The 48,677-nt window shown below is 68.9% G+C and carries 45 protein-coding genes and 7 pseudogenes; 30 read left to right on the forward strand and 22 right to left on the reverse strand.

Features of this window, described 5'->3' with window-relative positions; all coding sequences use genetic code 11:
* Positions 1–385 precede the first annotated feature (385 nt).
* Together ACH499_RS33915 and ACH499_RS33920 are read left to right on the forward strand one after the other, a co-directional pair.
* On the forward strand, positions 386–1,063 hold the full coding sequence (locus tag ACH499_RS33915) for a hypothetical protein (RefSeq protein WP_399020843.1): 678 nt from the start codon (positions 386–388) through the stop codon (positions 1,061–1,063).
* Positions 1,064–1,135: 72 nt separating this feature from the next.
* Positions 1,136–2,113 (forward strand): hypothetical protein, encoded by a 978-nt coding sequence (locus ACH499_RS33920; protein ID WP_399020845.1) that lies wholly within the window; start codon positions 1,136–1,138, stop codon positions 2,111–2,113.
* 398 nt (positions 2,114–2,511) lie between these two features.
* Here ACH499_RS33920 and ACH499_RS33925 read toward each other — a convergent pair whose 3' ends face one another.
* The 5 genes and pseudogenes from ACH499_RS33925 to ACH499_RS33945 form a co-directional block, all read right to left on the reverse strand.
* A complete protein-coding gene (locus tag ACH499_RS33925) occupies positions 2,512–2,973 on the reverse strand; it encodes a DUF6010 family protein (protein ID WP_356205528.1) in 462 nt (153 codons plus the stop codon).
* Complete coding sequence (locus ACH499_RS33930) at positions 2,970–3,266, reverse strand: DUF3817 domain-containing protein (RefSeq protein ID WP_356205527.1); 297 nt, start codon at positions 3,264–3,266, stop codon at positions 2,970–2,972. The genes ACH499_RS33925 and ACH499_RS33930 overlap by 4 nt, the downstream gene beginning before the upstream one ends.
* A gap of 2 nt (positions 3,267–3,268) precedes the next feature.
* Positions 3,269–3,742 (reverse strand): DUF2269 family protein, encoded by a 474-nt coding sequence (locus ACH499_RS33935; protein WP_356205526.1) that lies wholly within the window; start codon positions 3,740–3,742, stop codon positions 3,269–3,271.
* Positions 3,739–3,981 carry a hypothetical protein gene (locus ACH499_RS33940; RefSeq protein WP_399020918.1) on the reverse strand — a complete coding sequence of 81 codons (243 nt, stop codon included), beginning with the start codon at positions 3,979–3,981 and terminating at the stop codon, positions 3,739–3,741. The genes ACH499_RS33935 and ACH499_RS33940 overlap by 4 nt, the downstream gene beginning before the upstream one ends.
* 57 nt (positions 3,982–4,038) lie before the next feature.
* Positions 4,039–4,705: pseudogene (locus ACH499_RS33945) on the reverse strand (DJ-1/PfpI family protein); the annotation flags it as partial.
* 197 nt (positions 4,706–4,902) lie between these two features.
* Here ACH499_RS33945 and ACH499_RS33950 point away from each other — a divergent pair.
* Entirely contained in the window at positions 4,903–5,841 is a 939-nt protein-coding gene (locus tag ACH499_RS33950; RefSeq protein ID WP_399020848.1) for a GlxA family transcriptional regulator, read from the forward strand.
* A gap of 425 nt (positions 5,842–6,266) precedes the next feature.
* Here ACH499_RS33950 and ACH499_RS33955 read toward each other — a convergent pair whose 3' ends face one another.
* Positions 6,267–6,581, reverse strand: coding sequence for a hypothetical protein (locus ACH499_RS33955; protein ID WP_399020850.1), 315 nt, complete (start codon positions 6,579–6,581; stop codon positions 6,267–6,269).
* A 239-nt stretch (positions 6,582–6,820) separates the two neighbouring features.
* Between ACH499_RS33955 and ACH499_RS33960 the strand changes: the two genes are divergently transcribed.
* From ACH499_RS33960 to ACH499_RS33975, 4 genes and pseudogenes are all read left to right on the forward strand, one after another.
* Positions 6,821–7,105 (forward strand): hypothetical protein, encoded by a 285-nt coding sequence (locus ACH499_RS33960; RefSeq protein WP_399020852.1) that lies wholly within the window; start codon positions 6,821–6,823, stop codon positions 7,103–7,105.
* A gap of 9 nt (positions 7,106–7,114) precedes the next feature.
* The gene (locus ACH499_RS33965) at positions 7,115–8,101 is read left to right on the forward strand and encodes a phosphotransferase family protein (RefSeq protein WP_399020854.1); all 987 of its coding nucleotides are present in this window, start codon (positions 7,115–7,117) and stop codon (positions 8,099–8,101) included.
* A 224-nt stretch (positions 8,102–8,325) separates the two neighbouring features.
* A complete protein-coding gene (locus tag ACH499_RS33970; RefSeq protein ID WP_399020856.1) occupies positions 8,326–8,922 on the forward strand; it encodes a hypothetical protein in 597 nt (198 codons plus the stop codon).
* A 78-nt stretch (positions 8,923–9,000) separates the two neighbouring features.
* Positions 9,001–9,501: pseudogene (locus tag ACH499_RS33975) on the forward strand (ISAzo13 family transposase); the annotation flags it as partial.
* A 14-nt stretch (positions 9,502–9,515) separates the two neighbouring features.
* Here the strand turns inward: ACH499_RS33975 and ACH499_RS33980 are convergent.
* Entirely contained in the window at positions 9,516–10,313 is a 798-nt protein-coding gene (locus ACH499_RS33980; protein ID WP_399020858.1) for an IclR family transcriptional regulator, read from the reverse strand.
* Positions 10,314–10,498: 185 nt separating this feature from the next.
* Here ACH499_RS33980 and ACH499_RS33985 point away from each other — a divergent pair, with 185 nt between their 5' ends.
* The 5 genes from ACH499_RS33985 to ACH499_RS34005 all read left to right on the forward strand — a co-directional run bounded on the left by ACH499_RS33985 (position 10,499) and on the right by ACH499_RS34005 (position 14,588).
* Positions 10,499–10,960: a hypothetical protein gene (locus ACH499_RS33985; RefSeq protein WP_399020862.1), complete on the forward strand. Its 462-nt coding sequence runs from the start codon at positions 10,499–10,501 to the stop codon at positions 10,958–10,960.
* Between the two features lie 186 nt (positions 10,961–11,146).
* Positions 11,147–12,592: an amino acid permease gene (locus ACH499_RS33990; RefSeq protein WP_399020864.1), complete on the forward strand. Its 1,446-nt coding sequence runs from the start codon at positions 11,147–11,149 to the stop codon at positions 12,590–12,592.
* Positions 12,589–13,269: an HAD hydrolase-like protein gene (locus ACH499_RS33995; protein ID WP_399020866.1), complete on the forward strand. Its 681-nt coding sequence runs from the start codon at positions 12,589–12,591 to the stop codon at positions 13,267–13,269. Before ACH499_RS33990 ends, ACH499_RS33995 begins: the two co-directional genes overlap by 4 nt.
* Entirely contained in the window at positions 13,266–14,057 is a 792-nt protein-coding gene (locus ACH499_RS34000) for a cyclase family protein (protein WP_356205516.1), read from the forward strand. The genes ACH499_RS33995 and ACH499_RS34000 overlap by 4 nt, the downstream gene beginning before the upstream one ends.
* A gap of 93 nt (positions 14,058–14,150) precedes the next feature.
* Positions 14,151–14,588, forward strand: a complete 438-nt coding sequence (locus tag ACH499_RS34005; protein ID WP_356205515.1) for an AsnC family transcriptional regulator — start codon at positions 14,151–14,153, stop codon at positions 14,586–14,588.
* Here the strand turns inward: ACH499_RS34005 and ACH499_RS34010 are convergent.
* Genes ACH499_RS34010 through ACH499_RS34020 form a run of 3 tightly spaced genes read right to left on the reverse strand, consistent with a single transcriptional unit; the run spans position 14,572 to position 18,504 of the window.
* Complete coding sequence (locus ACH499_RS34010; RefSeq protein ID WP_399020869.1) at positions 14,572–15,999, reverse strand: aspartate ammonia-lyase; 1,428 nt, start codon at positions 15,997–15,999, stop codon at positions 14,572–14,574. The genes ACH499_RS34005 and ACH499_RS34010 overlap by 17 nt on opposite strands.
* Entirely contained in the window at positions 15,996–17,426 is a 1,431-nt protein-coding gene (locus ACH499_RS34015; RefSeq protein ID WP_399020871.1) for an aldehyde dehydrogenase family protein, read from the reverse strand. The genes ACH499_RS34010 and ACH499_RS34015 overlap by 4 nt, the downstream gene beginning before the upstream one ends.
* Positions 17,419–18,504 (reverse strand): homoserine dehydrogenase, encoded by a 1,086-nt coding sequence (locus ACH499_RS34020; protein ID WP_399020873.1) that lies wholly within the window; start codon positions 18,502–18,504, stop codon positions 17,419–17,421. Before ACH499_RS34020 ends, ACH499_RS34015 begins: the two co-directional genes overlap by 8 nt.
* A gap of 186 nt (positions 18,505–18,690) precedes the next feature.
* Here ACH499_RS34020 and ACH499_RS34025 point away from each other — a divergent pair, with 186 nt between their 5' ends.
* Positions 18,691–19,500, forward strand: coding sequence for an IclR family transcriptional regulator C-terminal domain-containing protein (locus ACH499_RS34025; protein WP_399020875.1), 810 nt, complete (start codon positions 18,691–18,693; stop codon positions 19,498–19,500).
* A 150-nt stretch (positions 19,501–19,650) separates the two neighbouring features.
* Here ACH499_RS34025 and ACH499_RS34030 read toward each other — a convergent pair whose 3' ends face one another.
* Positions 19,651–19,785 carry a hypothetical protein gene (locus tag ACH499_RS34030; RefSeq protein ID WP_399020877.1) on the reverse strand — a complete coding sequence of 45 codons (135 nt, stop codon included), beginning with the start codon at positions 19,783–19,785 and terminating at the stop codon, positions 19,651–19,653.
* Positions 19,786–20,318: 533 nt separating this feature from the next.
* On the opposite strand from ACH499_RS34030, the gene ACH499_RS34035 reads away from it, so the two are divergent.
* Positions 20,319–20,888, forward strand: coding sequence for a hypothetical protein (locus ACH499_RS34035; protein WP_399020879.1), 570 nt, complete (start codon positions 20,319–20,321; stop codon positions 20,886–20,888).
* A gap of 474 nt (positions 20,889–21,362) precedes the next feature.
* On the opposite strand, the gene ACH499_RS34040 is transcribed toward ACH499_RS34035, so the two are convergent.
* Together ACH499_RS34040 and ACH499_RS34045 are read right to left on the reverse strand one after the other, a co-directional pair.
* On the reverse strand, positions 21,363–21,824 hold the full coding sequence (locus ACH499_RS34040; protein WP_399020920.1) for an SPW repeat protein: 462 nt from the start codon (positions 21,822–21,824) through the stop codon (positions 21,363–21,365).
* Between the two features lie 1,358 nt (positions 21,825–23,182).
* Positions 23,183–23,389, reverse strand: coding sequence for a hypothetical protein (locus ACH499_RS34045; protein ID WP_399020881.1), 207 nt, complete (start codon positions 23,387–23,389; stop codon positions 23,183–23,185).
* Between the two features lie 86 nt (positions 23,390–23,475).
* Here ACH499_RS34045 and ACH499_RS34050 point away from each other — a divergent pair, with 86 nt between their 5' ends.
* Together ACH499_RS34050 and ACH499_RS34055 are read left to right on the forward strand one after the other, a co-directional pair.
* A complete protein-coding gene (locus ACH499_RS34050; RefSeq protein ID WP_399020883.1) occupies positions 23,476–23,895 on the forward strand; it encodes a nuclear transport factor 2 family protein in 420 nt (139 codons plus the stop codon).
* Complete coding sequence (locus tag ACH499_RS34055) at positions 23,892–24,137, forward strand: heavy-metal-associated domain-containing protein (protein ID WP_399020885.1); 246 nt, start codon at positions 23,892–23,894, stop codon at positions 24,135–24,137. The genes ACH499_RS34050 and ACH499_RS34055 overlap by 4 nt, the downstream gene beginning before the upstream one ends.
* Here ACH499_RS34055 and ACH499_RS34060 read toward each other — a convergent pair.
* Together ACH499_RS34060 and ACH499_RS34065 are read right to left on the reverse strand one after the other, a co-directional pair.
* Positions 24,080–24,469 (reverse strand): transposase, encoded by a 390-nt coding sequence (locus ACH499_RS34060; protein ID WP_399020887.1) that lies wholly within the window; start codon positions 24,467–24,469, stop codon positions 24,080–24,082. The genes ACH499_RS34055 and ACH499_RS34060 overlap by 58 nt on opposite strands.
* A 67-nt stretch (positions 24,470–24,536) precedes the next feature.
* A complete protein-coding gene (locus ACH499_RS34065; RefSeq protein WP_399020889.1) occupies positions 24,537–25,013 on the reverse strand; it encodes a GNAT family N-acetyltransferase in 477 nt (158 codons plus the stop codon).
* A 902-nt stretch (positions 25,014–25,915) separates the two neighbouring features.
* On the opposite strand from ACH499_RS34065, the gene ACH499_RS34070 reads away from it, so the two are divergent.
* The 6 genes and pseudogenes from ACH499_RS34070 (at position 25,916) to ACH499_RS34095 (ending at position 32,859) form a co-directional block, all read left to right on the forward strand.
* Entirely contained in the window at positions 25,916–27,262 is a 1,347-nt protein-coding gene (locus tag ACH499_RS34070; protein WP_399020892.1) for an erythromycin esterase family protein, read from the forward strand.
* Positions 27,263–27,390: 128 nt separating this feature from the next.
* Positions 27,391–27,471: pseudogene (locus tag ACH499_RS34075) on the forward strand (GntR family transcriptional regulator); the annotation flags it as partial.
* 880 nt (positions 27,472–28,351) lie between these two features.
* Positions 28,352–28,558: a hypothetical protein gene (locus ACH499_RS34080; RefSeq protein WP_399020894.1), complete on the forward strand. Its 207-nt coding sequence runs from the start codon at positions 28,352–28,354 to the stop codon at positions 28,556–28,558.
* The gene (locus ACH499_RS34085; protein WP_399020896.1) at positions 28,558–29,454 is read left to right on the forward strand and encodes a helix-turn-helix domain-containing protein; all 897 of its coding nucleotides are present in this window, start codon (positions 28,558–28,560) and stop codon (positions 29,452–29,454) included. The genes ACH499_RS34080 and ACH499_RS34085 overlap by 1 nt, the downstream gene beginning before the upstream one ends.
* Positions 29,455–29,464: 10 nt before the next feature.
* Complete coding sequence (locus ACH499_RS34090; protein WP_399020897.1) at positions 29,465–30,532, forward strand: hypothetical protein; 1,068 nt, start codon at positions 29,465–29,467, stop codon at positions 30,530–30,532.
* 998 nt (positions 30,533–31,530) lie between these two features.
* Positions 31,531–32,859 (forward strand): hypothetical protein, encoded by a 1,329-nt coding sequence (locus ACH499_RS34095; RefSeq protein WP_399020899.1) that lies wholly within the window; start codon positions 31,531–31,533, stop codon positions 32,857–32,859.
* Between the two features lie 430 nt (positions 32,860–33,289).
* Here the strand turns inward: ACH499_RS34095 and ACH499_RS34100 are convergent, their stop codons facing one another.
* Positions 33,290–34,189 carry a helix-turn-helix transcriptional regulator gene (locus tag ACH499_RS34100; RefSeq protein ID WP_399020901.1) on the reverse strand — a complete coding sequence of 300 codons (900 nt, stop codon included), beginning with the start codon at positions 34,187–34,189 and terminating at the stop codon, positions 33,290–33,292.
* A 252-nt stretch (positions 34,190–34,441) separates the two neighbouring features.
* Here ACH499_RS34100 and ACH499_RS34105 point away from each other — a divergent pair, with 252 nt between their 5' ends.
* The gene (locus tag ACH499_RS34105; RefSeq protein ID WP_399020903.1) at positions 34,442–35,458 is read left to right on the forward strand and encodes a zinc-dependent alcohol dehydrogenase family protein; all 1,017 of its coding nucleotides are present in this window, start codon (positions 34,442–34,444) and stop codon (positions 35,456–35,458) included.
* A gap of 110 nt (positions 35,459–35,568) precedes the next feature.
* A complete protein-coding gene (locus ACH499_RS34110; protein WP_399020922.1) occupies positions 35,569–36,336 on the forward strand; it encodes a glucose 1-dehydrogenase in 768 nt (255 codons plus the stop codon).
* Positions 36,337–36,393: 57 nt separating this feature from the next.
* Here ACH499_RS34110 and ACH499_RS34115 read toward each other — a convergent pair whose 3' ends face one another.
* The 3 genes from ACH499_RS34115 to ACH499_RS34125 all read right to left on the reverse strand — a co-directional run bounded on the left by ACH499_RS34115 (position 36,394) and on the right by ACH499_RS34125 (position 40,923).
* A complete protein-coding gene (locus tag ACH499_RS34115) occupies positions 36,394–37,521 on the reverse strand; it encodes an alpha/beta hydrolase (RefSeq protein ID WP_399020905.1) in 1,128 nt (375 codons plus the stop codon).
* A 455-nt stretch (positions 37,522–37,976) separates the two neighbouring features.
* Positions 37,977–39,020 (reverse strand): alcohol dehydrogenase catalytic domain-containing protein, encoded by a 1,044-nt coding sequence (locus tag ACH499_RS34120; RefSeq protein WP_399020907.1) that lies wholly within the window; start codon positions 39,018–39,020, stop codon positions 37,977–37,979.
* Between the two features lie 664 nt (positions 39,021–39,684).
* Positions 39,685–40,923 (reverse strand): MFS transporter, encoded by a 1,239-nt coding sequence (locus ACH499_RS34125; protein ID WP_399020924.1) that lies wholly within the window; start codon positions 40,921–40,923, stop codon positions 39,685–39,687.
* 143 nt (positions 40,924–41,066) lie between these two features.
* Between ACH499_RS34125 and ACH499_RS34130 the strand changes: the two genes are divergently transcribed.
* Complete coding sequence (locus ACH499_RS34130; RefSeq protein WP_399020909.1) at positions 41,067–41,972, forward strand: helix-turn-helix transcriptional regulator; 906 nt, start codon at positions 41,067–41,069, stop codon at positions 41,970–41,972.
* 73 nt (positions 41,973–42,045) lie between these two features.
* A pseudogene (locus tag ACH499_RS34135) lies at positions 42,046–42,910 on the forward strand (Ku protein).
* 55 nt (positions 42,911–42,965) lie between these two features.
* On the opposite strand, the gene ACH499_RS34140 reads toward ACH499_RS34135, so the two are convergent.
* Positions 42,966–43,304: a DUF6233 domain-containing protein gene (locus ACH499_RS34140; protein ID WP_399020911.1), complete on the reverse strand. Its 339-nt coding sequence runs from the start codon at positions 43,302–43,304 to the stop codon at positions 42,966–42,968.
* Between the two features lie 45 nt (positions 43,305–43,349).
* On the opposite strand from ACH499_RS34140, the gene ACH499_RS34145 reads away from it, so the two are divergent.
* From ACH499_RS34145 to ACH499_RS34160, 4 genes and pseudogenes are all read left to right on the forward strand, one after another.
* A complete protein-coding gene (locus ACH499_RS34145) occupies positions 43,350–43,574 on the forward strand; it encodes a hypothetical protein (RefSeq protein ID WP_399020912.1) in 225 nt (74 codons plus the stop codon).
* An 879-nt stretch (positions 43,575–44,453) separates the two neighbouring features.
* Entirely contained in the window at positions 44,454–45,530 is a 1,077-nt protein-coding gene (locus ACH499_RS34150) for a pentapeptide repeat-containing protein (protein ID WP_399020915.1), read from the forward strand.
* Positions 45,531–46,381: 851 nt separating this feature from the next.
* Positions 46,382–47,027, forward strand: a pseudogene (locus ACH499_RS34155) (DUF1524 domain-containing protein).
* A 41-nt stretch (positions 47,028–47,068) separates the two neighbouring features.
* Positions 47,069–47,440, forward strand: coding sequence for a hypothetical protein (locus tag ACH499_RS34160; RefSeq protein ID WP_399020916.1), 372 nt, complete (start codon positions 47,069–47,071; stop codon positions 47,438–47,440).
* 194 nt (positions 47,441–47,634) lie between these two features.
* On the opposite strand, the pseudogene ACH499_RS34165 reads toward ACH499_RS34160, so the two are convergent.
* Positions 47,635–48,050 (reverse strand): annotated as a pseudogene (locus ACH499_RS34165) (lamin tail domain-containing protein).
* Positions 48,051–48,149: 99 nt separating this feature from the next.
* Positions 48,150–48,542 (reverse strand): annotated as a pseudogene (locus ACH499_RS34170) (transposase); the annotation flags it as partial.
* Positions 48,543–48,677 lie beyond the last annotated feature (135 nt).

Raw genomic sequence — 48,677 nt, forward strand, 5'->3', positions numbered from 1 at the left:
CGCTACGAGAAGACCGCCACCATCTACCTGGCCGGACTCCACATCGCGGGCATCTTCCTCTGGTCCGCCCGGTGATCCAAACGAAACTGCCTAGGGCCTCGGCAGCGCGTGCCACAGGGCACTGAGCCAGTCGGGCCGGTTGGTGAGGAACTTGTCCACCAGCCGGGCCGTGGTTCGGTGAGACTGCTTCTCTTACTCTAGACGGAGGGGTGAAAAGTACCAGGAGGTTGTCGTAATGACTGCTGATGACACCGGATCAAACGGGGTGAACCCTCCAGACGGGAACATTCCTCCGATCCCGCTGCACCCACCCGCCACTCCGCCCCCGCCTGACTCTGGGGATGCTCCGGGCACTTCTGGCCGTGGTTGGTTACCTGATCACAAGGTGCAGGTTGCGGTCGCGGCCATTGGATTTCTTGGTGTTGTAGTTGCGGCGTTCTTGCAGTATCTCGGCGGTGCCAAGGGTGATGATAATTCCGCCAGATCTTCCGGCCCTCCAGAAATTTCCCAAACCAATGATGCGTCTGGGTCCACGCCGGCACGCGCCGGTACCTCTCCGTCTGCTGGGGTTGCGGATCAGTCGACGCCGTCAAGTGGCCCGCCACCCTATGCAGTAGTTTATGAAGCCAAGTCCCTGGCGATCTCCTGGGCGGATTGGCGCAGGGGTGCTATTGACCTCGATGTTCCTTCGGTGAGAAGTTTCAGTACTGAAGAGTGGTCAAGTATTTCGGATACGAGTACGTGGGACCTGAGATACTGGGGTACTTCCGTGACGGACAGTGCCTACCTTGAGGTTTCGAATAGCGTGTCTGCGGCGGAGGTTGACGATTCTCCGGAATCTGCTGAGCAATGCGCTTCTGAGGCCCAAGTCGGTGGTTACACTGATGCGAGCCTTGAAGAGTGGCCGCTCAAGGTCGGTAATGGTCTTTGTCTCATTACCGACCAGGGCAACGTTGTCCGCCTAAAGATCACGAAATTTGTGGGCGGTGACAGCCGCAGGGGTGATGCACCTCCTGACCGAGTTGAGTTCGAGGCAACCATGTGGCAGGGCGAGCAACCGTGATCGCGATGCTGACTTACCGTAGACGCCGTCTTCGTCGGGGCAGACAACGGTGAGGACAGGGAGGTGACAGCCATGATTTCTGGAGAGACAGAAGGTTTACGCGACGGGGAACAGTGTCCGCCCTCAGGAGAAGTAACAAGTGCCGCGGTGCCGCCGCAGTCACGTTCACGCGACCAGGCTGTCGACGGTGAAGACCAGCGTTCTACGCCGTCGTCGGACGAGGGTGATCCGGCGGCATCCCCGGATGAGGGGCAGCAGCGTGAGGGAGGCTTCTGGTCGAGGCAACACAGGAGGCTTGAAATCATCGGCACCGCCCTTACGGTGGTCGCCGGGATCGCAGGGCTGGTCTTCCTGTTCTGGCCCGATGTACAGCCCAAGCCCGACCCCGAGCCGCCGCCGCGGGTCGAGCTGGTCGACTCTGACGTCGACCGGGAGCAGAACATCGCCGCGGACGTGGTCTTCGACGGACAAGTCACCGAACAAGTCGAGGTGCCCACGTCCGTCGTCAGCGTGACGCTGAGGAACAGCGCAGACGATCCTGTACTCGTCACCCACGCCGAAGTGCGCCTCACTTCCGCTACTGAGGTTCTCTGCACCTACGGTGCCGGGCTGACCGAAATCAAGGCCCAGTACAACATCAAGATCCCGCGCAAGGCGGGTGCTGGTTCCGTCATCCCTCGGAAGATGAAGTACACCCTCCCGCCCCACAGCCAGGAACGTGTGGCGTTCACTGTGGGGCCCGAACGCTACGGGGAGGGGTCGATGCCCTGGATCTACACCTTCACCATCTCGCTGCACATGGACGACGGCTCCACTGTCACGGTGCCGGAAGTCACCTACCTCGCTCCCACCGACATGGCCACGGCGTTCCTTGCGATGGCAGAACAGGCCATGCGTTCTGAGCAGTCGGAAGGGGCAGGTCTGATGGAACCCGCTTGTGTGTCAGAGCAGGCTCGTTCCGTGGCGCAGCTCGTCAAGTCCGCTTCGCGGCCGTCTCCCGAACTGCGCGACTTCAGTGCGGAACTCACCCGCCTGTCAGCGCTTCGTTAGGCGCTGTCATGTTGTCGGGGAGCCGGTGTCTGTTGGCGTACCGGGGGTGTGGTGGGCTTGCGGTCCGGTCCTGTGTTCAGGAGCTCCGACGGCGGGGTTTCTCGCGTCGGGGTCGGCGGAAAGCCTGGGCCTCCGACCGCGCTTGCCGTCAGAGGAGGATCACCCGCGGTCAGCGGTTCTCATCACGCACATCGGGCCGAGCCCCGCAAACTGTCGTGAAGGGACAGGAGTTGTACGAGTCCGATCTGGCGGACTCAGGATCCGGCCCTCATCCTCGAAGAACTGAGCAACACCGTCAAGCCCAAGCGGGTTCGCCCCGGACTTGTTCCGCGCCCTCTTCCTGTCGTCTTCGGGGAGCGTCCAGACCTCGATCAGTCTTCCGGCTCCCCGTCTGTCCGTCAGGTGCCGATGCGGTCTGGCCGAAAAGGAGTTGAGGCGTGATCGTGCGCGTGGTCTGTTGTCCGGCCGGGCGCGAACCGACGGCGGACGACCGCGATCATGGAAGGTCCTCCGCGGAAGCACCACAGGGCGATGACCGGATCGCAGATGGCGCATGCCAGGGACGAGTCGTCGTGGAACGGCAGGATCGGATTGCCCTTGAGGTGGTGGGCCATGTCCCAGGCGGTATGGAGCAGCCAGCCGAGGCCGATGAAGGTCCAGGACTCCAGGCCACGGTAGGCAACGTAGGCCATGAGCGCAACGAACGGGAGTTCCCACGGGCCGAATCCACCCCCGCTCAGATAGGCGGCGCCGGCTCCGCCCACCATGATCGCGTTGAAGCGGCGTCGGTGCGGTTCTTTGATCAGGGACATCAGCAGGCAGTAGATGATGCCGACGATCACCGGTGACACAAGATTCATGAGGGGACGACTTCTTCCGCTTGGGCGCGGGCCGAATCGCCGCGGTCGAGCTGTCGCAGCGCGAGCAGCCCACCCGCACCCGGAACGAGGGCCAGGACCTTGACGGCGGCCGGGACCTGCTTGAGGCGGCATGTCGCGATCACGACCCACAGGTAGGCGCAGCCGTGAGTGGGCCCCAGCAGGGACGACATGGGTTTCAGATGGACGGTGAACACGTTGGCCAGCATCACGATCAGGGAGATCAGCTCGGCGTGTGCCGCGATGGGCAGATGGCGCGGAGACCGGAGGCGCATGGTCACACTCCCGTGGTGGAGCCCGGGCGGATGATCATCAGAACGGTGACGGTGGCCCACAGCAAGTTGAAGACACCGGTGAGCATGGCCAGTCGGCCGGGTCGCAGGGGGGCCGGCGCCGACGGCGCGGGGGGACCCGCCGCCTCGGCCAGGGCACGGTCCTGGGCGGGCAAGATGAGCAGGGCCAGAACGCCGGCGGCGGCCGCGGTCAGCAGGATCGAGGTGATCAGCCAGGCGTCGCCGAGGACGCCGAGGCTGCTGGCCGTGGCGAAGCCGAAGAGGGGGACGGCGATGCCGATGCCGGCGTAAATGCGGCAGATGCGGTGCAGTGTCCGCAGGGTCGTCCGGGCGTCGCCGTTCTCGGCATCGCCGAGGGCGCCGCGCAGCGTTGCGGGGAACATGCTCGCAGCGACGGTGACGGGGCCGACGGCGATGATGGCGGCCAGGACGTGCAAGGACAGGAGGATCTTGGTCATGCCCGGCGCTCCGGGGCGGTTCGGCGCTCGCCGGTGACCTTCGAGGCTGGAAGGCGGCCGACCCTGGAGGTGCCCACGAGGGTGTCGCCGTCGAGGGCGATGTCGCTGAGCGGTACTTCCTCGTCGGCCCCTCGGGCGACGCCGGTCAGAACGGCGTCCTGCCCCCGGAGTTCGACCACGGCCTTCATCCTGCCGATGGGGGTGGAGATGAACAGGTTCCAGATGCCTTCGACGGGCATACTCATGGTCTTCCTGACTGCTACGCGGATTGGTGGTGTGCATTGGGGGCAGAGAGTGGCGGGGGCCATGCCCTGGGCGCGCCAGACGGTGCCGCGCCGCTCGTGGGCGAACAGTTCCTCGACGGCGTGGGCCGATGCGCGGGCCCAGTTCGCGCTCCAGCAGGTACAGGCCCAGATCCAGCCCGGAGATAACACCGGCGCCGGTGATCAGGTCGCCGTCGTCAACGACACGGGTGCGGACCGCGTGGGCGCCGGTGGCGTCCAGCACGTCCAGACCCAGGTGGTGTGTGGTGGCGTGACGCCCCTCCAACAGGCCCGCCATGGCCAGGACCAGTAAGCCGCCGCAGACGGTGGCGACCGTGATGTCCGGGTCGTCCCTCGCCTGCTTGAGGAGCGCCGGGAGTTCGGTGGTCAGCGTGCGGCCAGCAGCACCGGGACGAACTCGTCCTGTTCCCACTCGCCCGCGCCCGCCTCTTCTTCTGGGACCTCGCCGGGTCCGCCCACGCGGCCGGAGACACCGGGCACCCGCGTCCAGATCGAGGGCGCCGGCGGCGCGCAGCGTCAGTCCTCCGGTGCCGCTGATCACCTCACGCGGGCCTTCCGCGGTGACCAGCTCGACGGTCACCGCGCCGTCCGACGCCGAGCCGCCTGCGTGCAGCACCTCATAAGGGGCGTTGACATCGAGCGGGTCGAAACCATCGAACAAGACAACCTGGATGTGCATGGAGCCTTCCTTCGGGATCGAATCCTCTCCGACGCACCGAAAGTCAACCCTCTGCCAGTCCAGCCACCAACTGGCATAAGTGACAGTTTTCAACGGGTAATTGCCAGGAGCGTTCGGAGCCTTCAGAAGTGCGATGACATGGGGATGTCCGGATATCGGTCCGGGTCCGTCAGGCGGTGAGGAGGTAGGTTCTGGTCATGCACACCGTCGCCGTTCTCGCTCTGGACCAGGTGATCCCGTTCGACCTGTCCACCCCGATCGAGGTCTTCTCGCGGACCCGCCTGCCCGACGGGCGGCCCGGCTACCAGGTCCGGGTGTGCGCCGAGCGCGACGAGGTTGACGCCGGAGCCTTCACCCTGCGTGCCCCCTGGAGCCTGGAGGGCCTCGAGGGCGCGGACACGATCATCGTGCCGGGCGTCACCGATCCCACGGCCCCGCTTTCCCCCGCCGTACGTGGCGCGCTGCGGTCGGCCGCCGCCGACGGCACCCGGATCGCCTCCGTCTGCGCGGGCACCTTCCCCCTGGCGGCCACCGGGCTCCTCGACGGGCTGCGCGTCACGACCCACTGGCGCGCGACAGGGCTTCTGGCCGCCCTCCACCCAGACACCGACGTCGACCCTGACGTCCTCTACGTCGACAACGGCCAGTTCCTCACCTCGGCCGGCGCCGCCGCCGGCATGGACCTGTGCCTGCACATGATCCGAAGGGACTACGGATCGGCGGTCGCCGCCGACGCCGCCCGACTGTCGGTGATGCCGCTCGAACGCGAGGGTGGTCAGGCGCAGTTCATCGTCCACGACCACGCCCCCGCACCGCAGGGCTCCGAACTGGAGCCGCTGCTCGCCTGGCTGCGGGAGAACCTGGCCCGCGACCTGACTCTGGCCGACATCGCCGCGCAGTCCGGGACCAGCACCCGGACCCTGATCCGGCGTTTCCGCGACCAGACGGGCACCACACCGCTCCAGTGGCTCCACCGGGCCCGCATCCGCCAGGCACAGCACCTGCTGGAAACCACCGACCACTCCGTCGAGCGCATCGGCGGCCAGGTCGGCTTCGGCTCGGCCACCGCGTTCCGCGACCGCTTCAAACGCACCACCGGCGTCAGCCCGCAGACCTATCGACGCACCTTCAGCTGAACGCCGTCGAACCGGCGATTACAGGGTTTTGCGCTCCCGCTGCCAAGGTCGTTGAAGCCCCTTGGCCGCCCCCTCTCGCACTGCGGCCGTTGAGGCTGCACCGCCGCCTGAACCGGGGGAGAGGCGGGAGTTGCGCCGCTTGCCGGCCGGGCGGCGACTATCAGCTCAGCCAAAGCGCCCGGCACTCGCACCGCGGCCGCTGACCGGCCGGCCTACAGGGTCTCCTCTTCCCGACGTCGAGAGGCGAGTACCACCCGACGAAGACTATGAGCAACACCTTCTTCCCTAACCGGGTTGACCTGCCCCCGACCGACATGCTGATCCACCAGTCGTCCTTCCGCGAGGGCCGCCGCAAGGCCCCCGACCCCCAGCACCCGCCCGTCCCGGCCGACCCGGCGCGTCGCCGACGACCTCACCTTCAACGACTACAACTTCGACGAACTCACCGACCTTGGCTGGGAGTTCTGGGTCGCCCGCATCACGCCGGAGTCCTGGATGTGGGCCGAGTTCAACGACATCATGAACTTCGGCAGCTCGGCGCCGACGCCGACTACGCCCAGTCCGTCGACGACCTCCGCAACGCCTTCCGTTACGGCCGCGGCGGCCAGAGCGCGGGCACGGTCACCGTCGACGACAACTTCGACCCCGGCCGCTACCTCTACCGCGGCTCCGGCACGGCCCTCTCCCGCGGTGGTGTCAAGCGCCAGCGCACCTATGACGGCCTCGGTCGCCTCGTCCACGAGACAGGCAGCGGGGCAGAAGCCGCCACCACCGACCGCACCCTCGCCTACGACCTCGCCGGCCGGCTGGCCTCTGTCGGCGTCACCGCGCCTCTCAACCCGAATACCTACACCTACAACAACCGCGGACAGCTCCTCACGCCTACGCCTACGACCCGGACGACCAGCTCACCTGGAAGGGAACCAGCGGCACCGCAGGAGCGGGAGAACACGCATACGGCTACGACCAGGCAGGACGCGTGTCCTACTGGACTCACGGCGGCAAGACCACCACCTACCCGTGGGACGCCGCTGGAAACCGCACCACAGCAGGAACAGCCACCGCCACCAACGACGCACGCAACCGTCTACTCGACGACGGCGCATCCACCTACACCTACGACTCACTCGACCGGGTTGCTAAGCAGGGGACCACCACCTTCCGTTTCGACGGCGGCTCGAACAACCTCCTCGGTGATGGCACCACCGACTACAGCATTCACTGGATGCCGACTCGGCCCAACGGCACGTCTGGCCGGGGATAGGGTCGGCGGATGCGCCACACGGATAGTGAAGCCTTGCCAGCAATCGTGCATGAGGCACTCGGGGCTGAGACCCGCGTTGTCGGAGCGGACCGGTTGCGCGGCGGGAGCAAGAAGGGGGTCTACCGGGTTCACACGAGCGGATCACGTGCAGCCAGTGTGATTGTCTACAGTTGGGCCGAGGCCGAGAACTTCTGGCCGGCTGCGGAAGCCATCGACCCGGCCCACCCGTTCACTCCCGCCTCCGGGCTGGCCCCATTCCTAGCGGCCCAGCGGAAACTCGACAGACTGGGAGTCCGGGCTCCAGAGGTGCTTCTCGCAGACGACAGCCGACGCCGCTACCCGGCGGACGTGGCAGTTGTCGAGGACGTTGCCGGCGGCACTCTGGAAGCGCTCCTGAAGACGGATCCCGAACGCGCATCCAATGCCTTGGACGAGCTGGCCGCCATGCTCGACGTGATGCACCAGCAGCACAGTCAGCACTACGGCAGGGCGGACGTGCTCGAACGGGGGGACAAAGCGAATGGCGACTCTTGCGAGCAACTGGTGTTCGAACGTGCCATCGACGATCTCGCTGAGGCGGCTGAACGCGACGCCAGCATCGGATCAGCCGCGGCTTCTCTGCACGATCGCTTGCAGGAGCTGGCCACACGAGTGGCCCCGCGCACGCAGCACGGACTGATCCACGGCGAACTCGGGCCCGACCACGTTCTGGTCGATGCCTCCGGCCACCCCGTACTCATCGACATCGAGAGCCTGATGTTCTTCGATGTCGAGTGGGAGCACGTGTTCCTGCAGCTTCGCTTCGGTGACCGGTACCCGGTCTTGTTCCGCCCCGGACTCGATCCGGCACGGCTCGACCTCTACATGCTCGCGATGCGTCTCTCACTGGTGGCCGGCCCCCTTCGCCTGCTCGACGGCGATTTCCCGCACCGCACGGCGATGCAGGAAATCGCCGAGCACAACGCGAAGGAAGCGCTGTCGCTGTTGGACTCGTAGCACCGCGTCCGCCGCATACGCATCGCTCCTGCCACTACCTGCCTCGGCGGCCAGTCGTCCTGCGTTCCCTCATTCACTCGGCAGTGCCGTCATTCCTCTTCGACAGTCGCGAGCCGGCTGATCGACAACTGACTCCAGAACCAATCGACAATCGCTGCTCCCGGAGATGAACGAAGCCAGAGAGCGGGACGACGCAGCCTGACAAGGTGGTCGACAATGACCGCATGAACGTCACTGAGCTGTTCGAATCGGCTTCCCTCCTCGTCCCGGAAGAGGTGGCTACCGAGAACGACATCTCGGTGCAAGACGTCTGGGACTACCTCGCCAACGACGAATGGCAGATGGCTCTGAGCCTGCTGGAGGAGCTCGGAGACGGGCAACCGCTGCCCTTGACGTTCTGGGAGCAGCTTGCCGAGGTGGCTGAGCAACTCGGCCTTGAGCGGAGCGCGGCTTGGTGTCACTGGCGGTGTTCCGAAATCCGAAACGGAATGATCCGGGCAGATCTGACGCTTCGTCCACTCACGGAGGCCCGACGCAAGGCACCAATCTCCGGTCACGGTGTTCTGCGACCCATGTGGGACATCGGGAAACTCTCACCCACCGGGGCCGCTTCGGTGAGTATCGCCGGGCTCTGGGTTGAGGACATGCCTGTTCTGGAGCCCGGCGGCCGGGCCACCGTCCGCCTCGTTCCCCTCACTCCCACTCACTGGACACACATCAGAACCGGCCAGCGGATCAACATGCACGAGGACCGGAGCGTGGCCGGCACCGCAGTCGTGCTAGAGGTTCACCTCTCCACCCCTGCCATGCCCACGGGATGACTCCGGCCGTTGCGCCCTCACGCTGCTGGTGCGGTCGTTGTCCGGGGCGCCGCGACTCGCGCGCCGTCATCCGTGGGCCTCCCCAGCCACCACTGCGGCGGAGGGCGAGAAAATGAGTGCTGGCACCCGGCAAGACCCGGGTGGGGCCCTCGGCTGTGCACCGGCGGAGGCCCGTCCCCGCAGCCCTGCACAAGGGGTCTGTGCGACCCGGACCTGACCGGCATGCCCGGACCCGCGCTGGACGAGCTCATCAACCAACTGGCTGTGGCTTTGGGCGAGTTACGTGAGCAAGGACGGCTCCAGCAGCGAGGAGGCGAACGCATCCGTGCTCGCGGTGCAGGGGCCAAGGGCAAGCTGATCACCGCGGACAGAGTCCTGGCCACCGTGCTCTACCTGCGCGAACTCGGCACCAGAGATCTGCCCGGAAGCACCCTGACCAGGGCGGTCCACCAAGTTCAGCCCCTCCTGGCCGCGCGCGGCTGCACGATCCCGCCCTCGACAGCCAGGTTCCGCCCGCCCGCTGACGTCACGGCGTTCCTCGCGAACCTCAGCCCTGCGGAGATCACATCAGCATGTTGATTCTCTGCGAGTCCTCAGAAAGCGCCAAGATCTCCGACAGAGCCGAGCTCGGGCCCGCGCAGAGCCGTCTCCAAGAAGCGGCCCCCGCGCAGGGCGGCGTCGACGCAGTCCTGTGTCCTTGGTTCCAGACGCCGTCGCGGTCCGACGACCTGTACGGCGGCGACGACCTCGCCGGTGAAGTCGCGGACCGGCACGGCGACCGAGTACAGGCCGGGCTCGGCCTCCTCGTCCACGACGGAGTGTCCGCGCTGCCGGGTCAGCTCCAGCCGCCGCAGGAAGTCGTCGAGGTCGGTGGGGGTGTTGGGGCCGTGGCGGACGAACTCGGTGCGGGCGAAGACCGCGGCCACCTCGTCGTCGTCGGCGTCGCTCAGCAGCGCCTGGCCGCAGTCGCTGCAATAGGCCGGGTAGGGGCGGCCGATCCAGGAGCCGAGCTGGCGGCTGCCCGGCGGAACCCGTTCGGCGATGGTCACGGTGGTGTCGCCGACCAGGATGCCGAGGTAGCAGCTCTCGCCGGTCTCGGCGGCCATCCCCTCCAGCGCGGTGAGCCCGTCGGTGCGCAGCCGGTGCGCGGTGAGGTCGCGCGCCGCGGCGTAGAGACGCCAGTGCGGGGTGACACCGCCCGAGACGTCGTCGCGGCCGACGAACTCCTCCGCGGTCATGGCGGTGAGCGTGCGGGACAGCTGGCTGCGGTCGCGGTCCAGTTGCCGGGCCAGCTCCGAGACGGACACTGCCGAGCCGAGCCGCCGGCCGGCGGCCGTACTGCGGGCGAGCGCCGACAGGGCGTCCAGGCCCCTCGTCACGCTTGAGTCCACGCGCCCCTCCGGCATGCCGACACCTGCGTCCACCGGGGCCCGCCGCCCCCGTGACCTGTCGCTGCTCACTCTAGCGCCGCCCTTCAAGAGATCTTGAAATGTGCAGCATCTGCATCTTGCCGTGCATTTAATGCACGCCTAGCATCCTCGTACCAGCCGCCACCGAACTCCCAGGATGGAAACGCATGGCCACTACGACGATCACGCCGGACGCCACCGCACAGGACCGAAGGCCCGTACGGCGCCGCACGGTCCGGGCGATCAAGGTGCACTGGCCGGTCCCGGCGGAGACCCTGGCCGCGTGCGCGGCGGGCGACCTGGACGCTTTGCGCGCCGAAGAGTCCTTCGCCCCGTTGCTGCGGGTCCTGGAGACTTCACCCGAACTCGGTGACTTCGGGGTCTACGGCGATGTCTTCGAGGTGGCCCTCGGCGTGGAGAGCTTCACCGTGCGGACCGGCGCCAGGCCCACCCTCGGCTCGGTCGGCGGACGCTTCCTCTCCTCGACGCTCGCGGTGACCACGTACGTCGACGCCGCGACCGGCGACGGCGAACTGGCCCTTCTCCTCGGCCGCCTCACCGACGTCCACCCTTGGGAGGTCCCGGTGATCGAGCTCTCCGCCCCCATGGACCTCGTCACCCGGGCCTGAGCCCGCCCACCCCCAGCCTCCTCCTCCCGAGCCCGCCGCCCGCATCGGGCGACCGCTCCCCTCCGTGCGCGACCACCCCCGCGCGCACGCTCCCCGCCGAAAGTGGCCCGACCCCGCAGCCATGTCCTGCCGATCACCCTCACGCCCCGTCCTCCCCACCCGTCCCGCTCCGCAGAGGAGACCGCCGTGTCTGTCTCAGCCGTACCGGAAAACCCGCCGGCCGCCACCGACTCCGCTCCCCGTCCACCCTCCGACGGCCTGCGCAGAACCATGCGCTCCCGCCATCTCGTCATGATCGCGATGGGCGGTGTCATCGGCTCGGGGCTCTTCCTCAGCTCGGGGTTCACCGTCTCCCAGGCCGGTCCCCTCGGCGCCGTACTCGCCTACCTGGTCGGCGCGTTCGTCGTCTGGCTGGTGATGGCCTGCCTCGGTGAACTCGCCGTCACCTACCCCGTCTCCGGCGCCTTCCACGTCTACGCCTCCCGCTCGATGGGCCCCGCCACCGGCTTCGCCACCGCCTGGCTGTACTGGCTGACCTGGGCCGTCGCGCTCGGCTCCGAGTTCACCGCGTGCGGACTGCTGATGCAGCGCTGGTTTCCCGGGATCAGCGTCTGGGTGTGGTGCGTGGTCTTCGCGGCCGTCGTCTTCGGCGTGAATGCCTTCTCGGCCCGCGTCTTCGGCGAGACCGAGTACTGGTTCTCGCTGGTCAAGGTGATCGCCGTGGTCACGCTCATCGTCCTCGGCGGCGCCGCCCTGTTCGGCTTCCACCCGCTGGCCTCCGGCGGCTCGCACCCCTTCCTCCTACAGAACTTCGACACCCCCGACGGCCTCTTCCCGAACGGCTTCTCCGGCGTCCTGGTCACCGTGCTCGCCGCGTTCTACGCCTTCTCCGGCTCCGAACTGATCGGCGTCGCCGCCGGCGAGACCGAGAACCCGGCCGAGGCCGTCCCGAAGGCGCTGCGCGTCACCGTCGTACGCCTGCTGGTCTTCTTCGTCGGCGCCATCACGGTGATCGCCGCGACCATCCCGTACCAGAAGGTCGGCCTGGACGAGAGCCCGTTCGTCACCGTCTTCTCGTCCCTCGGCATCCCCTACGCCGCCGACGCCATGAACTTCGTGATCATCACCGCGCTGCTGTCGGCCGGCAACAGCGGTCTGTACTCCTGCGCCCGGATGCTGTTCTCCCTCGCGGCGGAGAAGCAGGCCCCGCAGGCGCTGCGCCGGCTCACCCGCCGCGGCATCCCGCTCACGGCGCTCGCGTTCAGCATGCTCGGCGGCCTCGCCTCCCTGGTGAGCAGCGTCGTGGCCCCCGAGACCGTCTACCTGGTGCTGGTGTCGATCGCCGGGTTCGCCGCCGTCGGCGTCTGGATGTCCATCGTCGCCGCGCAGTTCTTCCACCGCCGGGCCTTCCTCCGCGCGGGCGGCGACCTCGGCAGCCTTCCCTACCGCACGCCCTTCTACCCGGTCGTCCCCGTCCTCGCCTTCATCCTGTGCCTCGCCTCCCTCGTCGGTATCGCCCTGGACCCGGCGCAGGCGACGGCCCTGTACTTCGGCGTCCCGTTCGTCGCGGCCTGTTACCTCTTCCACTGGCTGCGGTACGACCGCCGCCGCACTGCCGGGGCGGTCGCGTGAAGCCGCCCACCTGCGTCCTGCTCGACCTCGACGGCACCCTCGTGGACTCCGCCGCAGGCGTGACCGCCAGCGCCGCCGAGGCCCTGCGGGCGGTCGGGGCCCCGGTTCCCGACGCGCCCACGCTGCGCACCTTCGTCGGCCCGCCGATGTACGACACCTTCCGCGACGTCGTGGGCCTGCCGGAGCCCGCCGCGCGGGCCGCTCTCGCCGCCTACCGCGCGGAGTACGCCCGCACCGGCGCCTTTGCCGCCGCCGTGTACGAGGGGATACCCGAACTCCTCGACACCCTGGCCGCGCGCGGGCTCCCGCTCGGCATCGCCACCTCCAAGGTGCAGGACCAGGCCGAGCTGATGGTCCGCCGCTTCGGCCTCGGCTCCCGGCTGAGCACCGTCTGCGGGGTGTCCGACGAGGCCGGCCGTACGACGAAACGGCTGGTGATCCGGGAGTGCGTCGCCCGGCTGCGAGCGGCCGGCGCGGACGTCAGTCGCCCGCTCATGGTGGGTGACCGGGCCTACGACATCGAGAGCGCAGCCGCCGAAGGTATCCCCGCCGTCCATGTGCGGTGGGGGTACGGCGGCCCCGAGGAGTCGGCGGGCGCCCTCGGATCCGTCACTGAACCGGCCGAACTCGCCGAACTGTTGAAGAACACCGTCGAAACTGAGGACCAGCACGCATGACATCGCACGCACACCCGGTCACCACCCCGTCCACCGCTCCCGAACCGCCCTTGTGGGCCCTGCACCGGGAACTGATCGGCAAGACGGTCCGCACCGATCTCACGCACGCCTTCCACCCGGGCCAGCCGCACTTCCCGGCCTTCCCCGACGAGAAGCGCGAGATGCCCTTCGACATGTCCCGCGGCGACGGCTTCAACGTGCACCTGTACACGATCGTCGGGCAGTGGGGCACCCATGTCGACCCGCCCGTGCACTTCGTCGACGGTGCCCGGCCCCTGGACGAGATACCCGTCGACGAGATGATCCTGCCGCTCGTCGTCCTCGACATCACCGAGCGCGTCGACGCCGACCCGGACGCCGTACCGACGCTGGCCGACGTGGCGGCCTGGGAGGCGCGCAACGGCCGTATCCCGCAAGGGGCGTTCGTCGCGCTGCGCACCGGCTGGGGCCGCCGCTGGCCCGACCCGGCCGCCATGGCCAACAAGGACGCGGCGGGGGTGAGCCACTACCCGGGCTGGTCCGCCGAGGTACTGACCCACCTCTTCGAGGAGGCCGGCGTCACCGCGATCGGGCACGAGCAGACCGACACCGACCCCGGACTGGCCACCTCCGCCGGGGACTTCAGCCTGGAGAGCTACGTCCTGGAACGGGACCGCTGGCAGATCGAGCTGATGGCCGACCTCGACCGGGTGCCGGAGGCGGGCGCGCTGATCGTCGCCACCTGGCCCAAGCCGCAGGGCGGTTCGGGATTCCCGGCCCGCGTCTTCGCCCTGCACCACGCCGACTGACCTACACCGCACCACCAGCTCCGGCGGCCGTCCCGACCCGGCCGCCGGAGCTTTCGCCGGTCCGGAGACACCTGAGGAGACGGGCACAGCGCCATGGACGCCATCGACGAGCAGATCATCACCGAACTCACCCGCAACGCCCGGATCTCCCACGCCGAGCTGGGCCAGCGGGTGCGGCTGTCCCGCAACGCCGTGCGCCAGCGCGTCGAACGCCTGGAGCGGCAGGGTCACATCGGCGGCTACACGATCGTCCGCCCGACCCACGGGCCGGACCGTGCCGCGGTCGCCGCGCACGTCCTGGTCTACCGCGAGGACCGGATGCGCGGCGGCGACGTCCTGGCCGCTCTCAAACGCATCCCCGAGGTGGTCTCCTGCGATGTGCTCAGCGGCCAGTTCGACCTGCTGGTCAGCGTGGAGGCGGCCACCCTGGAACGCGTACAGGGCATCTGGGAGCAGATAGCCCAGATGCCCGGTGTACGGGACACGGTGACGGCGCTGGCGCTGTCCCGGGTGGTCAGCCGGCCGCGGTGAGGCCCCTGGCCGTCAGCCGCAGCGCGGTCTCGCGATCCAGCAGCCCGCGCCGTACGACCACGTCCACCACGTCCGCCCCGGTCCGTGTGGCCTCACGGGAGACGTCGGCGGCGGTCTCGTGGCCGATGCGCGGGGCGAGCGCCGTCACCGCGCCGACTGTCCCGGCGCCGGTTCGCGCGAGATGCTCCCGGTTGGCGGTGATGCCCGCCACACACCGGGTGCGCAGTGCCTCGCAGCCGTGCGTGAGCCAGCCGATGTGCTGCAACAGCAGGTGCCCGATGAGCGGTTCGAACGCATTGAGCTGCAACTGCCCGTTATCGGCCGCCATGGTGATCGCGACATCCGCGCCGGCCGTCGCGAACGCGATCTGGTTGACCATCTCGGGAATCACCGGGTTCACCTTCCCCGGCATCACCGACGAACCTGCCTGCACAGCGGGCAGGTTGATCTCCGCAAGGCCCGCGCGCGGCCCGCTGGCGAGCAGCCGCAGATCGCTGCACAGCTTCGACAACTTCACCGCCGTACGCTTCAACACCCCGGACACCAGCAAGAACACACCGGTGTCCGAGGTCGCCTCCACCAGGTCGGCGGCGGGCGTGAGATCGAGTCCGGTCAGTGCCCGCAGATGCCGTACGGCCGCCGCCGCGTAGCCCGGCTCGGCGGTGATGCCGGTGCCGATCGCGGTCGCGCCGAGGCTGGTCTCGGCCAGCAGCGGCAGGGTCTCGCCGATCCGCTGGACGTCCTCGGCGACTGTGACGCCGAAGGCGGCGAACTCCTGGCCCAGCGTCATCGGCACGGCGTCCTGCAACTGGGTACGGCCCACTTTCACGACCGTCGCGAACTCCTCGCCCTTGTCGGCGAACCCCGCTGAGAGAAGGGTGAGAACTCCGGCCAGCTCGGTCAGGGCGGCGCTGATGGCGATCCTGAGCGCGGTGGGATAGGTGTCGTTCGTGGACTGGCAGCGGTTGACATCGTCCAGCGGGTCGAGGTGCTCGTACCGCCCGCGCTCGTGGCCCAGGTGCTCCAGCGCGAGGTTCGCGATCACCTCGTTGGCGTTCATGTTGGTGCTGGTGCCCGCGCCGCCCTGGATGACGTCCACCCGGAACTGGTCGTGGTGACGGCCCTCCGCGACGGCCCGGCAGGCCGCCGCGACGGCCTGCACCTTGTGCGGTTCCAAGGCCCCGATCTCGCCGTTGGCCAGCGCTGCCGCATGCTTCACCTGCGCCAGCGCGCGGACGAGATGGGGATGGGTGCCGACGGGGACCCCACTGGCCCGGAAGTTCTCCAGGGCCCGTGCGGTGTGCACGCCCCAGTAGGCCTCGGCGGGCACCGGTACGTCCCCCAGCGCGTCGGACTCGATCCGGAACCCGCCGCCGCGTCCTCCGGACGTCCCGCTCCCCAACTGGCTCACTCCGCCTCCCTGTTGATGCAGACCACCTTCGGCTGGGTCATCTCCTCGTAGGCGAAGCGAACGCCCTCGCGGCCCATGCTGCCGTACTTGAAGCCGCCGAAGGGCATCGCGTCGAAGCGGTAGTCGGAGGAGTCGTTGACCATCACGCCTCCGGCTTCCAGCAGCCGTGTGGCGGCCATCGCCCGGTCCAGCGACCCCGTGAAGACGGCCGCGTGCAGGCTGAAGTCGATCTCGTTGGCCCGCTCCACGGCCTCCTCGAAGGAGTCCACGGGCTGGAGCACGACGACCGGTGCGAACGCCTCCTCGCGCCAGAGTGCCGCCGTGCCCGGCACATCCTCCAGCACGGTCGGCGCGTAGAGGCCGCCGTCCCGCTCGTGCCCGCACAGCAGCCGGGCGCCCTCGGCGAGCGCGGCTGTGACCGTGGCCTCGGCGGCGGCCGCCGCCTCCTCGCTGATCATCGGGCCGACGTCGGTGCGCACGTCCGCCGGGTCACCGGCCCGCAACCGCCGGGTCCGCTCGACGAAGGCGTCCCGGAACGCCTCGTACACCTCACGCTCGACGAGGATGCGCTGGGTGCCGATGCAGTTCTGCCCGGCCGCCCAGAACGCCCCGGAGACGCACGCGTCCACGGCCGCCTCGAGGTCGGCGTCCGCGAGCACCAGGACGGGAGCGTTGCCGCCCAGGTCCATCGCGAGCTTCTTCAGGCCCGCCGTACGGGCGATGGCCTCTCCGGTACGGAACCCTCCGGTGAAGGACACCATCCGCACGTGCGGCGACGCCACCACGGCCGCGCCCAGCTCGGCACCGCCGTTGACCACGGTCACCACCTCCTCCGGCAGTCCGGCCTCCACCAGCGTGTCGACCAGCCGCAGCGCGGACAGGGGGGTGAGCAGCGACGGTTTCAGGACGACCGCGTTGCCGCCCGCGATCGCCGGGCCGAGCTTGTGCGCGACCAGGTTGAGCGGGTCGTTGTACGGCGTGACGGCCGCGATGACGCCCAGCGGCTCACGGGTGAACCAGCCCAACCGACCCTCGGATCCCGCGTATGCGTCGAACGGCACCACCTCGCCCGCGTTGCGGCGGACCTCGGCGGCGGACAGCCGCAGGGTGTTGACCGCACGGCCGGTCTCCTTGCGGGCTTGGACCAGTGTCTTGCCCGCCTCGGCGACGATCAGCCGGGCGAACGACTCGGCGCGCTCCTCGATCAGCCGGGCCGCGCCGTCCAGCACGGCTGCGCGGGCGGCGCGGGAGAGCCGGCGGGCCGTCTCCGACCCGACGCGGGCCCGCCCCAGCACGTCGTCGACGGCGGTGGCCGGGGTGAGACAGACGGAGCCGATGATCTCGCCTGTGTAGGGGTTGCGCACAGAGGCCATGCCCTTAGCCTGTGCGGGGCGGGGCAGGGCGATGTTCAGGGCGGTATCAGCCACGGTGGGCCTCCTCCAGGGTCTTGGCACCGGCGGCCGAGCTGCTCTGCTCGTGGATGCCGATGACGTCGGAGAGCAGGGCGTACGCCGTCTCGGTGCGTCCGGCGCCGGGTCCGCCGACCGTGACGGTGCCCAGCAGGTCGGTGTGGAAAGCGACGGTGTTGACGGGGCCGGTGACCCCGGCGAGGGGGTGCCCGTCGGGCAGCGCGGCCGGAGCGACCCGGGCCTCCACGGTGCCGTCCGGGCGGCGGGCGGCCGAGCCGACCAGCTTCCAGCGCAGCCCCTCGGCCGCTGCCCGCCGGATGTCCTCGGCCGTGAGCGCCGAGATGCCGGTGCACGGCACGTCCGCGCGGGTCAGGTCGGCGCCCAGCACCTCGTTCGCGAGGATCATGACCTTGAGCTGGACGTCGTACCCGTCGATGTCGGCGGTCGGATCGGCCTCCGCATATCCCAGGTCCTGGGCCTCGGCGACGGCGTCCGCGAAGGACAGGCCGGCCTCCAGGCGGCCGAGGACGTAGTTGGAGGTGCCGTTCAGGACGCCCTCGAAGCCGGTCACGGCCAGTCCGCCGAACATCCGGCGGGCGGTGCGCAGGACGGGGGTGCCGGACATCACCGTGCCCTCGAACTCGAAGCACACGCCGTGCCGCCGGGCCAGTGCGCGCAGGGCCTGGCAGTGCAGGGCGACCGGACCCTTGTTGGTGGTGCACACGTGCTTGCCGGCCTCGATCGCCCACCGCACGTGCGACAGCGCGGGCTCGCCGTCGGCGGGGTTGGTGAAGGTTGCCTCGGCCACGATGTCGGCGGGCACCTCACGGATCACCCACTCGTTACGGGGCTCCGCGCTGCCGCCGTCCATTGCGGAGAAGTCCAGTTCCCCGGGGGCGGCGGCGAGCAGCGGGACCAGATCGATCCCGTCCCCGTCCGTGCAGACCAGCGATCCGGCCCGCAGATCGGTGATGGCCACCACCCGCAGCGTGAAACCGAGTTCCGCCTCCAAGGCGTCTCCGCGGCTGGCGATCAGCTCGGCGAGCGCACGGTTCACGCCGCCGAATCCGATGAGAGCGAGGTCGTATCGGGTCATCCGGTCCTCCTTCTTCCAGCGGCGCCGCCCACCTGGCGGCCCGACCACCCACAGCGTCGGGCGCGGACAGGTCAGTACGACCATGCCGAAGCGATCGGACCGACTGCCGTTGTGCACCGTCCACCTGCCGCACGTCCTGCCGACGCCGCACCGGCCCGCTGATCAGCGACTCGCTATAGTGCGGACGTGACGACGAACGGCCCCGCACCCCGCCCGCCGGGCAGGGGAACAGCCTCCTCACTGCGTATGGCCCTGCACATGGTCAACACGATCCTGGACCGCGAGGTCTCCGGCCGTAACGCCTTCAACGTGAGCCGACTCGCCGACGAGGTCGGCGTCGAGCGCAGCAAGGCGTCACGCACCACCCAGGACCTGTGCGACAAGGGCTTCCTGGAACGCCGCGACGACTCGACGCTCCGTGCCGGCACCGCCTTCTTCACGACGGCCGCCTCCCTGCACCCCGGCCTACTTGGCCGCAGCCGTGCGCTGCTGCGCCGCCTGGCCGTCAAGCACGGTGTCGGCGCACGGCTCTCCGTCCGCGACGGCGTCCAGGTTCGGCTGCTGCGCGCCGAGTCCGCCGCGGGCCTCGGCCAGGAGTGGCAGGGCTGGGCGAGCCTCGTCACCCCATGCTGGTGCACCGGCGCCGGCCGCGCGCTCCTCCTCGACCACACCGCCAAGGAGATCACCGCCCTGCTGGACGACTACGAGCTGATCGGTGTCGGCGGCCCCCATGCGGCTCGTTCCGCGAGGGAGGTGGCCGCCGCCAACGACCGCGATCGCCTGCGCGGCTTCGTCGCGGCACACGGTGAGTTCGAGCACGGCGTCACCGAGTACGCCATACCTGTGCGTGATACCGCCGGACACATCAGGTTCGCAGTCTCGGTCGTCGGCAGGCAGGAGGACCTGGCGACCCGAGAGGAGACCATCCGCACGGACCTCACGGCCGCCGCGACAGCACTGGCGAAGTATGTCGACGGTGACGACCCACCTCACTGACAGCGCACACAGACCTCGAGTACACCCGGGCGAACGACGCCCTGCGGACGGCCCCGGCATTTTTCGCCGAGGTCTGCTGCGTTTGATCGGTGGCGAACGCGGCCAGGGCACGTACATGCTTGGCGGTGGGCAGGGCGGTGACGGTCGCGGTCATGGCCGTGGGTGGCCGATCTTCTTGTGATCGGTGGTGGTCAGCCAGGTGACCACCACATGGCCCAGGCCACGGCGCTGGGCCATGTGAGCGGGAGCCACCGGCTCGGCATGGGTCGCCATCAGATTCCTCACTCGGCAGCAGCGCATAAACGGCCGTGGACAGCGTGAGTCCTGCCCCCTCGGCACCGGGAGGGGGCGTGCGCATGCAGCCCCGCGAAAAGTAGCCCTTCCTGTTGCGGAACCGCCTTCTTGCGAAGCCGTTGACCAGCCAAATGGCTCACGGTTCCAGCCGTCCGAGCGACAGAGGAGCACCGGAGCCGCTTTGGGTAACTGTGCAGGGCTCCCGGCACACGCACGCGTGCACCCACTGGACACCGTCCAATGCAGCCGCCTGCGCCGCTTCCGTCCAAGCGGCGATCGTCTACCCGGACTTCCTGAGGCCCGGGCAAGCATCCACACGGACAGCGAGCTGGTCGCTCCAGCGGCCTCCTCCGGGGAAACATGCCGGTGCCCCCCAACCACCGGACGCCGCGGGATCGCCACCGCCTGCCCGGGGGTTCATCTGGGTCAGCCGCGCTGGCGGTTCACGGCCCGGTCTGGCAAAAGTGGAACGGGCGACACCTCGTTGTCGGCCCCCGCCGCCCGCCTGCCTGAGGAGCACGATTATGTCCGGACGCCACACCCTCATCCGCAGCCTGCACGACGTGGGTCTGGCCGCTTGGTTCGGCGGCTCCCTCATGGGCGCCGTCGGGCTCAACGGGGCGGCCAACCACGAGGGCTCCACCGTCGCCGCCAAAACTCGCATCGCTTCCGTCGGCTGGACGAGATGGGTCCCGGTCAACGCCGCCGCCATCGGTGCACACCTGTTCGGCGGCGGCGGCCTGCTCGCCGCGAACGCGCACCGGGTCAAAACCCAGCAGGGCGTAGGTGCCTCCACCACGGCCAAGACGGCCGTCACGGCAGCGGCCCTCGCCGCCACCGCCTACGCCCGGGTCCTCGGCAAGAAGGTCGACCTCGCGTCCTCCTCCACCCCCGAAGAGAACGAGAAGGCCGGCCGACACCCCATCGACCTGGACAAAGCGCACCGCCAGCTCGCTTTCGCGCAGTGGGCGGTGCCGGCGCTCACCGGATGCCTGGTCGTCCTCAACGCCCTCCACGGTGAACAGCAGCGCCCCATGGCGCAGCTCCACGGCATGTGGGAGCACGCCCGCTCCATGACCCCTCTCGTTCCCTGAGCAATCTCATCGGCTCGAACGCGCCGCCCAAGCCGGAGATGCGTGAACTCAACGCCATGCCCGGCGCCTGTCCCTGCAGGAGGTCGCAGCCCCCGGCGCGCCACCAAGCAGGAGGCCATTCAGGTGGCTGACGTGGCGGAGTGGGCGCCATGGGGCAAGGAGGCGGCGGTGGGGGCTGGCCCTGCCGGACAACGGGGCATGGGGTGGTGTCCTGCGCGGCGTCCCTAGCACTCTGACGGTTGTCGTGTAGACGGCCGACGAGCTGCGTCTGCGCCTGTCTACCGGTCAGGTACGCCGCATCCGTCAGCTCGCCGGCTTCTAAAGAACACGTCGTCCCTGCCCTTCCTCGGTGAAGGACCGGCCCCCATTTCAATTCGACTTGTCATGGTGGCCGGTGGCCGAGCCGGCCGCCCAGGCCGGTGACTGCAGTCGGCCTGGAGGCAACGCTGGTAGTTCTGTGGCGTGGGGCGGGACTCAGCCGTGCGGGGTGTACGGTGCCGTCCTGCCTGTTCGGGCCTTTCCGGTCTCCGCTGCGCGGGTGGCGGCGCTGGCGGCCATGGCCAGCAGGGCGGCTATTGCTCCGGTGATGACGTTGTTGACGATCGTCTTCGTGGTGCTGACGTCGCCCGCCACCACCCACGGCGCGATGATGGTCCACAAGCCCAGGGCGCAGGCGCCCCACGCCATGCTGTGGGTGCGTTCGTATGCCCGTCCGAACCCGCCGCTCATGAGCAGTGCGTAGGCGATGCCGACGAGGAGGTTGGTGACGGCGAGCGTGGACAGTCCGTTGAATCCGGTGATCCACGGAGAAGCGGCCAGGTAGATACCGGTCAGGAAGGCCAGGGTTCCGACGGCCTGTCCCTGGGGGGTGCTGGTGGCGCGTTCGGCCATCTCATGGCGCTTGCGCATGTCGACGATGTCCGGATGCGTCTCCATGGACGGCCGGGAAGCGGAAGTGGACATGGCTCTTACCTCTTTGTCTCCTGCTTGCGCGCGGGTAGCTAGTCGTGTTTTCACCGCTGGCCCATGGACTTCTGGTGTCCTCCCTGGCACGGGTGGCTGCTTATGGGGCTTTCACACCTGTTTCGCGGCGGGCATCTGAAGGTCGCAGGACTGAATTCGGACGTGCTGTGAGGAGCCCCTTCCTCAGAGGCATACGTTGGATGCCCATCAAGTGATGAGTGACCTGGAACGATGGTCCCCACATGTCTGTCTCGCAGCCCATGACTGTCGATCCACCCGGTGCCCAGGGCGGTCGGCTGGTATGAATTCACGGCGTTCCCGTGGGTCGGGCCTATGGTCTGTGGGATCTGATCGTTTTCTTCCAGCGGGCCGGGTTGAGTGTGGGGCTGGCGGATGAGGGCGAGATCGCAGCCTCTCACTTGATCGAGTGGCTCGGCGGAGGCCCGGACACGTGGGGACCGTGAACAACTGCCGACTTCAGGGGCCCGCCCAGGCGCAGGTTGGTCAATGACCCGGGGTGCGGCGTCGGCCGAGCGAGCTGCAGCACGGACAGCTGCACACCGGCCTGGAGGAGCCAGCCCTCAGCCTGAGCGCAGGTGAACGGCGAGGAAAACGTTGATGCTGCTGGAGCCACCCCCGCTCCGCGGATGCACACCGCATCGGGCAGCACGGTGATCGTCCGACATCCCTCCTTGCCCAGCCCGTGCTGACACGGCGAGCTCCAATACGGCCCCCGCAGCCCGCGTCGGCTCGCGCGGCTGTCTGGGGGACAGCCACGGTGCGTGGGCCGCGCGCCGCAATCTCGGCTGCTGTCCGGTCCGCGAGGGTGACGACATGGAGTCGTCGATGGACCGGAGTGGGTCGCGACGAAACTCCGCCGGAGCCTGTCGGCAGATGAAGCCGAGGCGGCAGCCCTGCGTGAGACGGCGGCCGACTGTCCCGGCCACAGCGTGTCCTACGAGCGAGCACCATAAGGACAGCCGGTGACGTGTTCAGCAAGGGTGTACTTGCAGCCCGCCAGGCTGTGCAGGAGATGGACCCGGCGGGCAGCGGCGCCGGTCACACGGTCGCCCGGCCCAGGGAGGGGCCTTCCATGCGCTCGAGGGGACCAGGAATGTGACCGAGAGTAGCGCGGTGTCGCTGGTGCAGCTGATGCAGGTCAGTCATACGGCCACGTTCGAGGAGCTTCCGCAGCTGATCGCTGACCATGCCGCTTCAGCGGGCATGCACGACGTGGGGCTTTGTTTCTGGTGGATGTGCGGGAGACGGTGCTGCGCCAGCTCACCGGTCGGGGGCCGGCCGCGGGGGAGGGCGGACAGGAATTCACCGTTTCAGGGAGTCTGCCAGGCCAGGCCTACCAGCGAGTGGAGGTGATGCCCGAACCCGCGCGGGGCCGGGCGGGTCACGGCCGCGGCTTTGGCGATCGTCTCCAGGCTGGCGTCGGGTTCGACGTTGAGGACCTGGGTGGCGGCGTCCAGGATGGCGGCCCTGCTACGGCGGGCGTCAGCGCGGCGGCTTCTGGCGGGTGGCGGCGTCATCTCTTACATGTTGCCAAACTTGTCGGGGCTATATATTTTACAAGGTGTAAAAGATCGTGTGGGAATTCCAGACCGGCGGGAGTGACATGCGCCCACTCGGCAACACCGACCCCCAGCAGTTCATCGCCGACTTCTACACCTCCTTCGCCGAGGACTTGCTGCAGACGGACGAGGACGCGGCGCTGATCGTGGACCGCTATCACACCCCGGACATCGTCGAGGTCGCCGACGGACACCGGATGGACCGCGACAAGCTCATCGCGCATACCCGCCCAGTCCGCAAGAACCGGCCCACCATGCGCATGGAGGTGCACGAGGCCGTCGCAGACGGCGACCGGCTCGCCGCCCGCTACACCCTGCACTCCTCCCAGCGCGGCAAGAACCTCGCCACCGAGGTCTACTTCTTCGGCCGGTTCGCCCCCGACGGGCGTATGCGCCAGACTCACATGACCACCCGCACCGTTCCCGTGGACGGCAGCGGCGAGCAGAACAAGACGGCGTCGTGACCGTGCGCATGTACACCGTCACGGGCATGGCCTGCGGGCACTGCGCGGAGTCGGTCACCGAGGAACTCGAACGCATCGCAGGCGTAACCGCCGTGACAGTGGACGTCGACGGCGGCACGGTGGTGCTGACCAGCGACAGGGAGCTAAAAACCGCGGACGTACGCGCCGCGGTTGAGCAAGCCGGCTACGAGCTCACGGCCGAGGAGACCGGCTTCGACGAGGGCGACGGCCCGCAGTCCTGACACGAACGGGCCCCAGGCTGATGGGCTCGGCAGATCGTGGAGTCGACGTTGACCTCCCACGTGATCAGCCCTGCCGCATCCGCCCGGGCCTGCGGCCTGGTCAGCAGTTCGGTCCAGGTGCCGTCGCATTGCCAGCGGCGGAAGAGTCCGTAGACCGTCTGCCACGGCCCGTACTCCGACGGCAGATCCCGCCACGGAGTACCGGTCCGCACCCGCCACCGAATCCCGTCGAGCAGCCTCCGTCGGCCTAACGGCGGCCGCCCCAGCACCGCAACCGGCAACAACGGCTCCAGCACAGCCCACTGCTCATCAGAAAGATCCCCTCGCCCCACACCGAGATCATCACGATGCGGGACGAGGAGCAGAGCCGACTTTCAAAACACGGCCTTAGCTTGTCGTTTAACCTTCGACCTCGGCTATGTCGCGTAGTCGGTTGCTTGGGCACAGGTAGAAGAGTTCGGGATCACCTTCGTCCAGGCCGTGGAGCAGGCCGACCGGGCTCCAGTTGACACGTTGCAGCAGGAGCTGCATGGGGTGGTTGGAGACATTGGTCGAAGTGAACAGCTTCGGGGTGGTGCACGAAGCCTCTGTGGCCTTGAGGAGATGTGTGGCCACGCCTTGTCGGCGGGCGGTGGGCGCGACCGTCAGCATGGTGACGAAGCCCTGCTCGAAGAAGCTGTACTCCAGCACGCTGTAGCCCAAGGGACTGGATGCGTCCTGGGCAAGGAGGACCAGCCCTTGTTCGCACCAGCGTCGGATGCTCACGCTTCGCGCGTGGTCGCCCGCTGCGGCGATGGAGTCGATCCTGGCCAATCCGGTCCAGTCCGAGGCATTCGCGCGACGTGTCACCAGCCCACCAGGGTTCTCAAGATCCATGGGCGCATCGTGGCAGCTGCGGGGGCGAGGTGCTCACCTATTGCGGGGCGCGTGTAAGCCTCACCCGTGGCCAGGACGCGTCCCACGTCGTGGCGAGGCGGCTGCTGGCCGACCTGCCCAGAGCTCGAACAGTGCGTCAGCCCGTCCCTTCAGGCAGTCGTAGGAGTCGCCACGGAAGCGTGACAGCGTCGCGAACGCCTCATGCCGGTCGCCTTGTTGAGCACACTCTTTTTCACGGCCTCGGTCTGGTCAGGTGCGTCCTTGGTCGGAGCACATGATCAGGCCGAGGCCATCGGCGCGTCCCGCGAGTGCTCAGGTGAGCGACCCAGTTCGAGGCACGTTTCGACCTCGTCAGATAAACGACAAGCAGGGCAAAGCCCGAGCCATACCGTCCCTTGGGGCTTGCTCCCTCACCTAGTGACCCATGGTCGAAGCAGCCTGGGAGCTGCTGGAACACCAGCTTCCCCGCGAGCCCGATGACCCACTCCGAACTGCGTAGACCGAAGACAGCCCAGGTGTTACAGCAGTGGCTCACCCTGAGAGGTGCCTGCCCTCGGGGACGGCGAAGGCCGATCGTCCGGCGGATCTGCTGGATGTCCTGCTGCGATGCCCCCGCAGACGAGCGCGGGACACGCTGACGACGCCGACACAGCTTTGCATTATCCGCACGATCTGCCGGCGGAAAGGCCGTCCTGAAGGCGATGCTGCGGTCGAAGGATGCAATCGCCGAGACCGTTGAAGCGCTGAGCGGTTATGACTTCTACCGGCCCGCCCACCTGTCCCCCGGTTGAGCAGGGGGTTTTCCCCCTGGTGAAGTCGGAGGCCCTCCCCAGCGTGTGGCACCGCCACGGCAATTCATGATCGTTTCATCGTTTGAGTCAGCAAGTTCGAAGGAGACGGACATGATGGTGAACAGGAAGCGGATCGGCCGGCGAGGACTGCTGGCGACGGTGCCCGCGATCACGGCTCTGGCGGTCCTGGCAAGTGCTGGGTGCCAGCCGGCCGCTGCGCCGGCGTCGGACAGCAAGCAGTCCACCGTGGTGAGCGCCCTGGAGAAGGACGCCAAGGTGCTGCGGTCGACGGAACCCGGGGGGACCACCACCGACCTGCGGGCGCTGGGAACGATAATCGGAAACGCCAAGGTGGTCGGCCTTGGCGAGGCCACGCATGGCTCGCACGAGTTCTTCGCCATGAAGGAGAGGGTCTTCCGCTACCTCGTCGAGGAGAAGGGTTTCAGTACCTTCGCTCTGGAGATGAGCTGGTCGGCGGGGCTCACGATAGATGAGTTCCTCCAGGGCGGTGAGGGCGACGCCCGGCAGATTGCGGCCAAGACCCTCGCAGCGTCCCCCTGGGAGCGTGAGGAGTTCGCGCACCTGATCGGCTGGATGCGCGACTACAACACCAGCCACCCGCAGCAAAAGGTCCACTTCATGGGCGACGACATCAGCGCCCCCAAAGCCGGCGACCTGCTCTTCGCGCGCGTGACCGACTACATGCGCAAGGCTCGCCCGGAGGCGCTGCAGCAACTCAACGCGCTGTACGCGGGCGTGCGTCCGCTCGACGACCTCTACGCGTACATGAACAAGCCACTCGCGGAACGGCGGAAGAACGCCGACAAGGCACAGGAGGCGTTGGACCTGGTCACCGCGACGAAGGGCACCGGCGATGACTACGAGTGGGCTGTGCAGCATGCCCGGAACATCGCCCAGACCCTCGCCTACGCCGCCGTCGACGTCAAAGACCCGGCCTCGATCAACACCGTGGAGCACATGCGCGACAAGGCCATGGCCGATACGGTCGCCTGGTGGCAGCGGCGGACCGGCGACAAGGTCCTGCTGTCGGCACACAACGGCCACGTGGGCTACCGGTCCACCGACCCCAAAATGACCCCCACCCCGCAGGGCACCCACCTGCGCCGTGACCTCGGCCGCGATTACGTCTCCATCGGCTTCACCTTCGCCCGCGGCTCCTTCCTGACCAAGGACGCCTCGTTCGACGGCGACTGGAAGAAGGTCACCGTGCCCCCGGCGACGAAGGACATGAACGAGTACACCCTCGACCAGGTCCACCACCGGGACTACTTCCTCGACCTGCGCGCGCTCCCATCCGAGGCCCGTGCCTGGCTGAACACCGCACGCCCCACCTACGACGCTGGCACGGTGTACAAGAAGGGCACCACCCTCGCCATCGGCAAGGCGTACGACGTCCTCATCCACCTCCACCAGGTCCGAGAGGCCGACAAGCTCTGACCTCGCCGACGGCCGCGATTGCACGCAAAGGGCCGCCATGGATGGCGGGAGGGCCTGTGGCCAAGAGACGGACGCATCTGACGTGCTGACCGAGTGGAGACGACGATGGCCGCCGCGCCGACCCCCGAATCGCTGACGAACCCCAGCGCCGGATCGCGGAGCACGCCTGGGGGCCGCGGGACCGTCTCCCCTCCCGTGCCCAGATCGGCTAGGAGCGCGGCGTGGCGAGTGGTCCTGCGATCAACGACTTGATCCACGCCTGCGGCATCCTCCTCGTACTGCCCCACATCCTCGGGGATGAAGAACGCATCGACGTCCGCCCCTCCCTATGCGCCGGCAACGATTCGAGCTGCCCGTACGACCTGGACACAGACCAGCGCATCGCGGAGTTCAAGCTTGCTCGCTGGCGCGACGCGGACGCCATGCGCAAGCGTCAGACGGGCAAGGAGATGGACGCCCGGACCGCGTGGGGACTGGCCGCAGGTCGGACCCGTGCTGGAGAACGTCCGCATGCCTCACATCGGCCTGGCGTGCAGCGACCAGTGCGGGCCCAAGCCGCACCAACTGGACGGCCCCGGCTCCGTATGCCGGCTCAGACGAGGCGCTTCTAATGGCTCATGGCTGGAAGCCCAGCGTCGGCCAGCGGCCTGGGACGCGTGCCGCTGGCGCTGTTCCCGCTGGCTGGTGTGGTCCGGCCTGCCGCTTCCGCCCAGCACGAGGGCTGCTGGACGGAAGCGGAGCGGTCCCCTTCGGTCGTTCTTCAGCACAAGGGGGCCGCGCGGCCTTCCGAACCGGAAGGTGCGACGCCCAGGGGGCGTCCGTCTTCCATGGTGCGCCATCTTCCAGGCTCCGCAACGGAAAGTGCGGCTTCGACACCAAAAGCGTTCATTCCTTCGGGATTTGTGCGTGCCGGGAGCCGTCATGGAGTAAGAAGTCCCGCTGACTGAGCGGTCATTGTTCCGGAAGCCCGTGATCACGTTGAGGGGTGTGCGCCCGGCGCACCATGCTGTCGTCCAGTTCCTCCGCGGCGCATCAGCACCGCCGCGGAGGAGCCCTTCCGAACCACTTCTTCCTCTCAGGGAAGGTGCAATGAACAGCAGGCAGGTGATGACCGTGGCCGTCCTGGCGGCGGTCCTCGCGTGGAGCACGGTGATGACCGTGCTGGGCCAGCTCGCGGCCGTGGCCGCGCTGCTGCCCTCGCTCGGTCTCCTCATCCAGCAGATCGTCTCCGCCTTCACTGGCGGCGGCCCTGGTGCACGGGCAGGCAGGACGCCGACGGGGAGCGAGGAGCTGTGATGAAGAAGCCTCCTCCCCTCCCCGACCAGCCTGAGGGCGGTCCTCCCAGTCGCCGTGGCCGTCCTCCGGAGCCGATCTGTGACGAGGCCGGCACGGTCCACCGGACGTGGCTGGAGCCGGTCCGTAACCGGCTCATCGCCAGCGGCCTGACCCTGGACGATCTCGTCAGCCGCTCGGGCTACTCAAAAACCAGGCTGTCCGAACTGCTGCGCGGCAAGGGGTACTACCCCGGCTGGGAAATCACGTACAGCGTGATTCGTGCCCTGGACATCCCCGTCGATCCGGTACGCCGGTTATGGACAGCAGCCGCACTCGAGGCCGAGAAGAATGCCGCCTGGATCCGCAGCCGGATCTCCGACGTCCAGCCACTCAGCCCGGACGAGCAGCCTGTCGCCCACCTCGGGCTCACCCAGGCCATGTGGCAGCCCTACACCGCCTACGCCCAGGCGTTCCTGCAGACCGAACGCCGCGCCCAGCAGCTGGTCGCCCAGACCTTCGACATCCTCTGGCTCACCTGGAACGAAGCGACCCTCAGTCCCCACACCCCGCGCTACGCCTGGCAGCTGCTGCGCTCCCGGGTCCACGCGGCCGCCGCGAAGCGTCCGGACGGCCGGCCCGACCTGCGTCCGGCAGCCTTCTCCACCGCCGTCCAGGCCCAGATCCTGGACCTCACCGAGCGTCTGGCCCGGATCGACGTTCTCGCGCAGTTCTTCGACACGATCACCCAGCTGCCCGCGGACCAGATGGACATCACCGTCCTGCGCAGCCTGTGCGGCGTCGCCCCGGACGCCATCCCCGGCATCATCGGCCTGTCCCCGGCCATCGCCCACAGCCTGGACCGCCACGCCCGAGGGGCCCTGCGTCAACTCCGCCCCGACACTGACTCCCAGGAGTGATCTCCCCGCCATGAGCACCATCGACGACCTCCTCGCCCAGTCACTTCTGCTGCACCGGCCTCACGTCCCCTGTGACGTCGTCCCGTACGACGACCTCGCCTACGCCCTGTTCCGCGAACAGGGCCTGCCGCAAGGGGATGCCAACGGGCCCGACCCGGCCGACGAAGGCGCCGCACAAAGCCTCGCCGCCCTGTGCGAGGCGGTCGTCGCCCACTGCACCGCCAACCAGCTCGCCGACTTCCTCACCGACCAGCTGCCCCAGCCGCGGGCCGCCTGGATCCTGGGCTGCGTCCTGCAGCTCGCCGGCGCCTACGACGGCGCCCGCTTCTGGTGGCAGTACGCGGCCGGCGCCGACGACGCCCCCGCCTCCTACTGCCTCTACTTGCACCACCTCGCCCGCGGCGACACCCACGCCGCCGCCCTCTGGCACGCCCAAACCGACGACCCCACTGCACAGGACAATCCGGTAGATGCTGGCCAGGACGCCCCTGCCAACCGCATGGTGACCGCCGACACCAGCTTCTCCACGGTCCTGCGCATCCTCAGCCGCCTCAGCGACACCGTCCCACGCCAGCACACTCCTGCAGCTCAGGCCGTCATCGAGTTCGTCGCCACAGCCGTCACCATCGGCTACGACCGCAACCCCGACCTGGAAATCCCTCTCCCCGGCACCAACTTCGCCGAACAACTGGAGATCATCATCGCCGCGGCATCCGGCACAGGAGGCCACCCCGCGCCGAGCGCGGAGAGCACCAGGACGCTACCCAACCGGGACCCGCTCGAAAGCACGTCCGAACCTGTCCCCGCCGACGGCAGGCCGCAAGGCCCTGAACGGCTACTGGTCGAGGTCACCTCCGACGACCACGAACCCGACGCCATGCGTGGACTGTTCGAAGAAGCCGTCCCAGTCTGCTGGGAAACGGCCACCGCTGCGGACGGCACCGACGGACGCGAATCCCGCGTGGCCTACTACCTCAACCGCTTCCGCACCCGCGCCGCCCAGGCAATCTCCTCCGCCGCCAGGCCCGGAACCAGGACACCGTCCGGCGTAGCTGCCTCGGGCTTCACCGGTCTTTAGAATCCGTAACGACCGCGGCCAGGTCGGGTGCTGTTCGTCCGGTCGTGGACATCTCGGCCAGGCGGCCGCCCTGCTCGTCGACGGCCTGGGGGCCGTTGCCTGTGAGTGCTGAAGCTGGCGAGCTCCCTCCCCTGAGAAGGCCGGCGCCGGTTGGCCCAGGGCCAGCCGGGGCACCTGGCGCGTCTAGGCCAGGCGCAGGGAGCGGAGACGGTCGGCAACGTCGTACACCGCCAGGGCAGTGCGCGGATGTCGGTGATCAGGTCGCGCCACGGCTCGTAGGAGGCGTCTACGGTTTCGGCGAAGGCCCGGATATAGGCCACGGTGACGCCGTAGGCGACGTGCTCGTTGCGGGCCGGCAACGGGCGGAGCAGGACCCAGATGCTCCAGGATCGCGGCTGCCCGCCAGAGCGCGTCGGGCCGGCCGACCTCGATGTCCGGGGGTGTTCTCCCGGTGCCGGGCCACGGCGGCGACGAGCGCTGAATCGTCACGGACGGCCAGTTCCTTGCCGATGCAGTTCCTCTTGCCGGTCCAGGACAGGACACGTCGATGTGCAGGTCCAAGGGTCAGGCCGCCCGGTGCATGCTGTCGGTGCCCGGGGGCAGGCCGCCGAAGTCGCGGTCGTAGGCCTCAGCGATGCCGGTTGAAGCAAATCGGCTACCCCGCCGCTGGGTTGATGGTGCTCCAAGTTGCACTAACGGCCTGTTAGGTAGTTAATAGCCTTCACTGTGTTGGCGGGTGTCACGCTTCACTGCGTCTGTGCAGCGATGCTGCACCGCTCGGCGCCCAGTGGGGTTGGTCTGGAGAGTTGGAGCGAGCCGGGCAGGTGGCGCAGGACCACAGCAGCACAGGATCCAGAAGCAACTGTGTCGGCGCTACCGGAGACGGTGTGCCCGCTACGCGGTCGGCTCTTTCCTTGAGGCCAGGTTTGCTGCAACGACCGTTCGATGATCTTGGGAGGGCTCCAGATGGTGAGTACCTCCGTACCAGAAGGGCACGAATGAAATTCGTGAAGAAGGCCGTCGTCACCGTGGTGACGGCTGGGATGCTGGCAGCCTGCGGTGGCGCGGGCGAGAGGGACAGCCCCGCGAAGAGCGGCTCCTTGCCGACCGCCGAGAAGTCCCCGCCCCTGTCGGTGAAAGCACCGAAAGGGTTCGACACCTCGAAGGGCTGGCAGCAGACTGTCAGATGGCCGGACGACGGTGACACGAAGCCCCCGGTAGGAACGGCGCCCGAGGCGGGCATCGTCGCCTTTCTCCAGAAGAAGGGCGAGCACTACGTCGTCGAGGCCCGTGAGGCTGATACCGGCGCCCTGCGATGGAGCAGCCGGCCGTGGCAGCCTCCGGCCCTCGGTAAGGATGTGGCCTCAGACCCGAGGTATCTTCCCCAGCTCCTCGTGGTGAACGACAACGGCCGCGAGTACGTCGTAGTCTGGGCCTACGCCGCGAGCTTCACGGAGGACGACACGGTCTCCCTCGTCCTTTACCCGGCCGACTCCTCGGGGAAGGAGATTTCCCCCGCCCATACCTTCTCCGTGCCGATGAATGCCCAGGGCGATCCGCTGGTCGCCGACGGCGGGAACGGGGTCATGGTCCGCTGGGAGGACAGCAGGCCAGGCGACGTACGCACCGCAGCGATCGACCTGACGAAGGACCGTGTCACGGTCTACGACGACGAGATGGAACTGCCCTGCGATGACGACATCCCCTGCCTCGGCTCGGTGGAGGCGCTCTCCCCGAACGGTCCGGTTGTGCAACTCGGGGCCCACGGTGGCTTCGGTGCCCCCGGAGCCTGGCACGCGGGCGACGCCGTTCCGCCGGGCGCCAAGACAAACCCCGGCAAGTACAACAGCGGCCGAATAATGGAGGTCCTCGGCGGACACGTCCTGTCCACCTGGTTCCCTGAGAGCGGGCCGGGAAATCTGTCGGTGACGGCCGCGCATGACCTGAAGTCCGGGAGGCTCGTGGCGTCCGTGCCCTGCAAGGGCGGAGAGGAAACCGCCCCTGCACGCGCCCTGTCGCCGGACGGCCGTTACGCCGTTTGGGACACCGTTGCTCTGGACTTCCAACAAGGCAAGGCCTATTGCTTCGACGGCGACTCCGAGGATGAGTTTGTCCATCTGGTGTCAGTAGCTGACGGCACCGCATACGGCTACACCCGTCCAGGCGGGAAAACCGTGTCCGTAGCCGTCACGCTGGATACCGGACAGGTCGAGACGCTGCCCGCGGGCACCGAGATCCCGTCCCTGTTGTTGCCGAAGGCCGGGGGATTCACGCTGGAACTCCCCGACGGTGGTGGGCAACAGTTCATCTTCCACCCACGCCGCTGATCAGCACACTCCGCGGGACACGCCACTCGAAGGCAAGGTGGGTGCGACAGGACCTCCGGTCGCACCCACCACCGGCTGCTCGGCCGCGAAGTACCCGCCGATCGTGCGCTGACGGGAGCGGATTCGTAGGCTGATGCTGCCGGTGTGGGATCTCACGGTTGGTGGCCCGATTCAGACTCCCTTCCAGGATGTCTTCGGCCATCTCACGTCATGGCATGGCGGCGTCGTCTCAGGAGCGTGGCATTTCCCCAAGAACGTGGAGGCCACCACCGGCGCCGAGGAGTGGACGGAGAGGCCGTACGTGAGTGGTTTGCGGTCTTCTGCCGCCGCGGCGCTGTGACCGCCAGGTATGGCTCGGAAGCCTGAAGACTCGCGCATCCCAGAGCGAGTGGTGGGAGAGGAGAACTCCCCCGTGCTGCAGGGCGAATGCTCAGGGGCGGGTGGCGTCTGGGGCGTTGCTGGGTTCGCCTTCCGGTTGGTGGTTTTCGTCGAGTGTGGCGGCCCAGCTGGCCAGCAATTTGAGGCCGTCAGCCGATGGGGTGCCGGGTTCGGCGCTCATGGCGGTGAGAGTCAGACCTGGGTCGGTCGGTACGGGCAGCGCTTCGAAGGCGAGGGTGAGGTCGCCGACGGCGGGGTGGTGGAAGCGTTTGAGGCCGGTGTGGTGCAGGCGCACGTTGTGTGCGGCCCACAGGGAACGGAAGTCCTCGCTGCGGGTGGAGAGTTCGCCGATCAGGTCGCTGAGGTCGCGGTTGTACGGGTCTTGGCCGGCCTCGGTGCGTAGGAGGGCTGCCGCTGCGGCCCGTTGGTGGTCCAGTTCCGTCATGTACTGCTCGGCGCCGGGGTTGAGGAACTGGTAGCGGGCCATGTTGACGGGCCGGGCGGGGTCCCGGAACAGCGGCCAGTACAGGGCCTTGCCGAGGCGGTTGGTGGCGAGGATGTCGAGGCGGCCGTTGCGGATGAAGGCGGGCGCGTCGGTCATCGCGTCGAGGAGCTGTTGCAGGACGGGCCGGATGGGCTGTGCCATGCGACGGCGTGCGGGCCGGCGGGTGGTGCTGGCGGTCCGGGCCAGGTCCATGAGGTGGGCACGCTCGGATTCGTCGAGCTGCAGGACACGGGCCAGGGAGTTCAACACAGCTTCGGAGGTGCCGGAGAGGCTTCCGCGTTCCATGCGGGCGTAGTACTCCGCGCTGACCCCCGCGAGCATCGCGACCTCCTCGCGGCGCAGCCCCTTGACCCGCCTGTGTCCGCCGGCGGGCAGGCCCGCCTGCTGCGGGGTGATCTTCGCGCGGCGGCTGGTGAGGAACTCGCGGACCTCGCTGCGGTTGTCCATGTCTTCGAGGCTACGACGATCGCGGCGTGCGAGGGGTGCCCTGCCAGTACGTGTAACAGCGGGTCCTTCCGCAGGCGCGTGACCTGGCGTTTCATCGATATCAGGCCGAGACGCGGCTGGCCTTCGCCGGGTGGCACACATTGCACTGGGAGGGCGGAATGGAACGCGACGGCCTACCCGCCCCCACCCCTGATCTCCTCCGACGCCCGGAACCATTCCCCGCCCACCCCCTTCCCGACTACGGAAAGACTCATGCGCGCAACTGTCCTTCACGCCCCCCGCGACGTGCGGGTCGTAGACCGGCCCAAGGCCGTCCTGCAGCAGCCCACCGATGCGGTGATCCGTACCGTCGCCACCTGTGTGTGCGGCTCTGACCTGTGGGACTACCGAGGCATCAACGAGGTCGCCGGCCCCACGCCCGGCGGCCACGAATACGTCGGCATCGTCGAAGAGGTCGGCAGCCAGGTGACGCGTATCAAGCCAGGCCAGCTCGTGGTCGGCTCCTTCTTCGCCTCGGACAACACCTGCCCCCACTGCGAGAACGGCTACCAGACCAACTGCCTGCACCTCGAGTTCGTCGGCGGCTGCCAGGCCGAGTACGTCCGCGTCCCGCTCGCCGACGGCACCCTCGTCCACGTCCCCGGCGATGTGGCCGAGGAGTACATCCCGAGCCTGCCGGCCTGCTCCGACGTGATGGGCACCGGCTGGTACGCGGCCGTGGCCGCCCAGGTCGAGCCGGGTGACACCGTCGCGGTGGTCGGGGACGGCGCGGTCGGCCTGTGCGCGGTCATCGCCGCCAAGGAACTCGGGGCGACCCGCATCATCGCGATGTCGCGGCACACGTCCCGCCAGCAGTTGGCCCGCGAGTTCGGCGCCACCGACGTCGTCGCCGAGCGCGGCGACGAGGGCGCCGCCCGGATCAAGGAGCTGACCGGCGGCATCGGCGCGGACGCCGTCCTGGAGTGCGTGGGCAACCCCGAGTCCATCCGGCAGGCCCTGCACGCCACCCGCCCCGGCGGCAACGTCGGCTTCGTCGGCGTCCCGCACGGCGTACAGATCGACGGCCAGGAGCTGTTCTTCTCCCACGTGGCGCTGCGCGGCGGCCCCGCCCCGGTCCGCGCCTTCCTGCCCGACCTCATCGAGCGCGTCCTTGACGGCCGGATCAATCCGGGCAAGGTCTCCGACCTCGAGCTTCCCCTGGAGGAGGCGGCCGAGGGCTATCAGGCCATGGACGAGCGCCGCGCCATCAAGACCCTCCTGCGCCCCTGAAACAACCATCGGCACATCCGTCGCAGCCGAGAACACGGCTGACACGAACCCCGGCACGAGGCGGTGCCCCGACGCCTGGCCCGCCTGCCACAGAGATTGGACCCGTGAGCATGAACCCGCAGTACGACTTCGAAGGCCAGGTCGCCCTGGTCACCGGCGCGGCCTCCGGCATGGGCCTGGCCGCAGCCCGCGCCTTCGCCCAGGCCGGTGCGGCCGTCGTCCTGGCCGACGTGAACGAGACCGCCGTGCAGGCCGCGGCGCAGGAACTCACCGACGCCGGGCACCAGGCCATCGGCGTGGTGTGCGACGTCACCGACGAGGACCAGGCCGCCGCAATGGTCCAGAGCGCCGTGGACACCTACGGCCGCCTGGACATGGCCTTCAACAACGCCGGCATCCAGGTCCCGCCGTCGGACGCCGCCGACGAGACGGCCGAGAACTTCGACCGCGTCAACGCCGTGAACCTGCGCGGCGTGTGGGCCGCCCAGAAGCACGAGCTGCGTCAGATGCGCGCCCAGGGCTCCGGCGCGATCGTCAACTGCTCGTCCCTCGGTGGGCTGGTCGGCCTGCCCGAGCGCGCCGCGTACCACGCCTCCAAGCACGGTGTGATCGGCCTGACCAAGAGCGCCGCGGTCGAGTACGCGCCCCGGGGCATCCGTATCAACGCCGTCTGTCCCGGCGTGATCGAGACCCCGATGGTCGCCGACATGCTCGAGGGGCAGGCCGAGGCCATGGCAGCGATCATGAGCGAGCAGCCCATCGGGCGCCTCGGCCAGGCCGAGGAGGTCGCCGCCGCCGCTCTGTGGCTGTGCAGCCCCGGCGCCAGCTTCGTGATCGGCGTCGCCCTGCCCGTCGACGGCGGCTACACCACCCACTGAACGCCCCCTTCCCCGGCAGGCTGGTGGCGGTATCGGCCTGCCGGGGAACGCTGTTGGTCAGGCGAGGTTCTTGGTGAAGAACTCGTCGAGCTGGTCGAAGGGGATGAGGTCCTTGCGGTCGTACAGGTCGACGTGGTCCGCGCCTGGGACGATGACGAGGTCGATGCTGTCGGGGGCCATCTTGTGGACGTCCTGGGAGTAGTAGAGGGAGTGTGCTTCGGAGCCGGCCACCAGGAGGGCCTTGCGGGGCGCCAGCATGTCGATGTTCGTCATCTGTCGGAAGGCGAAGAACGACATGGGCGTGGTCGCGGTCCACGCGGTGGTCGAGTTGATGGAGCGCGGGTGGTAGCCGCGTTCGGTGCGGTAGTAGTCGAAGAAGCTCTTTGTGATCGGGTCGGCGTCGGCCGGGAGGGTCTTGGGCAGGACACGGTCGGCGGGGGCGACGTCGCCGTTCTCGTCGAAGGGGACCTCGTGGGATCCCCGCGCGTAGGTGCCCTTCTCGGCGTCGATCCAGCGCTGCCGGCTGATGTAGTCGACGACCTTCTGACGCTGCTCATGGGTGTAGTAGTCCTCGTGGCCGCGGGACATGCTGCGCGACATGTCATACATCGAGGCCGTGGCGACCGCCTTGATGCGGCTGTCCGCGGCCGCTGCGGTGAGCGCCATGCCGCTCAGGCCGCATACTGCCTGTACGCCGATCCGTTCGCGGTCGACGGTCTTTTGCAGGCCGAGGAAGTCGACGGCGGCGCTGAAGTCCTCGGTGTAGATGTCGGGTGAGGCCACGTCGCGCACCGTGCCCCCGCTCTGACCGGTGAAGGAAGGGTCGAAGGCGAGGGTGACGTAGCCGCGGCGGGCGAACTCGTTGGCGTAGAGCCCCGACGACTGTTCCTTGACCGCGCCGAACGGGCCGCTGAGCGCCAGGGCAGGCAGCTTGCCCCGGGCATTCTTCGGGACGTAGAGGTCGGCGGCGATCTCGTTGCCGTAGCGGTTCTTGAATCGCACCGAGGTCCGCTTGACGTTCCTGTCCAGCGTGAACGTGTAACCGCCCTTGCCCGAGGGCTTGCCCTGGCCGGTGACGCCCGCGGCGTGGCCGCTCTCCTCGCCGAAGGCGGGCAGGGTTGTGAAGGACGCTGCGGCGGCAGCGCCGCCACCGGCGATCAGTCCGAGCGCTGTGCGACGTTCCATGAATGGACCTCATATTCGATCGGTAGAGGGAAGAGGCGCGCCGGCCGGTGTGTCGTGGCCAGGCACGGTTCCAGGAGACCGTTTCTGCGCGGGGCGTGACAGGTCGGGTTTGTGGGGGGTACAAGCTCAACCCCCCAACTCCGCACGGTGATCCGCCGCAGTCCGGACGGTGGGAAGGGCTCCGTTCCATGGCCGAAGCGGCGGGAGACCGGGCAGGTCGACGGCCCCTGTTGCGGCGACGGCGCGCCCGCGACCGTGATCACCGGCCGGGCAAGCGTCCTCCCGCGCGTACTGGCAAATCCACGGCCGCCGGCCTCCCCCGCGAGGAGGTACGTCTATGCCCCGCACCCCACCCGACGCGTCATGAAGGACGAGTGGGGTGCGCGAGGTGTCATCGAGCTTGCCGAACGGAGCCCGGCACCGCCGGCCGGCCCCTGCCGGCCGGCGGTGCCGGGTCAGGGCTTGACGAGGACCTTGAGGCTCTTGCGGTCGGCCATGTCCTGGTAGCCGGCAGGGACGCCATCGAGGTCGGTGGTGGCGTCGAAGACCTTTCCGGGCTCGATGGTGCCGTCGAGGATGGCGGGAATCAGGGGCTCGATGTAGGCGCGGACCGGTGCGGGTCCACCGGCGAGGCGGATGTTGTGGCGGAAGAGGCTGCCGAAGCCGATCGGCGCCTCCTCGTACTGCGGGACGCCGACTCGGCTGATGACACCGCCGGGGCGGACGACGCCGAGGGCCTGATGGTAGGCGGGCATGGCGCCGACGGCCTCCAGAACCACGTGCGAACCGTGGCCGCCGGTCAGCTCACGGACCTGCTCGATGCCTTCCTCGCCGCGGGCGGCCACGACGTCGGTGGCGCCGAACTCGCGGCCGAGGCCGGTGCGCGCCCGGTGGCGCCCCATGAGGATGATCTGCTCGGCGCCCAGGAGCTTGGCTGAGAGCACTCCGAGCAGGCCGACGGCGCCGTCGCCGATCACGGTGACGCGGGTGCGCTCGTTGACGCCACCCATCACGGCGGCGTGGTAGCCGGTGCCGAAGACGTCCGAGAGGGTCAGCAGGGACGGGATGAGCGCGGAGTCCGGGGCGACGGGCAGCTTGACGAGGGTTCCGTCGGCGAGCGGAACGCGGACGGCTTCGGCCTGGCCGCCCTCCTCGGCTTCGCCGTCCCAGAAGTTGGCCTGTGTGTGGGAGCAGGAGGTGTGCAGGCCCTCGCGGCAGAACTCGCAGGTGTTGTCGGAGATCGCGAAGGGGGCGACGACCAGGTCGCCGCGCTTGACGGTGGTGACCTGGGAGCCGGTGTCCTCGACGATGCCGATGAACTCGTGCCCCATCCGGGCCGGGCCGTCCTCGGACTTCATCGAGGCGTAGGGCCACAGGTCGCTGCCGCATACGCAGGAGGCGGTGATGCGGACGAGGGCGTCCGTGGGGTGCTTGATGACGGGGTCGGGGACGTTCTCGACTCGGACGTCGCCGGCGCCGTACATGAGGGTCGCGCGCATGAGTGGTACTCCGTTTCTTCGGGTGGTGCGTGAGGGGGGATCAGAGGCTCGTGGAGAGCAGGACCTTGTGTCGATGGTGTGGCGGTCTTCCAGCAGGCGATGCGCTACGGCGGCATCCGACAGCGGGGCGGCGGAGCCGCTGGCCGCTCCGAAGATCACGATGTGTCCGTGCAGTGCGGCGGCCTTGAGGTTTCCGGCGAAGGTGGTCGCGGCCGATCGCGGTCGCGCCGAGGCTGGTCTCGGCCAGCAGCGGCAGGGTCTCGCCGATCCGCGACGCCGTACGAAGTTGACGCCTGCCACGGCGAGACGGACCAGGGCCTCGCCGTGCCCGGGCGCCTTCAGGCGGACGTCCCGCGCGGTGAGAGTGTCCGGGCCGCCGTAGCTGTCGACGACCATCGCGCGGACCTCTGTCGTGCGGGGAGAGCCAGCCATGACAGCTTGTTCTCCTTTCAGGGGGTGGTTCGGTGTGTGCCGGCCGGTGCGGGTCGCCCGCCTGCACGTCGGCTGCCGGCCATTCCTTCGCCGCGGTTGGACACCGGCGAAGGGGTTACGGAAGGGGTCTCGTCACCAGGTGGTGCATGCGCCCACTCTTGCCGGTTTGATCCTGTCTAGACGCATTTGCGGGGCTGTTTTCGCGCCGTCTAGCCACTTTGGGGCCCTTAACTCAGGCGGCTGCTGCCGTGCGGCGGCGTTGGAGGAACGCGATGGTGAGGGTGGGGATCAGGGTGAGGGCGGCGATCACGGTGCCGACGATGGCGGGACCGGTGGTCCCCAGTGGCGAGTCGAGGGTGAGGCCGGCGATCCAGGAACCGATGGCGGTGCCGAGGTTGAACGCCGAGACCGTCAGGGCGGAGGCCAGCACGGGCGCCTGCTTCGCGAAGCGGACGGCCAGGGCCATGAGCACCGGGTTGGCGCCCAGACCGAAGAAGCCCAGCAGAGCGACCAGGATGATGGTGGGCACGGCGTAGCCGGCCAGCAGGGAGATCGCCAGCAGCAGGAGCGTGGCTCCAGCGGCCGCCACGATCGTGACGGTGTGCGGGCGGCGGTCACCGAGGCGGCCTCCGACCAGCGAGCCGGCCAGGGCGCCCAGACCGAAGCCGACCAGGACCAGCGGCACGATCCCCGAGGCGATGCCGGACCGGCCGGTCAGCAGCGGGGCGATGTAGGAGTACGCGGCCAGGACACCACCGGTCGTGGTGGCGCAGGCCGCCAGCACCAGCCACACACGGCCCGAGCGCAGCGCGGTCAGCTCGGAGCGCACCGACACCGTCTGCTGGGCCGGACCGTCGTGCGCGACCGTGCGGGCGATCAGCACGATGGCCCCGGTGGAGAGTGCGGCGAGGGCCCAGAAGGGACCGCGCCAGCCCATGAGCTGCCCGGCGAACGCGCCCACCGGCACGCCGACGACGTTGGCGAGCATCGCGCCGGCCCCGACGAGACCGAGGGCGCGGGAGCTGGCCGCGGGGCCCGCTGCGGTCGCGGCCGCCACGTTGGCCACCGCCCAGAACGCCCCGGTGGCGATCGCGGTCAGGAACCGAGCCCCGAGAATCACGGTGAAGTCCGAGCCGACAGCGACGATGACATGCCCGACGGCGAAGACGCCCAGGGCAAGCATCAGGGTGAGCCGCTTGGGCAGCCGCAGGGTCAGCATCGCCATCAGCGGCGCCCCGATGATCATCCCGACCGCGAAGACGGTGATCATCAGTCCCGTCCGGGCCACGCTCACGCCCAGGTCGCCCGCGATCTCGGGCAGCAGACCGGCCACGACGAACTCGGTCGTGCCCATCAGGAACGTGCCGAGCGCCAGGATGTAGACGACGAGCGGCAGCCGGGACGGTCCTGCAGCCTGCCCGGCCGGTTCGGCCCGTACCTCGGCGGAAGCCTGGAGGGTTCCTCCTCGCATACTCACGGTGCATCTCCAAGAGGGGGTGGTGATCGGGGTGCGTCATCCAGAAAACCGGCCGCCCCACCCTTGAGGAAGGTCGCGTTTATGGGGGGTACAAGCTCAACCTCCTTCCCCGCCCGCCGCTGGCTACCGTGGAAAACATGGACGACCACCACGACCACCGCACCGAGATCCGGGACTTCCTCGCCACCCGCCGCGCCAAGATCACCCCGGAACAGGCCGGGCTGCCCACCAGCGGCCGGCGCCGGGTCCCGGGCCTGCGTCGCGAGGAGGTCGCCGTCCTCGCCGGCGTCAGCACCGAGTGGTACACCCGCCTGGAGAAGGGCCACATCGGCGGCGTCTCCGAAGACGTCCTCGCCGCAGTCGCCCAAGCCCTGCAACTGGACGACGACGAACGCACCTACCTCTTCGACCTGGCCAGAGCAGCCCGCCCCGCCCGCCGCACCCCCTCACGCCGCCGCGACGTCACCGTCCCGCCCCGCATCGAGTGGCTGCTCGACTCGATCACGATGTCGGCCGCCTTCGTCCGCAACGGCCGCCTGGACGTCATCGCCCACAATCCCCTCGGCCGGGTCCTGCACGCCCCGATGTTCGACAGCCCCACCACCGACAAACACGGCCGGCCGAACTTCGCCCGCTACCACTTCCTCGACGACACCTCCCACGACTTCTTCACCGACTGGGACTCCGGCGCCGCCGCCACCGTCGCCCTGCTGCGCGCCGAGGCCGGGCGCGAACCGCACGACCGGACCCTGCGTGAACTGATCGGCGAGCTGTCCACCCTCAGCCAAGACTTCCGCACCCTGTGGGCGGCGCACGACGTCCGGATCCGCCACGACGGCGTCAAGCGGCTCCAGCACCCCGACGTCGGCGAGCTGGAGCTGACCTACCAGTCCGTGGACCTGCCGGTGTCCCAGCGGGCCGTGCACGACCTGAGTCTCTACACCGCCGAACCGGGCAGCACCTCTGAAGACCGCCTCAAGCTCCTCGCCAGCCTGGCGGCCACCCGCACCCCGACGGCAAAGCCCACCGACCAGCGACGCTGAGGGTCCACTCCGCACACCTCAGTGATCTGGAGGCCGCGGAACAGGCGTTCGGCCAGGCAGGACGCCCGGTGCGATCTCGCTCGGTCTGGTCACGGTGCCGATCCATGTGGTCGGTGCGACGGAGGACCACTCGATCCGCTTCCGGCAGGTACACCTGGAGGATCTGGGCCGGGTCCGCAATCGGAAGATCTGCGAGCTCGAGGGCCGGGAGGTCGCTCAGTCGGAGATCGGCAAGGGCTACGAACTGACCAGGACGCAGATCATCCCCGTCACCGACGAGGAGCTGCGGGACCTGCCGCTGCCGACGGCGAACGAGATCGAGATCGCCGCTGGGATCGGTCGACCCGATCCGGATCGGCGACGGCTACTACCTCGAACCGGACGGCCAGGTCGCCGCGAAGCCCTACAAGCTGCTCCGCCAGGCTCTGCAGCGCAGCAGCCGGGTGGCCGTGGGCAGGTACGCGTGGTCCGGCCGTGGGAACGTCTTGGGCTGCTGCGCGTCAGGGAGAACGCGATAGTCCTGCACGCGATGCGCTGGCCCGACGAGATCCGCGACCCGCCCTGCCTCACCCCCGCCGCCGGTGGAGGTCTCCGAGGAGGAGATCGACCGAGCCGTGGCCCTCATGGACACCATGACCCGCGACGACCTCGAAGGCGAGGAGTTCCACGACACCTATACCAAGGCGGTCGCGGAGCTGATCGAGGCGAAGCGGGAACGCCGGGAGCCGCCGGCGGCACCGGAGCCGGCGGGGGAGTCGGGGCAGCTGGTCGATCTGATGGCCGCACTGAACGAGTCCGTGGCCAAGGCGAAAGCGGGCCGTGGCGACGGCGGGCACGCCGACGTCCACGAGATGCCCGAGAAGCGGGCCGCGAAGAAGCCGCCGGCCAAAAAGACCGCGGCCAAGAAGACGGCCCGCAAACCCCGGCGCACCGCCTGACCTAGACGAAGCCGGCCGGGCGAGGCCCGCTGGCTACCCCGCTGGTTCCACCCGCTCAGCCGTCGACGAAGCCGAGCGCGCTCTCCGGCTGGCAGGCACCACAGGCCTTCACCCCCTCAGAGAGGGCCTGCCGAGCTTCAACCTGGGTCACACCCTTGCTGCGCTTGCCCGCGTTCCAGCAGCCTCCGATGTGGACCTGTACGGGCGGCGCGTCACGGTTGAGGCCCAGTTCCAGGATCCATTGCGGCGGCACCGGCCGGGCACGGACACCCCGTCGGCGCTCAGCCTCCCGCCGTTCCCGGGCGGCGATCGCCTCGCGCACCTCGGCGAGGAGCAGGTCGAGGAAGGTCTCCAATGTTCGGAGGCGGGGCAGGTCGGACGGCAGGTCGGTCACCCCTCCAGTTTGCGCCAAAAACCGAACACGGTTTCTACTCTGGATATGGGCAGGCACAAGGTCGATCACCTCACCGACATGCAGGAACGCATCCTGCGCTGCATCCGGCAGGCCATCATCGACCGCGGTGAAGCGCCCACGGTGGCCGAAATCTGTGAGCAGGTCGGGCTGCGCTGGGGCTCGAGCGCTCACTACCAGTTGCGCGAGCTGGAGGCGAAGGGCGCCGTCGTCCGTGAGCCCGGCCGGCCGCGCGGGATCCGGCTCGCATGAGTGGCCGCTACCATCTCGTCCTGACCGTCGACGGCCGGCCCACGATGCACGGCTGGTGGGGGAGCGAGACGACAGCCCGCCGCAAGTTGGTGTCATGGACCGGCGCCTACGGCCGCGACGGCGTATGCATCCGCCTGGTCGATGAGGGGACGGGCGGCGCTGGCGGCATGGCCGCACCAGGTGTGAGCGAACGGCAGACACCGGCCCCGGCGGGTGCCCTCCGCACGGGAAATGCCGCCCGCAGCCGTGTGCAGGATCCGGCGGAAAGCCGGGAAGTCCGACGATGGCCCGCAGCCGTTGGCGAGGACGACGGCGCGGCCCCAGTCAGTACGAGGCGACGTCCCCAGTGACGGTGTCCGAGGTATGCCCTGGCCACTGGGTAGAGGTCGGGAACCTCAGCCGCGGCCCCTGGCCGCGCCGCTCCCCGGTTTTCATCAGCTCCACGGCGGCGGCATTCAGCGTCGCCCGGGTTCGCGCCTGGTCGTCGCGGCTCGCCTCCGCGCCACGGTGGCGCAGTCCCGCGACGGCTCCGGCGAGGATCGTGCTCGCCGGCGAGGCGGCGTAGCCCTTCCCGTCCTCAGCCCCGGTCCAGTAACCACACGACGAACGCCACCGAGCCACCGCGCGTGGCCTGCAATTCGGGGAGCCGCTGCGCTCAGCAGAACCGTGTCCAGACCGTTTTCGCGTACCGTGTTGGCCAGCCACAGTCGCCCGATGCACCTCGTCACCGAAGTCCTCCGGGTCCGCGACGCGCTGGGCGACCTCCACGCCGTGGCGCTGCGCTTACACACGCGCGCTTCCCGGCGGCACGCGTGCCTTGTGGGTGACTTGCTCCAAAACCGTTGCGGATCCCCTTGAGGCAGGGGTCGACTGCTTCTCATGTCGCACCGACGCACCCAACAACTCCATCGGGCCGGCGAACGCGCCTTACAGGGCCGCCCTGTTCCCGCGGCCCGAAGCGTGCCGGCCGTACCGCGGCCGCGAAGGTCACCGGCGGCGGTCAGCCCGGCCACACCCAGGCACGCTCCGGCCGAGCCGGGCAACGACCCTGAGTCGCAAGCCGCACAACCTCAGCGGCTGGACTGGGCACGTCGCATCGAGCTGATCGCAGTACTGGTTGCCGCCGTCGTCAGCGTGGTCGGCCTGCTGTACTCCAACAGCCAGGTCCGTGACCAGCTGAAAGTCAGTCGTCAGGAGTTAGGGGTCACCCAGGAAGGGCAGATCACCGACCGGTACACCGCGGCCGTGGAGAACCTCGGCGACGACGCCATGGATGTGCGCCTCGGCGGCATCTACGCACTGCAACGCATCATGGAGGACTCCCCCCGCGACCACCCGACCATCGCCAACGTCCTGACCACTTACATCCGCACCCGCACGGATAAACCCCGCAAGAAGGACGCAGCTGTCCCGGCCGACGTGCACGCAGCTCTGATGGTCCTCGTGTTTCGTGACTCCCGCCTTGATGACTTCTTCACACTCGATCTGCGAGGTGCGCATTTGTCCAACGTTGAACTTCGGCCGCGTCGCCCCGGCAAGAAACTGGACCCTGCCGACCGGTCCGGGGCGTTCCTGCACCGCCAGGACCGCCCCCGCGCGGACTTGTCCGGCGCGTACCTGGCTGAAGCAGACCTGTCTGACGCCGATCTGTCCGGCGCCAAGCTGTCCAATACAGATCTGCGCGGCGCGGACCTGTCTGTCGCGAATCTGCTCGGCGTCAACCTGTCCCGCGCGGACCTGTCCGGCGCGAAACTGCGCGGCGCGTTCCTGTCCCATGCTGATTTACGTGACGGGGACCTTTCGGGCGCGAACCTTTCCGGCGCGTACCTGGTCGGCGCGGACCTGTCCGGCGCGGACTTGTCCGGAGCGAATCTGTCCGGCGCGTTCCTTTCCGACGCGGACTTGCGCGGCGCCGATCTGCGCGGAGCGGATCTCCGCGGCGCGCACCGTGGGTAACGCTTGGAGGAGCTTGTTGCTCGTCAGGGCAAGGGATTGCACGTCGAGTGCATTGGCCTGACCAGTACCAAGCAGCGCAACGGTGAGACGTTCCGGGTCGCCTGTCGAGCACGAAGAGACGGCCGCCAGTTCAAGCTGCCCCACCGCTACCCCAAGCCCCCAGGCGAATGGGCGACTCCGCTCGACTCCTGCCCTCCACTTCCTTCTGTAGAACCGAGGGCCGCGAACGCAACGGCCGTACCGACCGCGAAATCGCCGTCCAACGCTCCGGCGCCGACGCCTGCCCCGCGTCGGCCGTGAGGACCTGGGCGCACAGACCTACCGCATCCAGTTTCTCGGGCAGGTTCTGCTTGACGAGAGTCTCCGGACCGTTGCGAACGGTCTGGGCGGACGGCGCCCGGCCGGAGTGGTCCTCGGCTAGCTGGTCGCTGACCTCACGGGCGACCAGCGGCTGTCCCGGCGTCTTGCGGAGCACGCCGAGGAGGAGTTCCCACAATGGCGGCCCCGACTTCCCGTCGGCTGCGGCCTTGTCCGCTGACGTCGCGGTGGCTTGGGCGCCGGAGCCTGCTCGGCTATCGGCTGCTGCGCCTCTCGGCGCTGGTCTTGCTGGAGCGGGGCGCAGATGACCAGGCCTTCGTCGGACTTCGCCACCAGGCGGGCAGCGAGAGCCGGGGGTAGTAGGGCCGCCCACTGCCCCCGCCGCATAGCCGGCCCACGGCATCCCCGTCCCCTCACCAGCCCAGCGCAGAACCAGGCGGGCAGCTGCTACCGGTACGACCTTTCCACCCACACGGGCGGCGCACCCTCAGAACGCCTGCCAGCGCCCCCGGGCAGGCCGCTATCAACGGCTCATGCTCACTCCCGTGCTGCGCGGTCTGGCCGCTACCTCTTTCACTGTCCTGCCCCTCACCGTCCCCGCGCCCGCCCACGCAGCGGAGACACTTCCACTGGCCGATGCGGTCACCCGCCTCTCGGTGGCCACCGAGTCCCGCGACGGCTACACCCGTGACGCGTTCCGTCACTGGAACACCGGCGATGATCCGGCGGACGGTTGCTCCACCTGCGAGGTTCTCCTCGACGAGGCGGTCGAGCCGCCCACCGTCGGGTCGCGGTGCCGTCTGTCGGGAGGCAGTTGGTGGTCATCAGGTGTGGGTGACGTCGGCCCCCGGTCTGGACATTGACCACATGGTGCCGCTCGCGGAGGCCTGGGACAGCGGGGCTTTCGCCTGGTCGGCGCAGCGTCGTGAGGCGTACGCCAACGACCAGGGTGCCGCCGTCAGTCTGGTTGCGGTGACCGCGCGTTCGAACCGGTAGAAGGCTGATCAGGACCCTGCCCAGTGGCTGCCGTCGGCGGTCGGGGTGCACTGCCGGTATGCCGCGGAGTGGGCGGGCAAGCTTCGCTGGGCGCAGTCGGCGGACGACGCCGAAGCGGCGGCTCTGGCGGAGGTGGCGGCCGACTGCCCGGAGCAGACCGTGACCTACGAGCCGGTCCCGTAACCGGCGGGGTGAGAACAGTGCACGCGAAGGAGGAGACACTCATGACCACAGCACGAAGGACACGACTGCGGATCTCCACGGTCACGGCCGCGCTGGCGGCCGCCGGCGGCTTGCTGCTGGGCACCGCGGAGCCTGCGAGTGCCGAGGTGAAGTCGACCTGCGGCACCTACATCTGCGTCGCCACCGCCTACCAGGGTCGCGACTACGTGCAGGACGTCACCGTCACCACAAGGGACGGCCTGCCGGGGACGCTGCGTGCGTTCGTCGGCGACTACCGGGGGAGCAAGGCGAACGTCTCACGGTGGCGGTTCGTCGTCGACCGGGAGATCAGGGCCTACCCGAGGCTGGCCGTCTGCGGCGGCCTCGACCGCGGTGGCCGGGTCATCGAGAACCACTGCGTGATGATCCCCTGAAACCCGCACCGGTCCCGCGCCACCACGCCACGAGCCCTGAGTGGGCCTGCCCAGGTGGTCCCCAGGGCCCGCTGTAGGGAGTCGGTGAGGAAGGAAGCTACTTCACGGCCGTGAGGCACGCCGTCCCCGCCGTGGGGGAGGGCGTGCCGCACGGTGCGGTGCCGGTGGAATTCACCGGCCCCGCCCGGGAGGTGTCAGCGGTCGCCGTGGCCGTGGTGGCCCCACGACTCGGAGTCGATGAACCGGCCGCGGTCGTTGCGGAGGGTCGCCGTGTCCGAGTCGTTGTTCCACACGTAGTTGCGGCGGTCCCGGTAGACGTCGGTGCGGGTGTCGTGTCCCCGGCCGGTGTGGACGCGGACGGTGGAGCGGCCCTCGATGCGGTAGTTGTGGAAGGTGTAGCGGTGGCGGTCCTCGTCGCGCAGCGTCCAGCCGTCGAGGTCGACGGCGCGGCGGGTGTTGTTGGTGATCTCCATCCACTCCGCGTTCAGGGAGCGGTTGGAGCGGTCGTCACGGCCGGGGAGTTGTACTGGACGTCGCTGATCTCCACGTTCGGGCGGGGCGCCCGGTGGTGGTCGGCCGCGGTGGTCGGCACCGCGAGGGCCGCGGTCAGGGCGCCGCCGGTGAGAGCGGCGGCGGTCAGGCCGCGGGCGGTGAAGGACTTCGACGCGGGGATCGCGTTCGTAGCCGGGGGCTGAGTCGGCGGTAGCCAACCCGGCTTGCCTCGGTCCACGGGGCTCGGACCTGTGTGTTCGCCCCCTTTTTTGGCCCGGACGTGGGCGGTGTCGAGGACGACGCGGGTGACGTCGAGGAGGCCGGCGTCGTCGAGCCGGTGCAGCACGGCCTCGTGCAGTCGGCCCCAGACACCGGCTCTGGACCAGATCAGGAACCGGCGGTGGGCGGTCGACTTCGAGATGCCGAAGCAGGGTGGCAGGGCCCGCCAGGCGCAGCCGCTGACCAGCACGTAGATGATGGCGGCGAACAGCGTCTCATCAGGCGTGTCCTGTGTTCCACCGTCCTGTGGCCGCACCCTCGGTGGTGGGATCAGTGGCTTCGCGATCTCCCACAGCCCGTCCGGAACAATCCAACTCCACGTACCCCCCATGACCTGACCAACGAACCACCGCCACATAGGACACGGTCTAACTGATCGTTTCAGAATGAGTTGAGCTGTGGATCTTGTGCTCGGTGATCTTGATCGGCAGGGTGTTCCGAGTGCGTGCTGATCTTGTTCCAGATG

The organism is Streptomyces sp. NPDC018947, from assembly GCF_044390505.1.
In the GTDB taxonomy this organism is placed as follows: Bacteria; Actinomycetota; Actinomycetes; order Streptomycetales; family Streptomycetaceae; genus Streptomyces.

Bases quoted from the DNA above. Each gene is read 5' to 3' on its own strand.
- ACH499_RS33935 (WP_356205526.1), bottom strand. From the start codon at position 3,742: ATGACCAAGATCCTCCTGTCCTTGCACGTCCTGGCCGCCATCATCGCC.
- ACH499_RS34020 (WP_399020873.1), bottom strand. From the start codon at position 18,504: ATGACCCGATACGACCTCGCTCTCATCGGATTCGGCGGCGTGAACCGT.
- ACH499_RS33970 (WP_399020856.1), top strand. From the start codon at position 8,326: ATGAACGTCACTGAGCTGTTCGAATCGGCTTCCCTCCTCGTCCCGGAA.
- ACH499_RS34090 (WP_399020897.1), top strand. From the start codon at position 29,465: ATGAGCACCATCGACGACCTCCTCGCCCAGTCACTTCTGCTGCACCGG.
- ACH499_RS33920 (WP_399020845.1), top strand. From the start codon at position 1,136: ATGATTTCTGGAGAGACAGAAGGTTTACGCGACGGGGAACAGTGTCCG.
- ACH499_RS33985 (WP_399020862.1), top strand. From the start codon at position 10,499: ATGGCCACTACGACGATCACGCCGGACGCCACCGCACAGGACCGAAGG.
- ACH499_RS34065 (WP_399020889.1), bottom strand. From the start codon at position 25,013: ATGGATCTTGAGAACCCTGGTGGGCTGGTGACACGTCGCGCGAATGCC.
- ACH499_RS33925 (WP_356205528.1), bottom strand. From the start codon at position 2,973: ATGAATCTTGTGTCACCGGTGATCGTCGGCATCATCTACTGCCTGCTG.
- ACH499_RS33950 (WP_399020848.1), top strand. From the start codon at position 4,903: ATGCACACCGTCGCCGTTCTCGCTCTGGACCAGGTGATCCCGTTCGAC.
- ACH499_RS34050 (WP_399020883.1), top strand. From the start codon at position 23,476: ATGCGCCCACTCGGCAACACCGACCCCCAGCAGTTCATCGCCGACTTC.
- ACH499_RS34045 (WP_399020881.1), bottom strand. From the start codon at position 23,389: ATGACGCCGCCACCCGCCAGAAGCCGCCGCGCTGACGCCCGCCGTAGC.
- ACH499_RS34160 (WP_399020916.1), top strand. From the start codon at position 47,069: ATGACCACAGCACGAAGGACACGACTGCGGATCTCCACGGTCACGGCC.
- ACH499_RS34095 (WP_399020899.1), top strand. From the start codon at position 31,531: ATGAAATTCGTGAAGAAGGCCGTCGTCACCGTGGTGACGGCTGGGATG.
- ACH499_RS33965 (WP_399020854.1), top strand. From the start codon at position 7,115: ATGCGCCACACGGATAGTGAAGCCTTGCCAGCAATCGTGCATGAGGCA.
- ACH499_RS34085 (WP_399020896.1), top strand. From the start codon at position 28,558: ATGAAGAAGCCTCCTCCCCTCCCCGACCAGCCTGAGGGCGGTCCTCCC.
- ACH499_RS33930 (WP_356205527.1), bottom strand. From the start codon at position 3,266: ATGCGCCTCCGGTCTCCGCGCCATCTGCCCATCGCGGCACACGCCGAG.
- ACH499_RS33940 (WP_399020918.1), bottom strand. From the start codon at position 3,981: ATGCCCGTCGAAGGCATCTGGAACCTGTTCATCTCCACCCCCATCGGC.
- ACH499_RS34145 (WP_399020912.1), top strand. From the start codon at position 43,350: ATGGGCAGGCACAAGGTCGATCACCTCACCGACATGCAGGAACGCATC.
- ACH499_RS34070 (WP_399020892.1), top strand. From the start codon at position 25,916: ATGATGGTGAACAGGAAGCGGATCGGCCGGCGAGGACTGCTGGCGACG.
- ACH499_RS34130 (WP_399020909.1), top strand. From the start codon at position 41,067: ATGGACGACCACCACGACCACCGCACCGAGATCCGGGACTTCCTCGCC.
- ACH499_RS34125 (WP_399020924.1), bottom strand. From the start codon at position 40,923: ATGCGAGGAGGAACCCTCCAGGCTTCCGCCGAGGTACGGGCCGAACCG.
- ACH499_RS34040 (WP_399020920.1), bottom strand. From the start codon at position 21,824: ATGGAGACGCATCCGGACATCGTCGACATGCGCAAGCGCCATGAGATG.
- ACH499_RS34115 (WP_399020905.1), bottom strand. From the start codon at position 37,521: ATGGAACGTCGCACAGCGCTCGGACTGATCGCCGGTGGCGGCGCTGCC.
- ACH499_RS34100 (WP_399020901.1), bottom strand. From the start codon at position 34,189: ATGGACAACCGCAGCGAGGTCCGCGAGTTCCTCACCAGCCGCCGCGCG.
- ACH499_RS34005 (WP_356205515.1), top strand. From the start codon at position 14,151: ATGGACGCCATCGACGAGCAGATCATCACCGAACTCACCCGCAACGCC.
- ACH499_RS34105 (WP_399020903.1), top strand. From the start codon at position 34,442: ATGCGCGCAACTGTCCTTCACGCCCCCCGCGACGTGCGGGTCGTAGAC.
- ACH499_RS34110 (WP_399020922.1), top strand. From the start codon at position 35,569: ATGAACCCGCAGTACGACTTCGAAGGCCAGGTCGCCCTGGTCACCGGC.
- ACH499_RS34000 (WP_356205516.1), top strand. From the start codon at position 13,266: ATGACATCGCACGCACACCCGGTCACCACCCCGTCCACCGCTCCCGAA.
- ACH499_RS34120 (WP_399020907.1), bottom strand. From the start codon at position 39,020: ATGCGCGCGACCCTCATGTACGGCGCCGGCGACGTCCGAGTCGAGAAC.
- ACH499_RS34080 (WP_399020894.1), top strand. From the start codon at position 28,352: ATGAACAGCAGGCAGGTGATGACCGTGGCCGTCCTGGCGGCGGTCCTC.
- ACH499_RS34150 (WP_399020915.1), top strand. From the start codon at position 44,454: ATGTCGCACCGACGCACCCAACAACTCCATCGGGCCGGCGAACGCGCC.
- ACH499_RS34035 (WP_399020879.1), top strand. From the start codon at position 20,319: ATGTCCGGACGCCACACCCTCATCCGCAGCCTGCACGACGTGGGTCTG.